The sequence below is a fragment of the Gloeotrichia echinulata CP02 genome, assembly GCA_038087035.1.
Classification (GTDB): Bacteria; Cyanobacteriota; Cyanobacteriia; order Cyanobacteriales; family Nostocaceae; genus Gloeotrichia; species Gloeotrichia echinulata.
Genome location: CP051187.1, coordinates 1,977,844 through 2,035,514, shown reverse-complemented (window position 1 = coordinate 2,035,514; position 57,671 = coordinate 1,977,844). Strand labels below are relative to the sequence as shown.

Genomic DNA, 57,671 nt, shown 5'->3' with positions numbered 1-57,671 from the left:
AGACAGGGGGCGATAGAACAGGAAACCCTGTACATCCTCGCAGTGAATAGATTTCAAGAATTCCAATTCCTCTGGCTTTTCTACGCCTTCTGCGGTCAGCCGCATCCCCAAACTTTGCCCTAAGGTAACAATGGCTTTGATAATATGAGCTACTTTGCTATTACTTGTCAATTCTTGGATGAAAGACCTGTCAATTTTCAGATGCTGGAGAGGTAACATTTGTAAGCGGGAGAGGGAAGAATGACCAGTCCCAAAGTCATCAATCGAGAGGTAAATCCCCATTTTCTTGAGATCCTGCAACACATTTGTGGTGAATCCTAGATCCTCAATGGCGGTGCTTTCTGTAATTTCTAACTCTAAATACTTTGGATCTAGCCCCGTCTGTTCTAAAATACTCTTCAAAGTTTCCACTAATTGTGGTTGGCGAAACTGCTTGAGAGAGAGATTTACAGCGATAGTCACTGGAGGAAATCCAGCATCTTGCCAAGCTTTATTCTGGCTACAGGCGGTGCGTAATACCCATTCTCCAATCGCCACAATTAATCCAGTTTCCTCGGCCAGGGGTATAAAAACTGTGGGGGCTACCAGTCCCATTTCCGGGTGTTGCCAGCGCAACAGTGCTTCCATCCCAGTAATTTCCCCAGAGATGATGTTAATCCGAGGCTGGTAGTACAACTTTAATTCTTCCCGTTCTAGGGCATAGCGTAAGCTTTTTTCTAAAGTCAGAATTTCTGGAGTTTTGGGACTGAGGGAAGAGGTGTAGAACTGGAAGTTATTCCTACCGGCGTCCTTGGCGTAATATAAAGCGGCATCCGCGTGCTGGATGAGGGTTTCGACATCAGGAGTGATATCACTGAGTAGAGCTATGCCTAGACTAGCACTTATATAAAGTTCATGCCCTTCGAGATAGAAAGGATCTTCTAAATTTTTGAGCATTCTCCAAGCCACCTGAGTAACTTCGTCAACATGATTGACTTGGGGTAGTAGGATCGTAAACTCATCACCGCCCCAACGGGCAACGGTGTCTCCTTCTCTGAGAGCATCTCTCAATCTGAGGGCGACACTTTGCAATAATTTATCTCCTAAGCTGTGCCCTAGAGTGTCATTAATGACTTTGAAACGATCCAAGTCGAGGAACATCACAGCCAAACTTTCCCCATTCCGAACGGCGTTAGGTAAGGCTTTACCCAGCAACTCGTAAAATAGTAGGCGATTAGGTAATCCGGTGAGTAGGTCATGAAGAGCTTGATAGCGAATTTTTTTCTCAACTTGCTGACGCTGCCAAGCACCATTGATACTGGCTGCCATTGTTAAGATGGTGGATTCTTCATGCCTTGACCAGCGACGTTCCTCTGAACAGTCTGCTAAACCTAAATAACCCCAAAAAGTATCTTCTAAGCACAGTGGTACGAGGAAGAGAGATTGAATACCGTCTTGGGTGAGGAGTTGTTGTTCTGCAAGGGGAAATTCTCGGGTGAGTCCACTAATGCACTCGCCACTAGAGAGGGCTGTATACCAACGGGCTAATCCAGAAGACTCATAAGGCTGATTGTGCCAGTGGCGACGGGAAAGTTCAAAGTTTGAACGTGACCATTCCAACCACAAATTCATCGTTATTTCCCCTGTGGTAGGGTTTATATGGTTCTTAAACAGATAGGCGCGATCCGCCTCGGCTGCTTCACCCAGAACCGCTAGAGCTTTCTCGATGCCCTTCTCGTAGTTCATTTCTGTCAGCAAGTAATTTGCCGCTTCGGCGACTGCTTGTAGTAGGCGATCGCGCTGGTGCAGTTCTGCGACGGCTTGCTTTTGGGCTGTAATATCCCTAACAATGAAAGTTCTAATTAAATCACTTTCAGGAAGGTAATGAATCGATTGTTCAAAAACTTCATTGCCAACTTCCACTTCCCGAACAAAAGAATTTGCTTGTCGATTCTCAATTGCAGATAGTAGTCCGGCTAATATGGGGTGCTGCTTCCCAATTTCCCGCAGTTTGGGAAACTTGAGAGCAGCCGCTGGATTGAGATAAATCACTGTTCCCTCTATATCGATTTCGATAATCGGATTAGGTATGAGTTCTGGGAAGGATGCTAGGCGAGCTAGGGCGCTTTCACTTGCTCCTTCAATGATAGGATCGGCGGCTACTAGAGTTTCAAAAGAATTGACAGAATTTGCTTGCTGTGATAGGAAACCAGACAGGTCTTCAACTTCAAATGATTGAGAAAATATTTGTTCGTCAAGGTTGGAAATAGCATAGTATTTAGCATAGACCTGATGATTGCCAAAGTTAATTACATCTCCATTCTGGAGGTTGTGATAATAGCATCTATTACCATTAACAAATAAGCCATTAGTACTTTTTTTGCCCTTGAAGTTACCGTCAATAATCCGAAAACCATATCGCTCAGTCTCTGGAAGCGTTACCCGCAATAAAATGGTATGTTGTCTCGATACTGATCGGGAATGCAGTACAATAGCATTACTCAAATCCCGTCCGACAGAATAAGTAGCCTCTTGAAGGGGGATAGTTCGCTCTCCTTGCTGGTCTTGAACAACCAACAGGTGGCGTATTTTTTCCCGCTCATTATCTGGCATACTTTTTCCTCATGTTCTCATCTATTTGGGTCTTTGTTTGAAAAATGCTACTCCCATAATTCCTGACTTTAAGCTTTGATTTTCTCTTGATTAGGGGAAGGGTCAGGGAATCCTTCGGTGGGGGACACTGCGGTTTGTATAGCCGGGAGTTTTAGTCGTGAGGGCTAGGTGCAAAATTTAAGTTTTTCCACTGGAAATCATAGCTATAATTTCAAATTACGAACAAAATTGGCAACTTTTGGCCTTTCGGACACTGTTATCGACTTTTTTGTCTTCAATCTCTACGATAGAATCAAATGCCTGATATGTTACATGGTATATTTGCGGATTTTTTTTTTCTGTTTGCGTAAAGAACAAGCAAGTAAAACGCGGATAAAAAAATCAATCCCTATAAGACTAGAGATGTTTTTTTATTATTTATTGATAAATTTATTTTTTTATTCCCAAAAAATATTTATTCTCATAAAATTTGGTTTTATCCGTGTGAACAAGAGAATAAATAAATTATGGGTAAAGTACTATAACAAACCTCCAGACGGTTCTGACTGGGGTAAGTAATTATCAGCGTCTCAATTGTCGATAGGAATAACTCCGACGCTGTAGGAACGCAGAACTTCTAGAGGAATTTATTTTTGATTTTTTTACCTTGCCTAATAGGAAACCACTATAATTAATGAATTTAAAATGAGAATAAATCAGTCGTTGATTTAAGTAAAAACCCTTTCTTTAAAAAGGATTGTAAAGTAAATAAAAATACAGTCCGTTTTCTTGCCAGGTGCCTGGACTAGAGTTAACAGACACTAAAGGAATTCCCCAGTCAAGACGAGCCGTGAAGCGATCGCCCTGTGTCCAGCGTAAACCAAGACCAACCGACGCCAAGGTATTAGGATTAGGGTCTGGATTATCTCGTGGGTTATTATTCCAGGCGACGCCAACATCAACAAAGGGGGTAAGCTTTAACATGCTATTTATCTGGGGTAAGCGGAGAATAGGTATTTGCAGTTCCGCAGATGCAACAGCGCCGTTATCGGTCAGCAGGAAATCTTGACGGTAGCCACGCACGTTGTCCAGACCACCTAAGCCTAACTGTTCTAAAGGGAGAAGCCTTGTGGATGCCAGTTGAGTATTTGCACGGAGTAACAGCAAGGTATCAGGAGCCAAGAGACGTACCCACTGGGCTTGCCCCTGCCACGAGAAAAAGCGGCTATCGGGAACGTTTTCATTAATTGTCGCATTAAATGCACCTACACCCACGTTGAATTGCGATCGCAGGCCGATAACTTGGCGGCTGTTGCGAGTGGTCCATTCTTGAAAAAAGCGCAATGCAGATATGCGCGTGCTTCCATTTTGATCAGATCCTAGTGCGGGAAAAGGTCCGGCGATATAAGAAGCTTCACTTTCGCGACGAGAAGCCGTCAAGCCCAGGGCAAATTCTTGGGTGGGAGTTTGCAATAATGGCTGGCGGTATGTCAGTTCGTAGTATTGGGAAGTCGATTGGATATCTAAAATGTTGAAAGGACGTTCAATAACTCTGCTTGATGTAGTACCAAAGTTGAAGGAGAGGGTCCCATTATGAGGATTGAGGGGCAATGTGTAGGCGGCATCAAAGATATTGCTACCATCAGTATTAGTGTAAGCTAAACTCAGACCGTCGCCAATTCCCAGTAAATTGGCTTCACTCAATTCTAATCGGCGGCGGAAGCTACCAACACTAGGCGATCGCCCATTATCCAAAATTGCTTGGATACTAAAAGATTTTGCCTCTTTGATCTCGACTTGTAACACACTCGCCCCCGGACGCGACCCGGCTGACAATTCAGCAGAGAGATTTTGAATCAAAGGATTGATTTGTAACAGTTGCAAGGCCTCTAGTAGACGTTCTCGATTTAGAGGCGCTGAGGTGGCTATTGCTAGGCGACTACGCACATAATTGGGATTCAGTCGCTGAGTACCAGTTATCTGGATGTCTTCCAATTTACCTTCAATAACCTGAATTGTGATCACACCAGATTTAATCGTTTGGGCTGGAATATAAGCACCAGAGGTAATGTAACCTTTTTTGATGTATAAGTTGGTGATTTCAGAACGAGCCTGAAAAACTTCCGCCAGGGAGATCGGCGTGTTGGTAAATTTGGCAGTAACTTCGGCTAACTCTTTGGGAGTGAAGACTGTGCTGCCAATAATATTAAACTTTTCTACGACGATAGTTTCTGGTAGTTTCTCAGGAAGCGGCTGTTCAGGTATGGAAGGATTAGTCCTGGGGAATAGTTCTGATGGTGGAGGTAGTGGCTGTAGCGGTTTGGGTGAAGGAAGAGTTGGTTGAGGTGGTTGGACATCCTGTGGCGGTGGGAGTTGTTGATTGGGTATTTGTGCAGGATTAATAGCCTGTGCATTCACGGTGCTAGGACTGATGCTGGCGACTAAGACAAATATACTCACATCTAAACAGGAGAAAGCGAGCTTTTGAGGATATTGATGATTCATGACACTGATTTGACTTTTACCAGGAACTATCGCACTTAGCAGTAATTGCTTTGGTAGGGATAATCATAAAACCTCACGGTATGCGGGAAACTCAGTGGCTTTAGCCCTGAGAGGGAAGCGACACGAGCGACTTTAGTCGTTTTGAATATTTTTTCATTACCGCCTTGGAGTTAGGAAATTCGGGGTACTTTTGTGATGTACTTTCAACGGGACAATTACCGATTCAAATTTCCCAACTCTGTACGCATAATGTGTTGCTCCGAGGAGCCTCCCTTTCGGGGTAATGTTAGCTTCGACCAGTTATCAGAGCTTGTTAGGCTTGCAACACTGTTTCAGTGACCTTAGAACTGTTTAATCACAAGCGACAGGGCAGGGAACTAGCTACGCATTCCAGGGTGTCGTGACTCAAATAACGGCTACCATAAGACTACGCTCAGGGTGGTCTGGTCAGTACGGCTTGCTTGATTGCTCTTACAAGCCCAGTCCCTTTAGGGCTGGGTTACTGACTACTATTGGCAAAGATTATGCACACCTAAATTTCTACTATAGGCTCTGGTGCGTGGATAATGGTATTTTTGTCAACTGGTATTTCAGTGTCGGCGTTGGTTTTCGTGTCTTTGTGGTTAAAAATGAATGATTTTTAAACCACGAAGGCACGAAGAACACGAAGAAAAGAGACGTTTTTATGGCTTGGCGAATCCCTCGGCTAGATGCGAGAGTACCGGAAATGAATCCTGAGCAGGCGTAGCCAGCGTAACCAGACTAGTGACGGTTGTTCAAAGAATGTGAAAATATCGCCAAAACCCTGATTAGTTTTTTGGTGGTGTAGCCAATGTCTTTCAGGAGTTGTAATGAATAAAAATTGACACAAAACATTTATAGGCTTTGGAGTTTGCCAATCCAAAACACTGACGTGTCGCCACCATACATGAAACTGACCCAAAAGTAGTCCGGCGATGACGCCGATGGGAGAAAAAGACCACAGAACTATTGCCATTAGCACATAAGGCAAGGCACCCAAAATACCATCTAATAGAACTTGGGGATTTAAGGTCAAAATGGCGTAGTGGCGGAAGTCTTTTTTCCAGGTGTGGTGCGTTTTTAGGTGGAGGCTACCAAAAACATGTTCAGGTACGTGGTAAACGAAGGTTGAAAGGAAATCGCCAAAAAACAGTAATAGCCAAGCAACAGCGATAGCCTCAAGCATTTGTACTCCTCAAGCTTAGTAAGAAAACTCCAAAGAAAAAAAATGCATATATCATGCTAGGTATGTAGATGCTACGGTCACTTACTTCGATAGGACAGCAATTGATACAACTGTGGAAGCCACATCTCGAAATTATCTTTTTAACACGCTGCCTAGAAAACCCCTCAAAGTAGTATACTCCGATGTTTCGCATCTATGCATATTTTGGATCTATGCCATAATTCTTTTTGCCCAGAATGTACTGAATTTGGGCAGTTGCGGTTTCATGAATTTATCATCCTTAACGTATTGAATAGCAACTTATAAGAGCCTCCGATTTGGATTTTGGCTCTGGGTTGATGGAATTGGTACATCTAAACCCCAATCAAATTTCATATTTTAGCATAGTGACTTTACAATCTTCTTATTAACGCTTACAGCATTAGCAAAGATTAAGTTAAAATTGGTACAAATTTAGGTTAAGATATTTTTGGGAATTTTTCACACCAGATTTGTGGTTCTTGGCAAAACCCTAGAAACATGTATAAGATTTAGCAAAATTTAAATGCATGAATGATAACCGATGTCAAGTCTAAAATTAAGATCATCAACTTAACACCGAGTAGAAGATCTGAATGCAGGCTTCTCTACGTTAAGTGCGGGACGCTAGGCGTAAGCGGAGCTATACCGCAGGCTTTACGCGGAGCGTGTCGTAGACAGACGCGGACCCAACGCTATCGTCAATTTAAAATCCCCAAGCTATCCCACACTGATTCGAGTGAGTGTGGGATGAATTTTTGTTTAAGCTAAAATCCAAAATTGCTTGATTGTGATGGTTGGTATTATTAAAATTGCCTAAATTTCATAGTACCAAATATCTTCTTCTTTCAGTATAATTCTATGCAAAGAAAGACGCTCAATTAAGCCTTCTTGCTCAAATTGCCCCAGGATGCGAGTGACGGTCACTCGCGTGGAACCAAGCATTTCTGCCAGGTCTTCATGAGTCAGACGCATATCGATTAAACGTCCTTGGTCAACTTCTGAGCCAAATTTTTGAGATAACCATGCCAATAACTTGATCAGCATAGTATCTACTTTTTTATAGCTACGAATCACCATCAATTCTTCAGCCTGTTGGATGTGTGCTAGCAAAGTTTCTGTACGTTGATCCCACACATCTAGAGGTAAGATTGTCGCCTCTACTTTAGTCAGACACTCCATTTGATATGGCTCTAACCTGGATAAAACTTTACCGACAATATCTCCCGAACCCCACAGTCCTAAAGCGACGGTTGTACCATCCTCTAGATAAGTGAAAGTGCGGACAAAACCTGTTTCAATTTTCCAGAGACTATTATTCTGTTCTGGTAAGAATGAGCGCCGTGTAAAAATATTCTGAGTAATTTTACTGTGTTGATTGTGCAAGGGTTTGTATAAAGACATTATTGTATTTAATACTTTTTTCCGATAAACTAACCGTAGTATATAAATATATCAGGTTCTCAGAAGCTATGGGTATTGTAGTTGAGAATATTTCTAAACAATTTGGTTCTTTTTGTGCTGTTGACCAAGTGAGCTTAGAGTTTAAAACTGGCTCATTGGTGGCGCTGTTAGGACCTTCTGGCTCTGGAAAATCAACCTTGCTGCGGATAATTGCTGGGTTAGAAAACCCTGACTCTGGTAGAATCTTGCTAACTGGTGAAGATGCTACCCACAAGTCGGTGCAGGAACGCCATATTGGGTTTGTGTTTCAGCAGTATGCCTTGTTTAAGCACCTGACAGTGTGGGAGAATATTGGTTTTGCTCTCGAACTCCGCAAGGCGCCTAAAAACAGGGTTAAGCAGCGAGCGCAGGAACTTTTGGACTTGGTGCAGTTGCAAGGACTGGGCGATCGCTATCCCTCGCAACTGTCTGGGGGTCAACGCCAACGGGTAGCATTAGCAAGAGCATTAGCAGTTCAGCCACAAATCTTGTTGCTGGATGAACCCTTTGGTGCCTTGGATGCCAAAGTCCGCAAAGAATTACGGATTTGGTTGCGACACCTGCACGAAGGCGTGAATGTGACGACCTTATTTGTTACCCATGACCAGGAAGAAGCAATGGAAGTTGCGGATGAAATTGTGGTCATGAATAAAGGTCGGGTAGAACAAGTAGGTACACCAGCGGAAATTTATGACCATCCAGCAACACCTTTTGTAATGAGCTTTATTGGACCTGTGAATGTGCTATCTGGTAACTCTGGTATCCAATTAGAAAATTCTTCAGTCTCACCATCGGATCAGGTGTTTTTGCGCCCCCATGATATTGTAATTCAAACTCAGGCGGATGATCATGGTACACCTGCGAAAGTGGAACATATTATTCACTTGGGTTGGGAGATTCGGGTGGACTTGCTGTTAAATTTAGGACAGAGAATTAACGCTCTCCTCAGCCGCGAACAGTTCTCTCAACTCGATCTCAAACAAAATCAGCGCGTCTATGTTAAAGCCAAGAATGCCAAGGTGTTTCCTGCTTATGCGTCGATAGGGTAGTGGAAGGAAGGGGAGTTCTTTCCCTTCCCCCATCGCCAAGGAAGAATTGGGAAATATTGATTCTATTTTGTTAGCTAGCTTTCGTTTCATAACCACGCAATAGCTGATCAACCCAATTGTCGTTAAAAACCAATTGATAAATACGATTGTGGACTTTTATATGTTCCTGTCGCTTGACTACTAACCCTGACAATAACAATTCCTTTTCTTCTGAGCTATCAACTGCAACCACCTTTTTCTGATGCCAAATTTTCTGATAGAGTTTGAGTAGCCGAATAGCTTGCCGTTCATTCTTCAGCAAGCGATCACGAATGGTTCTTACAGCGATTTTCAGGTAAATGAACCACATTTTTATATCTCACGCAAAGGCGCAAAGGCGCAAAGGAAGGTTCTTGCGTACTTAACGTGCTAAATTTTTAATTACAGTCGATAACTTTGTTTTAAAATCAAGGCTTACAGGCGCTTATAGCCAAAATTTTAATCATCAGACCTAAAAGGCAGTAAATAATGGCTGTCATCTTATCCCAGCAAGGATTTCAAGCTTATTTTTCAACATATTTAGCACGCTAAGTACGCAAGAACCCTTCGGTTAGGGCATTTTGAGAAAGCAATCAGGCATTTTGCTTGGCTCAAACACCGAAATGAGTAAGCAATCAAGCAAAATGAGAAGTTAATATGCTTGAGAGCCTGCATCAAACACCAAAATGATTGCGTGATCTACCGAAATGAGTAAGCAATCAAGCAAAATGAGAAGTTAATATGCTTGAGAGCCTGCATCAAACACCAAAATGATTGCGTGATCTACCGAAATGAGTAAGCAATCAAGCAAAATGAGTAAGCAATATGTCATTTTGCTTGCTCAAAATACCAAAATGAGAAAGCAAATCAATGGTAGGGTGCTTTATAGCCTATACGGCACCGCCAATGAGAGCAAATATGGTGCTTACCTGCAAAGAAGGCAGCTACAAAATTATATCGCGAGGTGTAGGGGCACGGCATTGCCGTGCCCCTACGGGTGTACTTGTCGGGAAACGCTATAATTTATTTTTCGCTACTCCCTTAATCTCAAGTACCCAAATGTCTGAGAATTAATGAGCAAACATCCGTCGCCTCAATGATATTGGTATCAACTAAATGATTTTGATGAGTGATAAATATCGCTCCTTTATCAGGGTTACTGCTAATACCACCATGAGAACCACGCACTAGAGAAGCATCCAGAGGAATTACCTCCATTAAATAGCGAAAACCCAGTTGTTTTTTCAGTAACGTCAGAGCAATTTTTCCTTGCGGAAACTTCAATTGGGGATCGAGAAAAAGTTCTACAGGATCGTAACCAGGTTTGCGGTGAATATCTACAGTTCTCGAAAAATCAGGGGCTTGATTATCATCTAGCCAGTAGTAATATGTAAACCAAGCATCTGGCTGGGCGATCGCCACTAATTCTCCTGATCTATCATGATTGATATGATAGGCTTGCTGCTCCTGTTTATCTAATACCTCAGCCACCCCTCCAACCCCTTCTAAAAGTGAGCGAACTTGAGAAATATACGCCGGGTCATTAACATATATATGAGCAACTTGGTGATCGGCAACAGCAAATGCTATACTTGCACCAGGATCGAGTAGCTCTCGTCCCAATTCCTCGCGCACAGCAATTAAACCATTTTCCCGGAGTATGCGGTTCAAATGTATAGGTTGGGAAACTGGGGTAATGCCATACTCAGAAAGGACAATTACCTGTGTATTGCGTGCTTCATAATAAGTAATTAAATCCCCACAAACTGCATCAATTTCCTGTAAATCTCCTTGAATTTGCTGTTCATCTAAGCCAAATCGCTGTAAGCAGTAATCCAAGTGCGGGAGATAAACCAGTGAGAGTGTAGGGCTATAGCGTTCTTCAATCCATTTGGCTGAATTTGCAATCCATTGACTAGCAGTAATTGAAGTATTTGGTCCCCAAAAATTGAATAGTGGGAATTGATTAAGATCAGATTGGATTGGCGATCGCACCTCAGCAGGTTTAGTATAAATATCCGGTATTTTTCTACCATCTGCTGGATACATGGGACGCGGTGTAATCGCATAATCCACCGATGAATACATATTGTACCACCAAAATAAGTTGGCACAAGTAAAATTAGGGTCAATAGATTTAGCTATTTCCCAAATTTTAGGAGCCTCTACTAGTTTATTAGATTGTCTCCAGAACTTCACCTCACATTCATCTCGAAAATACCAACCATTACCCACAATTCCATGTTCATTAGGCCATTTTCCTGTTAAATAAGTAGCCTGAACAGAACAAGTCACCGCAGGTAATATCGGTTTAATTGGGACTATTTCCCCTTTAGCCGCCCAAGATGACAAAAACGGCGTGTGTTCACCTAATAAACTGGATGTTAATCCTACGACATTTATAACTACTGTTTTTTGCATATTTTTTTTGTTTTGATTTTTGATTTTTATCCCTGCTTAGAGACCATTTATCAAGTAAATCTTCAGTAGGGTGTGTTACGGCTTTAGCCTAACGCACCGCTAAATAACACGGTGCGTTAGGCGCTCATGTCATATTTTTCGTGACAAATCATATCGAAATATGCGCCTAACACACCCTACAAGAATTTTATTTTTACTTGATAAACAACCTCTTAATTGGTGGCTATTGTTGACAATACCCACTCATATTCTCGCTGAATTGAAGTTAGCAAATCTATTTTCATTTCTGGTGGTAATATATCCCAAGTATAAGTTTCAATTTCTAAATGTTGACAAGCTTGATTTTTTTGCACGAGATTTAAAGCAGTAACAATATCATCTTGCGTAGACTGCAAAAGTTGATAATCACTAATAAAAATGGGAATATGGAAGTGAGTCCGCCATTCTTCAGCTAAAGACTGTTCTAATTGTGGTAATGCAGTAATTAAGTCAGGATAGTGATAAAGTTCACCATCAGGGCGACGTTCTATTACTTGGTGAAGATAGGTGGAATCTGCAAAGGGATGTAATCGCTGAAATATCAAACGACGTTGCTCAATTTCTGTAGGTAAGTTAACTTTAATTGCTGCACTTATTTGAATTTTACCAATTTTTATTCCGGCTGATTGCAACCGAGTAAATACAGATGCTGGGTCTTCATATTCTACCGCAAAATGGCATGTATCATAGCAAATTCTGATATGTTCTAGCAAGTATTTTTCCGCCAATTGCTGGGAAATATTTAATTTATCTGCTAAATCTGTACCAGCGATAGGTAATAAATAATCTTGAAAGAAATCGATTACTTCTGAGGTATTCTCAATTAATCCATCAGGCTCAGGTTCCAAATCCAAATGCAGTAGTTTTCCTGTCGTTTCGTGAATGCGAATCATTTCGGCGACAATTAATGCTATGTGTAGACAGCTTGTTTTGAAAACTATCTCACCAGCTTCTTTATCTTGTTTCCACCAAATTTTATATGATAAAGGTACTGTAGAAATTCCCCCATCAATACCTTCTGGTAATAGAGTTTCTAAAATTTTGAGTAACCGCAGTGTATAATCTACACGTTCTATTTTTGACCAATCTGGTGCATAAACTTCGTCTTTGACAACTTGTCGATGAAATCCGCCATAAGGAAATCCATTTAAGGTAAAAACATATAGATTTTCTTGAATTAACCAGTGTTTAAATTGAGCTAAATTATCACTTTCTAAAAGTTCTCTTGCGGCTAAATCTGCTAATCTCAATCCAATGCCGAAAAGTTCATCGGGTGATAATCTTGATTTGAGAGTGGGAATATACTTTTGTAAATTAGCTAAAACTTCTTTCCAAGTTTCCCCAGGATGAATATTGGTACAATAAGTTAGGTGTAAGTTGCGGTTTCTTGTAATCTTCATATTTTAATTTTAAGTCACAGCGAATAATTTTGCTAATGCCATTGAAAGCGGTAGCAGAATTAAGACTAATAAACCATAATACCAACCAGCGAAACCAGAGGCCATTGTTGCATCCAAGACAATTAGAGATAAGACACCTGCTTTCACCGCAGTTCTGATTTTTTCAGGAATTGGTTCCAGGGCAGCTATGATAAAAACGGGTAAGACTCGAATACTTAATAAAATCGCGAATGGTAATGCTGCTATAGCTGTATAGTCTGTGAACATTCCCAAGGCTAAAACTGCAGTCAGGACGATTAAAATTAATAATACTGCGAGTATTCCTGTAATTTTTTTACCTCCATGAACTTCACCCTGACTAATTGCAGTAATCGCCGCGATATACAAAACAGGAATCAGCGCTAAATACCAACGTTCCCACACCATTCCTGGGATGACGCTTACACCTAATAATAAATTACTGCCACGACACAAACCCATATTTAGAGGGCCAAAAAAGGAATGATGTTTGCTTTGAGCATCATACAACAAAGCCGCAAATGTGATGATGATAGCAATGACTGCACTCAACCACGAAACTTGGGCGGCTGCAGTAATGCCAATACACAATAATATTATTCCCAATATAGTAGCATTTTGACGAGACACGCGATTGCTAGGAATTGCTCTTGTTGGACGTTCTTTAGCATCGAGTTCTGCATCAAAAACATCATTAAAAACTATCCCACCGCCATATAATCCGGTAGTAGCTAATAACAACCAGGCTAAGGGAATCAAGCTGACATAAGTTGCTTCTTTATTAATTAAGTCAGCAATAATTAACCCAGAACCAGAGGCGGCAAAGCCAACCAGAATATCAGCCCAAGCAGTTACAATGTTAGCAGGGCGCATTAATTCTAGATAACCCCGCAAGTGGGGAAAATTCATATTGGCAATATTCACTTATTTATCTCCTTTTCATTATTAGAAACCAACCCCCAAACCTAGAATAGCGAATATGCAAATTTTCTATTCAATCAGCAGATATTGAGAAATTGATTCTATCCCTGGTTCCTGTCCCCGTAATACAGAATTACCATCAAACATCTGCCGCTGATCAATGGATGGGGGATTCAGCCAATCTGATGCTTGCATTTGCCCAGTTTGACTGTAAGCAGCTAGGGCATTTTCATAACAAACTGCTTGGACATGTTCTTCACAAATACCCCTTTCTAACATCAATTTAGCTGTTTTGGGAACGGCTAAAGGATCGCTGATACCCCAATCGGCGCTACTATCAACGATAATGCGATCGCATCCATATTGACGGACAATTTCTACCATTCTAGCGTTACCCATTTTGGTGTGTGGGTAAATTGTAAAAGCTGCCCAAAATCCTCTTTCTAGAACTTCTTCTACAGTCTCTTCGTTATTGTGGTCAATAATCACCTGTGCCGGATCTAAACCATATTCTAGACAACGATCCATGCTTTGGCTGGCACCTGCTTTTTTATTGCGATGGGGAGTATGAATCAGGACTAGGCTATCAATTTCTTTAGCTAAATCTAATTGTTGGCAGAAGTATTTATCCTCTGCTTGTGTCATGTCATCATAGCCAATTTCGCCTATAGCTACTACTCCCTCTTTACATGCATAAAGCGGTAGTAATTCCATGACTTCTGCAGCTAGTGCTTCGTTATTAGCCTCTTTTGGGTTGAGTCCAATTGTGCAATAATGTTGGATGCAAAATTGACTAGCCCGAAACCTTTCCCACCCCACTAAACTGCTAAAGTAGTCCTTAAATGTTGCAGCATGAGTCCGGGGTTGTCCTAACCAAAATGATGGTTCAATGACGGCAACAATGCCATACTCCCGCATTACCATGTAATCGTAAGTGGTGCGGGAACTCATGTGAATGTGTGGATCAATAAACATTAGGTTATATCTCTTAAGTAGATGGTCATTTGTCATTTGTCATTTGTCATTTGTCATTTGTCATTTGTCATTTGTCATTGGTTATTTGTCCAACTCCAAACTCCTCACTGCTCACTGTGACGGTGCGTTACGGCGCATTTCGGAATTTTTAGCTAAAAATTAGCGGCCATCGCTAGCGCCGTAACACACCCTACAACTCCTAACTCCTAACTCCTAACTCCTAACTCATTACTCATTACTCCTTACTCATTACTCCTTACTCCCAATCCCCAGTGCAAATGGCTCCACAAGTCGCCATAGTTCTGGCGTAACTGAGCGTTTAGCTGCAGAACGTTCATGAGCATAGTCAATTAACATCTGGGCTAATTTGGGGTTAGCACGTTGATCTAGACCCCAAATCAGATGCAATGGACTATTGACAAATACAGCCTTCAACACCATCTGATTCCAAGCAATATCATCTAAATAATTTGCCGGATAGGGGTTTTGTAGTGCAACTGCTTGGAAAACAGTTACGATGTTGCTGCGAATTCCCTCTGCAGCACGTTGGCGTTGTAACTCTGGATATGGTAATAGGGGTAAACTTTGATATAGGACTATTAATTCTCCCATATCGGCAGTGGTGAAGACTTGATCAAGCGATCGCATATACTTCTCCATGTCATTGTGGGGTAAAGCTAAAAGCAATATTGTCCGCCCCACCTGATCAGCACTCCAATGACTGGGAACCCAACCCGCAAGCAGTGTTTTGGCTATTTCTAAGTCCTGGGGTGATAGCTGTAAATCCTGTTTACCTATATACCTAGGTACAGCACTAAAAGCTGCGAAAAATACTCTTTGGTTTGCACCATTGGCAATTTCTGCTTGCTTCTGTGCTAGCCAATTTAGGGCTTTATCGGAAGTACACTGCAACAACCAGTGATGTAGTAAATGGTTCACCCTACTTAAATCATCAGTAATTTCCGACATAGTTGTTAAAATTTACTGTATCTGAATTTTGTTATTCTCTGCAAAACATTTGGGTATAAAACGATGCCAACTAACATTACAAAAAATACTAGATTTAGTCTACAACCACTTCAGCAATCTGTCAGTGTTACCTTTAATTATGATGTTCATTTTACCAGAGGATTGTTTGAGTTAGAAAATCCTTTACTAGCTCAAGTGATTGACACAGATAGGGAAACAACCCCAAAGCAAGTGGTAGCAGTGGTAGATGGAGGATTATTAAAATACCAGGATGGTTTTCTAGAAAAATTATCAGCTTATGCCAAGCATTATGAAAATGTACTAACTTTGAGCGTTGAGCCGATAGTAGTTCCCGGTGGAGAAGTAGTCAAAAACGATTCCAGATTTCTAGAACAAATTCATCAGGTGATTGATCAGGTTAAATTATGCCGTCACTGCTACGTGTTAGCAATTGGCGGTGGTGCTGTGCTAGATATGGCTGGATATGCTGCTGCAACTGCTCACCGAGGAATTCGTCTGCTGCGGGTACCGACGACAGTTTTAGGGCAAAATGATTCGGGTGTAGGTGTCAAAAATGGCATCAATGCTTTTGGCAAAAAGAACTTTTTGGGAACATTTAGTCCACCCTATGCAGTATTAAATGACTTTGATTTTTTGACCACTCTTGATGATCGAGATTGGCGCTCTGGTATTGCTGAGGCGCTTAAAGTAGCGTTGATCAAAGATGGGGATTTCTTTGATTTGATTATGAATGATGCCGATAAATTAGCTAATCGAGATCTGGATGCAATGCAAAGGCTGATCTATCGGTGCGCCCAGTTACACTTAGAGCATATTGCCAATGGTGGCGATCCTTTTGAGACAGGTTCATCACGTCCTTTAGATTTTGGACATTGGGCTGCTCACAAACTGGAACATTTAACAGATTACAGTCTGCGTCATGGTGAAGCTGTGGCTATCGGCATTGCTTTAGACAGTACTTATTCGTATTTATCTGGTCTTCTTTTACCCTCTGAGTGGAAAAAAATTCTCGCCACAATCAAGAAATTAGGATTTAGTTTATATGTGTCAGCGTTGACAGAGCAATTAGATCAGCCAAACCATCCCGACTGTATTTTTTGGGGGTTGACCGAGTTTCGCGAACACTTAGGGGGAAAATTGACACTTATGCTTCTACAGGGAATCGGCCAGGGAATGGAAGTTCACCAAGTGGATCTATCTTTGTACCGACAAGCAATTTCACTTTTGCAAGCTACGGAACTTGAGGATTGACTTTAACTCGGGTAAATAAACCAGGGGGTAGGGGCGCAAGGCCTTGCGCCCCTACTATTTATTAGGATGTTTTTTTATTTGCAAGTCCCTAAATTCCCGCACCATCGAGAAATTCTACAATTAGGCGATCGCCATCACATTTATTTTTCTGGCTTTCTCTTAATTCTGCTTCGCTTGGGGACTCAGTAGATATTTCTTGTAACTGCTGGACTTCTTTCTCTAAAGCTTTAACTCTTTCAAATAGTGCGCGAATCGCCTCAGCTTCCACGTCTCGCATTTTCTCATGATCCAGGGAATCACCACTCAAGTTGTTTTGGCGAGTCACACGCCCGGGAACTCCGACTACTGTAGTATTATTCGGCACATTTCGCAGCACCACCGAACCGGCGCCAATGCGGACATGATCACCTATTTGGATATTTCCCAGCACCTTCGCACCGGCGCCAACTACGACATTTTCACCTAAAGTGGGATGGCGCTTGCCTGTTTCTTTACCAGTACCACCAAGGGTAACACCTTGATAAATTAGCGCATAATTACCGACAATCGCAGTTTCGCCAATCACCACTCCCATTCCGTGGTCGATAAACACACCTTTGCCAATTACTGCCCCTGGATGAATTTCAATTCCGGTGAGAAACCGACTAACATGGGAAATCAGCCTAGGTATAAAGGGCAGCCCAATTTTATACAGCCTGTGTGCCAGCCGATGGAAAATAAGGGCTTGGAATCCAGGATAGCAAAACAAAACTTCCAGCCAGTTACGGGCTGCTGGGTCACGCTCATAAATGGTTCGCAAATCAGTTAATAGCATACTTAGTTGGGTTCTGCGTTGTTAGACGAGGCTATAGCTAGGGGCGTTTGGACTAGGGGCTAGGGAATTACATCAAGGGTTTGAGTAATTTAGAACGTCCTAACCTGGCGATTGCTCTATATGGAAGCAAAACAAGATAATTCGCACAAAATATCAATCCATTGATGGGAATTGTGTACAATAATCTACGGTAACTCGATAGGCTTGTGGTCATTTTATGTGTAATCAGTGGGATGCTATCACATCTAACACCTTAAGAAAAGTCAATTACCCATAAAATCCGATAAATCGAGCAGCCCACCGTAGTATATTGAGTACAGACTTGAACAGCCAAAACTACTCTCTCTTGGATCTGTCTTCCAAAGTCGAATACGCGCTGCTGGCACTATTAGAACTGGCAAGCCACCATAACAAAAAAGTCCCTCTGACCATGAGCGAGATCACTGCCAAGCAACCCATACCTGAGCGCTATCTGGAACAAATTTTGACCAATCTCCGGCGTGCGGGTGTGGTGCAGAGTCAACGCGGCGCTAAAGGAGGTTTCCTGTTAGTTCGTGAACCTTGGCAGATTACCTTACTAGAGATTGTTACTTTGGTAGAAGGTGAGCGAAAAGAGAAAGACAGCTCTGACGCTCCCACTCTAGAAAGAAGTCTGGTATTAGAAATTTGGGAAAAAGCCAATTCTGCTTGTGTTGAGGTATTGAATAGCTATACACTGCAAGACTTGTGCCAGCAAAGAGAGGCTCGCTCACAGCAGAGTCCGATGTATTACATTTAGTCATCGAGGAGTATCCTTATGCGGATAGCAAAAGATATTACAGAATTAGTGGGACGGAGTCCGTTAGTTCAATTAAACAAGATTCCCCAAGCTGCGGGAGCAGTAGCTCGAATTGTCGTGAAGTTAGAAAGCATGAACCCAACCTCTTCGGTGAAAGACCGAATTGGGGTCAGCATGGTGGAAGCCGCAGAGTCAGCAGGCTTGATTTATCCTGGCAAAACAAGTTTAATAGAGCCGACCTCTGGAAATACGGGAATTGCTCTAGCAATGGTAGCTGCAGCTAAGGGCTACCATCTCATTCTAACCATGCCAGATACGATGAGCCAGGAAAGACGGGCAATGTTGAGAGCCTATGGCGCTCAATTAGAGTTAACACCGGGTCAAGAAGGGATGCGTGGGGCGATCGCCCGCGCCGAAGAAATTTTAGCCCAGACGCCTAATGCATATATGTTGCAGCAGTTCCGCAACCCTGCTAACCCCAAAGTCCACGCCCGCACCACAGCCGAAGAAATCTGGAACGATACCGATGGGGAAGTAGATATCCTCGTGGCTGGAGTGGGTACTGGGGGAACAATTACCGGCGTAGCGGAAGTAATTAAACAACGCAAGTCCAGTTTTCAAGCGATCGCCGTTGAGCCAAGCAATAGCCCCGTGTTAGCAGGTGGTAGACCAGGACCGCACAAAATCCAGGGAATTGGTCCGGGATTTGTCCCAGCAATTTATCGCGCCGATCTAGTCGATGAAGTCATTGAAGTAGCCGATGAACAAGCGATCGCCTACAGTCGTCGTTTAGCCAAAGAAGAAGGCTTGCTATCGGGTATTTCTGCTGGCGCTGCTTTGTACGCCGCCATCCAAGTCGCCCAGCGACCAGAAAACGCCGGTCGGCTGATCGTCATGGTACAGCCTAGCTTCGGCGAACGCTACCTGAGTACTTCATTATTTAGAGAACCAGAAGAAACTGAGTGGTTGAGTAAAGTTTAATTGTCATATCATTTCTGGTTAAACACTTCACACCCATTTTCAGGTAAATAGACCACGCTTTTGGGGCGCAAGGCCTTGGGGCGCAAGGCCTTGCGCCCCTACGAAGATCTGTGGTTCAAATGAAAAAGATTTAAAATTATTTTATCACTCAGTTCTCATGAAGCGAATTATCAGAAAAGCCTTAACTTTACTTTCGGTTTACTACGCCTATACAATTGAATACCGAGCAGAAATGATTTTATGGGTTTTGTCTGGCTCTTTACCTATTATCTTCATGGGTATTTGGATACAGGCGGCGCAAGGTGGACGCTTCGGTTTGACACCTGTAGATTTTGCCCGTTACTTTATCACCGTTTTTATTGTTAGACAATTCACGGTTGTTTGGGTAATTTGGGATTTTGAAAGGGAAATAGTCGAAGGTAAACTTTCGCCCAAGTTATTACAACCGCTTGATCCTGTATGGCATCATGTTGCTACTCATGTTGCTGATAGATTTGCTCGCATCCAGTTTACTTTAATATTAGTGGCATTGTTTTTTATTCTCTATCCCCAGGCTTTTTGGTTGCCAAGTTTGGGTAAAGTTTTGTTGTTTATGTTGGCTGTAGTGCTGGCTTTTATTGTAAGGTTTGTCATTCAATACACCTTTGCAATGTTAGCCTTTTGGACGGAAAGAGCTACTGCTTTGGAAGATTTATGGTTCTTGTTTTATTTGTTTTTGTCTGGATTGATTGCGCCTTTAGAGGTATTTCCTGAACCTATGCGAGCAATAGTTATGTTGACGCCTTTTCCTTATTTAGTTGATTTCCCTGCGAGTATTTTGATGGGGCTACCTGTGGATTTAGGAAGAGGATTTTTGTCAATGTTGGGTTGGATCTTGTTATTTTTAGGTCTGAATCGGTTGCTATGGCGTGCGGGTTTGAAGCGGTATTCTGGGATGGGAGCGTGAATAATTAAAAATTAAAAATTAAAAATTAAAAATTATCACGCCCCGTAATTTAGCTAAGTTGAGGAAGTTTGAAGAGTTTGGATGATTACGCGCAATTCGTCTATAGCACTTCCTATTCAGATGAGGTACAAAATTGTATCACGCGATGTAGGGGCACGGCACTGCCGTGCCCTTACCGATGTACCTCACTAGGGTGAGAAACGCTATAAAGTATTTACAGTCTTGATGGCACGCTGAATAGTTTTTAATTGATCTAAATCAGAAATTGGATAAATTTATAACATCAATTGTAATGCATCAGCGCCGAATTTAAACTCCAAATCCAGTTCAATACTAGAAAGCCTCTCTTCTCGTCGTCCTTCTTCCCTACCCTTTTGCAAAATTTCCTGATACCAGGGAGATTCGCGTAAAACGGCCATGTCCCACCTCATGATTTGCTGAACTAAAGCGCTGTCTAATACGAAACTAGCAAAAAAAGCCATGACGGTTTCTGACTGGCTCAATTTTTCATCGGCGCGGAGTATTTGTAATGCGCGTTTTACTGTCGCTTCTTCTGCACCACCCTTGAGAATTGGTACAAAGGGAAGCAAGGAGGGAAGGGGTTGATTGAACGCTATTTCTACATCCACTTCCCAAAGATTGATGACGCGGTAGTCTTGACGCGCCTGTAAACCTGCAAATTCTGATTCGTAGCGCGTGGGGATTTCCACATCACTGTCTTTGAGAATGTTAATTAATACAGGATAGGTAGGCAAATTGAACTTTTCTTCTGCTAGTGCGACGTATGCCCGCATTCGTTTAGGCATTTCAGATTTATACCGCAATTGTAACTCATTGAGTACGAGAAATTGACCATATTGGGGACTGGTGGCTTTGACTAATACATCGCTTTCTCGGCTAATCCATTGGAATTCAGAATTGAGAATTTCTCCGCTGAGAATGTCGGGTATTTGTGTTACCCATTTTACCCAGTTTTCGGGGGAGAGGCTGATTAATCGCTTGGTGCTAATGTCTGCTGCTTTAGCCATAGGGGAGTAGATGACCACATCAGGACAATTTCGCAAGACTGCAAAGACAGGTAAAACTGTCATAGGAACGGCAAACTTTATGGCTCCAGAACAAGAAAAAGGCAGAGAAGTTTTTGCAAGTGATTTGTATAGCTTAGGAGTTACTTGTATTTGCCTGTTAACCAATGCTTCTGCAGTTAAGCTTTTTGATGATGGGAGTAACTCTTGGGAGTGGCGAAGTCGCAGTAAGAAAGTTAGCGATAAGTTAGGTAAAATCTTAGACAATTTACTAGAATTAGGCACAGCAAAACGCTATAAATCAGCCGATGAAGTTATACAAGAAATAGCTTTACAATCACCACGAGGATCATCAAACGCATCTGGCAAGAAAAAACCACAAGTCACAATTTGGCATAAAATAGCATCATTAGGAGCAGGAGCGCAAGGATTTGCAGCATTAGTCAGCCTTTTGATTGCTTTAGGATTAATTAAGGTTTTTAGTCCTTCTACACTAACTGATATACTTTCTCAAGTCCCTCTTGCTTCTGAACGAGGACTAAACTACAGTCAGTTACGCGAATATTTGCGCCAAAAAAATTGGCAAGCAGCGGATGCAGATACTTATGAAGTATTATTAAAAATAGCCGGAGAAAAATCACAATCACGAGGCTACATTAATTACGATGAAATAAAGAGTATGCCCTGTACTGAGTTAAAAACAATTGATGATCTCTGGCGTAAAGCTAGTGATGGAAAGTTAGGTTTCAGCGCCCAACAACTAATTTATCAGCAGCAGGGACAAAACTGGCAAAAGATGTACGATCAGGTTGGATGGGGAAGTTTGATAAGTGGAATCTTTAGCAAGACTGTGGAGCAAGAGTTCAACTGGCAAACTAGAAGATTCCAGTATAAGTCAGGAATGGAGCCAAAATTCCAAAATCCTCCAGCAGGACATCTACCTGTAACTGCTAGTTTAGTTCGAGGAAACGCATTTCCACAGTTTGCAGAGATTTGTAAGTTTTAGAATCAACCTGCGTTCACCATCCACACCAAAAAGCTCAGAATTGGCTCAATTGGAGGAAGAGAATAATCCATTAAATCGATTGTTACTGTTTGTTCCTCTAATTTGAGAAATCGCCATTGGGTACCACTGGTAACTGTACCGTAAACGGCTGTAATAGTTTTTCCTTTCGCTTCATTAAATCGCTGTGCGGCTACCATTTCTGCAATGCATTGTCCCAATCCTGATTTTAAATCAGATTTTTTCGCCTCCACAATGACAATTGCTGGCGCTTCCACAGTTAATTGTTCAGGTGAACGACTAATTAAGAAGTCACATACACCGTTTAGTCCAATACTCGCATCTACGTTAAATTCTTCCCCAGAAAATACGCTGATTTGCTGATTGAAAATACGTCGCACTTCCAGCAGCACCGGATTGATAATTACTTCTGAACGCGCTTTCTCCGTATCGACTGCGATCGCCCAGGATAAATCCTCTAAAATACCTTCTAGTCTGAAACTTGGAGTTACCGCTTCCATCGTGTCTGGAAAAAACCGCACTCCCTCTACAGTAGTCAGGTGAAAATCTTGTTTTACTCGCTCGATGGTAAATTGACTGTATGGCATGGTAAGAAAATATATTGCATGACCAATGACAAATGACAAATGACGACCAAAGCCAGTACCGTTTATTTGCGCCGACCTACTTCCAACCTACAAATTACTCGGTATTGTCTTAAACTTCTGTGCCGCACCCAAAGAATAATCCTCTAACTTAAAATCAGCAAAGGGCTTCTTTTCTAATCTATCTCTTAACGCTTCATCTAAAATCACACCTTCTGATTGTTTTTTAACACCAATAATTATAATACTTCTCTGATAAGCCGTTGAATCTTGATTTGGTTGACAATCACTGCGGCGAAATTGACCAAGATTTAACAAGCGATAACCTTGAAGGCTACGATTATTACTAAATATTTTTTTTGCTAAGAGTTGTATTTGTTTGGAACGTTCTAAAGCTCTACGTTCTTCTACAGCTACGTCACCTTCACAAGAAGCTGTACCTACAGAGATAATTTCACTGGGGTTTTCCATTATCTTCTGTATACCTTCTTGTTCTAGGTTCGACTTTAATAGGTCAAGATTAATAACTTTATCGTTATATTTAATTTGAAAATTGCTGCCTAATAGCCATTTATATTCTACTGATAAAACAGCTATATTAAACTCAGCGATTCTGCCTTGACTATCTTTACCTTCTTCATAAGGAAAATAATCTACTTTGCCTTTTTTCTCTGGCGCTTGTCCATAATTGGGAATTCCAGCAAATTTTCCTGACCTGGTTGCTAAAGCAATTAAGCCTAGTAATCCTAATGATACCAACAGCGCTAAAAATATTGCCAGTAGGGGGATTTTTTCTGACTGCTTTTGTTGGGGTAATAAAGTTTTAGTCGTTGACTGGGTTAACTCTTCAATTTTCGGACTCCCAACTAAGTTCACCGTTGCATCTGTACTTCCAGTTAGTTGGTGTTCAATTTCTTCTAGACGTTGTAAAATTTCTTTAGCATTGGCAGGACGTTTGCCTATTTCTAATGCCATGAGCCAATCAATTAAATTCAAAAGTAAGGGGGAAATTTGAGTGGTATGATTACGCCAATGCAAAACATTGTGCTGAATATCATACATATCTAAGGGATGTTTTCCCGTCAATAAAAATACAAAAGTGCGCCCCAAAGCAAAGAAATCTGATTGCGGTACTGCTTGACCATTCATTTGTTCTAGAGGGCTGTAGCCAGATGACATAATTGCCGTCATACCCCCATTACCGTTGTTGAGTTGGGCGAGGTAAGTTGTAGTAATTTGTCTGGCTGTGCCAAAATCAATTAATACTAATTGCCCATTAGGGCGGATCATAATGTTAGATGGCTTGATATCTCGATGTAGGTATTGTTTACCATGTACTAGATCCAAAATTATTGCTAACTGTTTCAACCAGGCTATAGCTTGTGCTTGGGAAATCGGGCGATTTTCCTGCTGTTTTAGCCATTGTTCTAAATTCGGTCCTTCGATTTGCTCCATGACAAAGCAGTGCAATTCCAAACCATTTCTGCTTTGATATTGAAAGTAGCCATCTACTTTGGGAATCCCAGGGTGATTAAGCTGTTCGAGTACAGTTACTTCTTGCTGAAATAGTTCTACTGTTTTAGCGTCCCCTGATAGATTTTCCTTGAGGACTTTGAGGATTTTTGGGGTATCTTGTTCGTATGCTTGATAGACTTTGCCAAAACCAGTTTTGTCACTTAACAGGCGCAAAACTCGATATCGCCCTAGCAATTCCAACTGTGAACCACAACTTTGACAGAAGCGGTTTTCATCATTATCTGAGTGGTTAGGTTGAGGACAAACGGGATTAATACAAAGGCTCATGACTGGCTGATCCGTAGTACATTTGACTTTTGGCGTTCCCGTTTAATGATAATCAGATTTATCTGTTCTGTGGTGTTCTCAGTTGTATTTTGTGTAAAATCTTAGGTTTTTAAACCCAGAGGGAAGCAGAGTTTTGCCGATTTTACGGTATCTCCCTGTAAATAGATCACTCTGTAGGGGCGCAAGGCCTTGTCTGTAGGGGCGCAAGGCCTTGCGCCCCTACTACGAACTTATGGAAAACTGTGCCAAGAAGGTTTTGACCGATTGGTTAAAGGATTCAGGTTCTGTCAAAAATGGCCAATGATTTCCGGGAACTTGGGTAATGGTTAAGTTTTTGAGATAGGTTTTATAGGGTTGGAGTTGCCAATTTTGACGGTTAACACCTTTTTCTGGCTGGATGAAGAGGGTAGGAATCTCAACGGGAATTGTAAAACCTGGGACGCGCAGAACTTCATCAAAAATTCCATCGCGGGCGGAAATAGTAAACTTGCTACCCCAACTACCATCGGGTTTTTGTTCAATTCCAGCTTGGAAGGCTTGCTGGTGTAAAGGAGTCCATCCTTGATATTGGCTTAACTGACGGGCTTGCTGTTCGGCTTGTTCATAACTAGCAAAAGGTCCCATGCTTTTGAGAAAAGGCAAGACACGATATAATAGGGGAAAAGTTAGCTTGAAGATACTGGGGATTTTCCAGATAAAAATCGGATCGACTAGAACCAGACTTCGCAACCTGTCTGGATTTTGCCTTGCCCAGATGGCGGCTAATTTACCCGTCCATGAGTGACTCACAACATGAACAGTAGACCATCCCAAGTGATCTAACAGTGCTTCTAGGTCTGCGATCGCACTCTCAAAACTATAATCTTGTTCTGGCTTGCTGCTTTCACCATGACCGCGCATATCTGGGGCGACGATGTGATAATCTGCCCCTAGGTAATCTGCCAAGCTAGACCATACAAGGGCATGGTCGCCTAAGCCATGTAAGAGTAGCAAGGGTTCTTGACCTTGGTGCCACTCCAAATAAGAAAATTCGATATCAGGTTTTGATAAGGTTTGACGTAAAGGCGTCATCGCACATCCACCCTTGAAGAGATAGCTTCGCGTTTTTATGGTACTGCGAAACCTGCCACCCACCAAGAGTAGGACAGAGGTATTACAGCAATTTTCAGTTAATTGAACCACAGATCATCGTAGGGGCACAGCATTGCTGTGCCCCTACCGCGTTGTCTGTTTACCTGAAAAAGGCTGTAAATCACAACTGTTGACCGTTGGCTGTTGACAGTTAGCAGTTAACCGTCAACAGTAGGGGCACAGCATTGCTGTGCCCCTGGGCACTTCAAGCCTGAATCAATCTTCTAGTTTTTAGTAAATACAACATCGACCCAGTAATTGCTTGACTGGTACGTATCGTTGGGAAAGGCAGGGTTGGGGTTATACTTGTAGACGCCATTACTGCCACTTACCCCATTGCGTAGGGCATAGAGTGGTGGACTATCGACACCAGTGTTAGCAAAGTAACCCGTGTCTATAGAGTAGCGACCCACGTTAGTGTGGTAGGAGGCAATATAAGTAGTGTTGGCGCTAATGGAAACTGGAGTAGCAAAGTTAACTTGCTGCCAGCCAGAAGCAGTTTCGTTGGCGAAAGTAGCCCTCCCCAACAGCGTACCACTGCTGCTCCACAGCGTGGCGACGTGAGTACCTGTATTGCTGGTACTCTTGTAAAACAGGATGCCAGTAATATTCCCAGGGACATCTGACCGGAACTTGACCCCCAATTCGACAGCCCTGGTATCTGAATCTGCTAACACAGCAGGAGTCGCTGAATTATTCCAGATAGTAAACGATGCAGTCCCCGTGGTAAAAGACCAAGTGTAGTTTGCCGCCAAAGCGTTACCAGCTAAATCTTTCACCCCAGATGTTCCACCTGTAATAGTGGCAGTATAAGTCGTGGAACCTGTCAATGAGCTACTTGGTGTTAATGTCGCCGTCTTGGTGTTGTAGGTGACAGTGGCTGATACCAATGTATTGTTTGCATCTTGCAATACAAAAGTAGTGTTATTAATCGTTGTTGTATCTATTGCTTCGCTAAAGGTAGCCGTAATGCTCCCTCCTACATTCACCCCAGTAGCGGTGCTACTGGGAGTTGTCGAACTCACCGTTGGGGCAGTTGTATCAGGTCCTACACTAGTTGTGAAGACCACATCAACCCAGTAGTTGCTGGAATTAAAAGTATCTGTGGGGAAAGCTGGAGTCGGGCTATAAATATAAACACCATTACCTTCACTCACTCCGTTTTTCAGCGCAGTCAATGGGGGATTATCTACACCAGCGTTGGCAAAGTACCCCGTATCTATAGAGTAGCGCCCAACGTTAGTGTGGTAGGAAGCTACATAGGTAGTGTTGGCAGTAATGAAAACAGGAGTATCAAAGTTGACTTGCTGCCAACCAGAGTCGCTTTCGTTAGTGAACGTTGCTCTCGCCAATTGCTGACCATCACTGCTCCACAGCGTACCTTCATGAGTACCTGTATTGCCTGTACCTTTGTAAAACTTGATGTCAGTGATGTAGCCCTCGGTATCTGATGTAAACTTGACCCCCAGTTCCACAGCGCTGGTTTCAGAATCTGCCAAGACAGCGGGAGTTGCTGTGACATCCCAAATACTACAGGGACAGGTGCGTGGCCCAACGGTGATCGTCACCCCAGAGCCGGGAGTCTCGATATTACCGCTATCATCGGCGGCGCGGCTCTTGATAGTAACAGATCCGATTGTACTGGGCTTCCAAGAGTAGCTCCAGTTAGCGCGACCAACAGCGGGATGCCATGTTGTGCCGCCGTCTACTGACACTTCGACACCACCAACAACACCGCCACCGATATCATCTGCTGTGCCGCTAATTGTGATCTGGCTACCAGTCTGCACATTTGTGCCAGCAGTTGGTGAAGTAATAGTTGAGGTAGGAGCAGTACCGTCTGTTGAGGCTGCTGCCAAGAACAACCCACTCTGTAGCGTAACTGGTTGCACGCCCATGTCAGCGAATAGGTTAACAGTTGCCTGCTGCATCCCCACATTTGGCGTTGTAGTACCTCGGTCATGATTGCCATCTAAACCCCAAGGCCACTGTATGGTTCCAGCACCGAATACCAGCGCCCCACTACTATGCTTGTACAAAGTCAGGTGGTGAATCGCTGTACCTGAGCTATAAGTAGAGCCGAAGTCCTGTAGAACTTCGACATTATTGGCCGTGGTCGTAGACATCCGAATCAAGCCAGGGGGTCGAAATCCGTTGTCAGCGTCTTCATCCCATTCATAGCCAAGGGTGCCATCGGTAAGTGTCGCAGTGCTTCCTGGAGTGAGGGTGGCAATATCTGTGTTGCGCCACAAGCGCATTTTGCCATCCGCTGCAGGTACCTGGATAGCCGTAGTCCCCCCGTTGACTTTGAATATTGTTCCCGTTAGGGCGTTCTCAGGACGACCACCGTCTGCTGGTGGACTAAAACGTGAGTCGCGCCAAGTACCTGTCCAGGTGGGCGTTTGCGGATCGATGACTTTATCAGCTTTCGTCTCCTTGTAGCAAACCAAGGTGCGATAGGATGTCACTGATGTATCAATGCTACTTTCCCATCGAGTTTTCCAGAAGACTTCGTTGCCGCTAAAGAAGGCTAGATGAACCCCATTATTGCGCGCAGCTTCGACATTGGTCCGTTGCTGGTTAGACCAATACTCGTCATGGCCGACTGACAAAAACAGCTTATGATTGCGGATTAGAGTTCCCAGGCGATCGCTATCGACCCCTGTAAAATAGCTGACATTGTAGCCATTTGCTTCCAGCCAGCGCACCATTGGGTATTCGGAGTTGAACACCCAATCCTGTCCGCTGTCAACTCCACGAGTGTTGAACGGACGGTTATAGCTGACTTTGTATGCGCGACCATCAGGCGAACCTGTATAGAGGCTGTTACCACCGTAGTTGTTGTAAGCTTGCCAAGTCGTATCAGATGTCTGGAATAGTATATCGGAAGTGCTGTCGTCGTCCCGAACGATGAAGAATATATGGCTTGCGCCTCCAGTGTCGGAGCGCACAGCTTTTGCAAAGTATATCCCTGAGGTGGCGGTTGCTGGCACAGCCCAGGATGCAGATACTACCCAGTTCCCGCAATCAATAAGTCCAGTTGAATCGCTAAGGCAATTGACTTGGTTCTGTGGCGCTGGTGTCGAAGGCTGAACAGTAGCTACCTTACGAGCGCCGTTTCCACCGTAATAGCCCATACGGTAGATGTCGAGGCTGTAATTAGTGGCATCAGTTTTGATCTTAAAGGAAACAGTGTTTCCCCGATTAACGCTAATATCAGTGGCGAAGCCTTCGATGCTTGTGTCACCGACACCGTTAATATCCCATTCGGTTTTGGGATTGCCTGCTAGACAGTTCTCGGCGACAATCGAGTTCGCTGGGGAGGTACAGGGATCAGCCGCAAGTACTCTCTGCATCGACAGATGAGATCCTAAATTCAGACCCAACACCAGAACTGTAGTTAGCATCATCAGCATGATCATGCGAATGAGCCTTTTCATTGAATCTACTCCTTTGGATAAAATTAGTTACCTGAAAGATAATATCAATCTAGTGGAATTGCGTATAAGAAACACGCAATACAGCAAAAATCAAGCTACATAATCGACTACTTAGTTAGTGGGAAAGATTTTGAATTCAGCACAGATCTACTATTAGTCTGTCAATTTTGTTTTGAGGGATTTTTGGTAGTGTGAGCGTCTCGCTCACGCGGGCAAGATGCCCGCACTACAGTCCATCATTTTTATCTTGACAGAGTACTATTACTCCAGCAGATAAGTTTTGATGGGTTGTTCGTAGTTGCGCTTTAGCGCTCTCGACAATCAAGAGCGCTATTAGCCCAGCTTTCCCGTAGGGAAGCGCAACTACAAACCAACCTATCAAAGTTAAAGTGGCGAACCACTAGTTCGTAGTAAATACAACATCGACCCAGTAGTTGCTCGAATTAAAACTTTCATTGGGAAACACAGGGGTTGACGAGCCATATTTATATAAACCATTACCTGCAACCGCCTCATTGCTTAAGGCCTGCAAGGGTGGATTATTCCTAGCAGTGGCAAAATACCCAATATTTATAGGGTATCTTCCAGCACTAGTATTGTATGATGCGACATACGTAGTGTTAGCACTAATTGAAACTGGAGTAGCAAAGTTAACCTGCTGCCAACCGGAAGGGGTTTCGTTGCTAAAACTAGCCGTTGCCAAAAGGCTACCAGTGTTTGTCCACAAGCTGCCAATGTGAGTACCTGTATCGCTGGGATTTTTGTAAAATCGGATGCCAGTAATTGAGCCGCTTTGAGCTGACTGGAATTTGACTCCCAGTTCGACAGGATTGGTATCAGAATCTGCGAATACAGTTGGAGTCGCTGTCGAATTCCAGAGACTGAATATTGATGGGGTGATGCCAGCACTGATGCTAGTTCTAAAGACGACATCGACCCAGTAGTTGCTAGACTGATAGGTGTCTTTTGGGAAGCTACTAGCACCATAATTATAGACACCATTCGCTCCATTCTCACCGTCGCGGAGCAGGTAAATTGGTGATTTACTGACTCCAGAGTTAGCAAAGAAGTTATTATCAACAGGGTAGCGCCCAATATTCGTGTGGTAAGAAGCTACGTAAACGGTGTTAGCGTCAATCTTCACTGGGTTACTAAAATTGATCTGCAGCCAGCCCAAGGAACTTTCGTTTTCAATGGTCGCTGTCGCCAACTTGTCACCATTAATGTTCCACAGATTACCGATGTAAGTGTCCGTATCATTGTTGCCCTTGTAGAACCGGATGCCAGTGATATAACCGTCCACACTTGATTTGAACTTGACTCCCAACTCCACAGATTTAGCATCATTATTGGATGGGTTCGTTGGAGTTGTTGAGTTATCCCAGATACTTACAGAAGGTGACGTGGCCGCAGTGGTGAAAGACCAAGTAAAGTTAGCCGCTAGGGCGTTACCTACTCTATCTTTTACCCTGGGATCAGTTTCCCCGCCTTTAATGGTGGCACTGTAAGTCGTCCCCAGAGCCAAGGAACTGCTCGGTGTCAGGGTTGCGGTGCTGTTGGCGACGTTGTATGTAACGGTGGCTGCAACCAGTGCGTTCGCCTGATCTCGCAATTCAAAAGTATTGGTGTTAATTGTTGTCCCATCTATTGGCTCGCTAAATGTGGCTGTGACACTGGTTACAGTGCTAACGTCTGTGGCTCCATTGCTAGGAGAATTAGAACTTACCGTTGGGGGTGTGGTATCCGAGGTATATGTAGCAACGTAGGAACCAGCATTACCTGGAAAGAAGGCATATTCAATACCTTTAATTACCTGTGGTGTATGAGTAACTGAACTGCCATCAAGAGTGATGCTGATGAGGGCTAAGTTATCAAAGCGATTTGGTAGCATCGCCTGCAGACCAGTTGCACCTGTACCTTTGGCGATCGTGAAGTTCAGAGTGTTGTTACTCCATGTCAGGGAGCCAAAAGACGAAGTGTTGCGACCGTCGAGCCATGTCAAAACTTGTTTGGCAGAGACAATCGGTACACCACGGTCTTTAGCGGACTTGACTACCGCATCAGACACTGATGAGGTAGCAGCATCAGTATGGGCATTGACGTTGAAAACACCGTAATAACCCTCGGTTCCAATTGCCCGATCAAGTAGAGTATCAACTGTGTAAGGGTATGACTGTCCTGACTCATCAGTCATTTGGGTAACTGACTGATAGACATCAATCATTGTCCCGTCTGTGTTCGCTAACCGCATTGGCATACCAGAGCCAGTGAACAATCCTGGACGATCAAGAATCCAAAAGGACGGCCAGTAGTAATAGGTTGTGTCCAGCCTGATATTATGATTCAGTTCAACTTGTGGGGTGCTGAACCAGTCACTCCACACAAGGCAGTGATGACGTTGGGTTGAGGGGGCAGGGATACTTGAGTATTTATTAGTAAAATTATTTAACTGTTGTGTATATGCTGATTCGAGCGACGCAGGTGTAAAATCTTGACAATTGGTATTTACATGCAATGCGACTTCAAAGCCATCAGCATTGTAAGCGTCTGCCTGGGCGCTAGTCAGCGGCGAGTCGGGATAGATATATGAGGTACCGCGAATGCATTCCCAATTCTCGACTGAACAACCAGATGGACTATTGGCTTTAAATTGGTCAAACCGATCATCGGTTCCGCCATTAGCATGATCGTCACCGCTCATGAGTACAACCGCTTTTTTGCCGTTGGGGAAATACCAGAAACGTGGTAGGGGTTTCTTGTCAAAGTTCATTTTGATGATCAGGTTTGCCAACAAGCGCATTTGCTCATCTGCATGAGGAATCGCAACCTTGTTTAAATCAACCCAATCTGTTTGGGCATCGCCGCTTTTATTGCCATAGTACAAGTCACCGGAGCGGATTGGAGTGTAAGCATCACGCTCCTGGGTAGCCCATTCAGGATTACCTTGACGTGTGTAGACGATTGAACGGGCTAAATCGTAGGTAAATGCAGCCGCTTGACCACCATTGCTGCCAACAGTATGCAGTGTTACCGCTGGATTGCTGGTGGCAGTTGTCGCATTTGTGTACAGCGAAGCGATACTGGTAGCACCGTTCAGGGTGTAGAGGTCTGCTGCGCCGTGGAATTGGATGGTCTGGCCGACAATTCCACTACCGACATCTGTGGAAGTATCCACCAGCAAATAAGCATTAGCAAGTGTAGATCCAGCGTCAGTCAATCCCAGCAAACCAGCAAGCTGCTTGTCAGGGTGGGTGGCGATCAGATTGCCACCAGCTGTTACCCAGTCGCTGAACATTGTCACTTGATCAGGCGTGAGGGTCATATCAGCAAGGATGACAACATCATAGTTGGCCAGCGTCGCTGTAGAAACTGAGGAGATATCACTAACATCGAAGGCATTGAGTCCTTCATTTCGCAGTATCTCTGTGTAGTAGTTGCTAAATGAGTTGGTAGCAGTAGTAGTGATCAGCAAGATTGGTCCACCTGGTGCTGGTGATACAGCCGCAATGACTGTTTTTTTCATCCCAGTCACAGTAGCTTTTTTGACTGAGCTAGTGGTGTCCTGGTCTTTCTGGCTTTTCAGGCTCTTATTTCTACCCAATTTACGGGGTACTGAGAAGCTGCGCTTGATCAGACCATTTGCCGAGTCCCAGATTTTAACCACACCATTTTTGTCGGCACTGGCGAAGTTAAGCCCATCTGAGCTAATAGCAATCTTATTGATGACACCATTATGCCCTTTCAGGCGTCCGAGCAGGCTGCCGGTTGCCACATTCCATTGGAAAATTTCTTGTTCATCGCCGCCAGCGATTAAGTTCTTGCCATTTTTGGTGAAAGCGACTGTTGAAAGCTGTTTAGTAGCTCCCTTGAGAACTTTGATCTGTTCACCTTTGGCGACATCCCACAGTCTGGCGGTTGAGTCTTTGCTCACACTGGCTAGGATTGTGCCATCTGGACTAAAAGCGATCGCCGTGACTGGATCGGAGTGACCAATCAAGGACTGGATCTGTTTACCTGTCTTGAGATCCCAAAGGATACTCAAACCGCAGTCGTCTGCGCTAGCGAGTATATTCTGCTTTGGGCTAAAGGCGACACTATTAACGAAACATTTGTGGCCTTCTAGAACTTTGTCTAGCTTGTTGGTCTGGGAGTTCCACAAAATAACTTTAGTGTCCGCAGCCCCAGTGGCTAACCACTTATTATCTGAACTGACAGCTACTGTCCTGATTGAACCCTCGTGTCCCTGCAAAATCTGGCTTTGTTTGCTGGTTACTAAATTCCACTTTTTCAATAAGCTGTCCTTACCGACACTAATCAGGGTTTTACCATCCGAACTGAAGGCAACTCCAGTAATGGAGCTATCTGAGGATGGCGACAGCGTTCCTTTCTCCTTACCTGTCTGTGAGTCCGTCAGTATGATCTGACCATCATCAGTACCGCTGGCTAAAGTCTTACTATCTGGGCTAAAAGCCAGCGCATCCACTCCATTATTGGAATTTTGAGAATTCTTTTGTGCCACTATATACCCATCTACCTGACCCAGAAAGAGTATCAGTACTATGGTGCAGCAACAAAGAATGAGGTATCTAAATTTTCGATTCATTCTTTCATCATCCTTAGAATCTCCTGGTTTTGAAGCTTAGAGGCTCCTCTTTTTATCAGCAAAACTTATGTGCTAATTCCTGCTTTCAGATCAACTAATCCCTAAAAAGGGGTGGGATTTTTTAACCGTAATAACTCGTATTAAGTAGTGCTGTATATCATGTACTAAATGTGACGATTTGACAATGACGGCGATCGCCGACTTTGAACTCCTGTTTAAAAGCCTTCACATAGCGTCTCGTGGAGAGGCGCTTTTGCATCGCCTTTTTGCAATAAATATACCTTTGTAATTGCAAACTAATTTGCCAAATATGCCTTATATTGATTAAGGACAGGCATTACAGGCTTTTAAGTCGTAGGATTTTTCTGAATAAAAAGACACTAAGTATATCTCCCGATAGCTAAATTGTTGATCAAGAAAAATCTCGAAAACTTCTCAGAGAATTTTCGAGTCCATTTACCAATATAAAAAAATCGTAACTAAATATACGTAAAGATTTGCTGAATTTTGCCAGGCTATAAATGACTAAAATATAGCCAACTTGACTTATTGATACGTATATATACGAATAGTTAATGAATGCAAGAGTATTAATTATAGCTAAAATATATATAATATTTTCAGCATGGCTGAGTTCTGGCGTCGATTAATATTTCACTTTTAGGGAAAAACTCCTTCATAAATCACAGCAAGTTATTATACATGTATATTTTCTTGTTATATTCTTGATATTCTAGGGATATCAATGTTTATAAAACATTATCTATTGATCCATATGCATATCTATATGCATAAGATATATTTCGCTTGAGATTGCTCTACATAACCGGACTATCCGCGTAGCTTGCTTCTCCTCTGGAGTACGGGAATCTCCTTCAGGGGAACTGGTTCCCGTTGGTGGTTCGCAATTGACTTGTGTTGAGCCGAACATGATCTCAGTTAAAAAAAATGAAACCACAGATTAACACAGATGTCCGCTGATAGTTATCTATGGTTATCGGCGTTTATCTGTGGTTTCAAAGATCCTGAAGCCAGATTTTTCAAATAAATCTATTCCAGCGTACATGATATACATCTCAAACACAAGTATCTTTTTTTACCATTTTATATTAAGTTTTGTAGTAATTATTGTAGTTTTTTTTGCTCAAAATGTTACTGCAAAAGCTTTTTCTCAATCTTCTACTATTTATTAATGGCAGAGAATCCATAGTCAGAATAGTATAGGAAAATACTACAGTCAGAGATTAAAAAACTCCATCGTCTTGTGGGTGGAGTTTTTGGGGATGGGGGGGATGAGGGGGATGAGGGGATGAGGGGGATGAGGGGGATGAGGGGGATGAGGGGGATGAGGATGTTGAATAATTTTCGCTAGTTCCTTATCGCTTGAGATTACTCCCTTATCTCCCCCATCTCCCTCAAGTGGGATTGAATGGAATGACCCTGGCGGTTTTGGTTGTACTATCCCAAACAATCCAGCTACAAGAATTATCTACATCATCTTGGTTATTTGAGACTTTAAAATACACTTTATCCTTACCCTTGGTTTCAATCGCAAAGTCGGCATTTTGAGCATAAACCACTTTAAAACCTCGGTCACGCAGACAATACATCACCCAATTTTTTAGTGAATGTTTATATGGTTCGTGGGGAACTGGCGGTTTTGTGATAGCTTCTTCAATCACCCTCAGCATTTGCGTTGATATCATCTTCGTTTAAATAGTGAAACTAGAAGTTTGTAGCACACTAGTAGGGTGCATCAGATGTGGAAAATTGGTTCATTTTTACTAAATTATCTCTTCTGACGCACTCTACACCACACTGAAGTCCTGACTACCAGGATCGGAGCGAATCTCTATCATAAACCCATCAGGATCTTGACATACTCCCCGCCCTAAAAGGGCCCAGATTCTGGAGTCAAACAGCAATTGCTGGCATGGCCAGTCTAACATTACCTAAGCCAATGGTTGATGCCCCAACCATTTGAATATTTCTCGCGGCGTTTTCATCACGTCCATTAATTGATTGACAAGACGGACAACGCCACTGTCTTATGGATAAATCTAGATTCTCTAAAATATGCCCACAATGAGAACACGTTTTACTAGATGGATACCATTGATCTATATAAACAAGTTGTTTGTTTTTCTTTTTAGTTACCCATGACAATATTTGGAGAAATTCTCCAAAAGCTACATCTGATATTTTTCTACCCCAAAGACGTTGCATACCTTTGAGGTTTAGGGTTTCAAAACATAAAACATCAAACTTGTCTGTCAATTCATGAGCTAATTTCCAGAACCAATCACGTCTGCGGTTACAAACATTTTCATGTTGACGAACTAAATTTTTTCTAGCTCTTTCCCGATTATTTGACCGTTTTACCTTTTTGGAGTGGTTCTTACTAGCTTTCCTAATAGCATTCAGAGATTGCTTGAGAAATTGTGGAGAATCAATTAAAGTTCCATCAGAGCAAGTTAGAAATGTCTTCAATCCGAAATCAAACCCCGCTATTTTACCAGTCGTTGATTTAATTTCTGGTTCTAACTCATTATTAACTACAATCACCATAAATAACTCACCTAGTGCAGTGAGTTTAATGGTTAATGTTTTGATTTTTCCCTCTACATCTCTTGATTTCCAAAATTGATAAACTCGATTGGCAATTTTAATTCTATTCCCATTTAAAAGTTTATAACCTGCTTGTTTAAGCGTGAATGATTTGTATTTTTTAACCTTTTTAAAATTCGGTGGTCTGACTCCTTTCTTATTATGTTTAAAAAATAATTGGTAGGCTTTCTCTATGCGTTGACAGATATCTTGCACTGCTTGAGAACCTATTGATTGCCAAAATTGATGACGTTTTCTTAATTTGGCAATATGAGACTGGAGTTTTGCACAGTTTAAGTGTTTGCTCCACATGCTTTCGTACCGTTTATGTAGAGCAATACAATGGTTATAGATCACCCCTGCGGCGTTGATCATCCGTTTCAGGTGTCTATTCCTTTTGTGTTCGTACAGCTTAAACTTTAGTGTAATCATGGCAATATTATATCAAAGTCGCCCTAGAAAGGCGAGGCTTTAAACTCATTTCTTTGGTAAAAGTGTCGGGAAGCTTGGATATCCTTGACATTGAGGGCGATATGATGCACTTTACGGAGTATACCAGGAGCTAGGACACTATTCACGGAGCTAGAGCTAGATAGCATGGCAGAATAAACTTTCCTAAATTATCGTCCGGGTAGTGGCTTTGCCATTGACCCTTTTTGATATTTTTTGCTGTATTAATCATACCTTATATTTCGTGCTAATCAAATTGGGTATATGATAGCCCCCTCCTCGCTTGCGCTTAGGGGGTTGGGGGTGGGTTTTTTTTTGCTATTCTCTGATCAGCGGCGATATTCGTCGCCACAGTCGCCAATTATTTGATATAAATCCCGCGATTTTTGAGATACCGCATTTATCAAATTTAAATCCGCAGCATCGAGACTGAAACCAAACACTTTTGCGTTATCTTCTAAATGTTCAGATATCCCCAGCCTCGCACCAACAATTACACCTCCCACCGCTGGCTTATCTAATATATAACTCACAGCCACATTGGCGATGCTAACCTGATGCTTATCAGCAATTTCTTTGAGGGTAGAAAGTAACTCTTGAAATAATTGCCAACCACCCCAAGCATCAACCATGTTTTTATATTTTTTCAAACTCACAGTTGTTAAATCAAATCCTCGTGGTTCGGGTTTACCCAAATACTTTTCTGATAGCAAACCGCCGCAAACGGTGCCATAGGTAAAAAGTTTGATGTCATGCTGTTGACAGAACTCAATCATATTTACTTCTGGACGGCGATCAACTAGGGAAAATTGCACTTGGTTAGAAACAATTTTGATGCCTGATTCGACGATTATTTTCAGGTTTTCAGTGTCAAAATTAGTCAAAGCTAGATGCTTGATTTTCCCCTCATCTTGCAATTCTGCCATATACTTAAGGGCATCAAGATAGTTTTTATCCCGATATTCCCACCAATGGAATTGCATCAAGTCTAATGATTCAACATCCATCCTTCTCAGGGATATATTGATATTTTCCTCGACAATTTTTTTAGTCATTTTACCGGGACGAGGCACCCATTTGGTGAAAGCTTGCAGGTTAGATAAAGCTTCCTTACCACGAGTTGCAATGATTTGCCGGCGAAACTCACCAATTAAATCTTCAGCAGGTCCATAATGGTCAGCTAAATCCCAAGTTGTAAAGCCTGCATCGACATATTGGAACATAGTCGCAATGGCGGCTTTTGGGTCAATGCGTCCATGTCCACCTGAGACTTGCCACATACCATTTAATATGCGACAAATGTTTAAATCGGGAGTGAATTGTAATCGGCTTGCAGCAGGTAGATTCATTTTAAAATTTGGGGGTGAGGAATTAAATAAACAAGATTACAAGGATTCAAATTCAGCCGTAAATCCAGCCAGACTTGCACAATCTTCCTGAAATGATTCAGCATTGCTGACATCTTCAACCTTATATTCCATGATGCGTGTGCCATTAGGCATTTTTTTAGAAGAGATACAATCGGCTTGATACTTATCTGCCATTGACTTAAAATCAGTTGCAGACTGCTTCCAGGCGTCACCAGAACAAGTAATAGTTACCCGCCACATAATTAACTCTCATTTGCTACCAACAGATATTAATCATCCCATAAAAGGGGAACAGAGTATATGTTAAGCTGTTACGCTTTTAAGTCGCATAGTTACTCATAAGGCTTGTCAAGAGTCAAAAGTCAAGGTAAATCTGGACTCTGGACTTTTGACAGCCTTGACTAATTGATGTGCAAATTAAATGTGCGACAGCTTACCTGTTGTAGCAGTGAAGGACAAAACTTAATCAACTAATTTACGGTATTTTCCGTAGTTTTGACCTTTGACCCTTGACTCTTGATTCTTAACTCTTGTTAATCAACTAATTTGCCGTAATGTTCTATCTAAAGGAAGTGCCTTGACTAACAACGCTACGCCATAATGAAGATATAGCATCGTGCCTACAAAATTTTATCCCAATTAGTTAAATACCAAGAGGTGAAAATGGCTAGAAATATCAAAGAGCAAATTCAAGCAGATCTAGAACAAGTCAAAGAAACGGGACAGTTAAGAACTGACAGAATTCGAGAAATTGTTAAATCTGCAGTTTCGCAGCTAGCGTCTGAGTTGAAAGCTGGTTCTGGGGAAGTTCGGAATCTGGCGAAAGATGCTGTTTCTGCTGTGATTGAAACCTTACAAGAAAAAGGTAGCGAACTCAAAGAAGAAGTTACAGCTTCAATTGAAGGAGTGCTGGAGGGGATTAATATTCAAAGACACGAATCGATTGTTAGAACTCAGACTGAGCTTAAGAAGCTACAAGCTCAATTGAATAGTGAAGAAGAAGAACTACAACAAGAAATTGACGGTATTTTAGCAGAGATTGAAGACACTAGTAAACAAACATCTACCAATACTAAAACTGTGGTACAATCTGCTATAAATACCATCAAAAATAGTGATGAAGTAGCTTTATTACAAAAGCGCTACGCTCAACTGCAAGCGCAAATTGCTATTGTCAGAGCTAATTTAGCTGCACGTTATGGCGGACGTTCTGAGGAGGTTAAGGATTATTTAGATGAGGCGAAAACATGGTATAATCAGACTCGCCCCCAAGCTGAAGCCTTAGCTACACAGGTCGAACACAAGCGATCGCAGTTAGAAGATAAACTGGGAGAAGCGGGTACAACAATAGCTCAAAAAGAACGCCAGATCAAACAAACTTTGAGAGAGTTGTTGCTAGCAGCAACTGATTGGCTTAAAGATAAAGAACCTACCCATAAAGCTGAGGAAACTAAGGTATTAGAAACCACAGATACAAAGAAATAATTACTCATAGTGGTAGGGTGTGTCAAACTTAATTCCTAATCATTGAAATCACAACAGTAGGGGCGCAAGGCCTTGCGCCCCCTTACGCCCCCTTACGCCCCCTTGCGCCCCTACTGAAGCACCCTACAACTGGCTACTAGTAAAAACCCTGTTGTCTATTGTTTGCTTCTTCATGCTTCGTAATGACCCAAAGTGCATGAATACTACCAGGAAGCCAACCCAGAAGAGTCAGCAAGATATTAATCAATAAAGTGGGTCCGACGCCAACTGTCAAAAAAACGCCTACAGGAGGTAAGAAAAAACCTAGAAGTAACCGGATTAAGTTCATGATATTGCTGCTAATTTTCAAACTTTGTTTAGTTCCATTCTCCTGATTAATCGAAGTTACGCACTCCACCCCAGGAATCATTTGAGAGGAGAAATCATAGACAAAATCTCCAGCTATCTACACAATAATCAAGATTCGGTTTTAACCTTGTTCTTAGGTTGGAGGTCAATATTTCTTTCAGCAAAGTAATTAGTCAGGAAAGTATTAGCTAAAGAAAGAACTACTGGACCGAGAATAAAAGCGATAATTCCGTCCACTCTAAACCCAGGAACCAGAACCGCTGCTAACCAAAAACAGATACCGTTGACGACGAGGGAAAATGCTCCTAAAGTTAAGAGATTAAGTGGTAATGACAGGGTAAATAGAATTGGTTTCACTGCAGCATTGATTAAACCAATAACCAGCGCTGCAATTAAAGCTGCAGGAAAATTAGCAATATCGACGCCTGGAACAACTATATCCACAATCAGCAGACTTAAAGCTGTAGCTAGCGCAATTAAAAATGTTGCCCACATTGTTGTCACCTCAACATCTCAGACTATAGATAATGTTATTTTTAGCTATGTGCTAGGCTTTAACATCTTTATCATGGTAGATTTGTTCCTACCATTCGGCTGATTATTGTTCAGCTGATTATTGAGGTAGTGACAAGGATTAAGAGTCAAGAGTCAAGAGTCAAGAGTCAAGAGTCAAGAGTCAAGAGTCAAGAGTCAAGAGTCAAGAGTCAAGGGTCAAGAGTCAAGAGTCAAGGGTGAAATTTACTCAGATTTCTCAACATCAGGCTGATAGTAAAGCGCGGATTTATACAAAACTTGTTCTTGATGGGTTTCTAATGTGCAATCAGATAACGGGTAACTTACACAAGTAACAACATAACCAGCCTCTATTTCCTGGGGACGCAGAAATTTTTGCTCACGTTGATCAACTTTACCGCTGACGAGTTTGGCGACGCAGACAGAACACTCGCCTTGTTTACACCCAGATGGTAGGCGAATACCATTGTCTTCTGCTATGTCAAGGATATATTGGTCATCTGGTACTTGAATCGTGCGATCTAATGTAATTGCTGGATTAATCAGTCGAACTTGTTGACACTCCTTAGCCTTTAGGCTAAGGATTCTTGGTTCAACGAGTCCACTTAGCCTAGACCCCTTGCGGTATCTAAGCCAGAGGTGGTTCTCTCCCCTAGCGTTAACTTTTGGTCTGCCCGACCATAGTTGCACATAGTGCAAAATTTGTTTGCAGTTTAATGCTGTTAGTCTAGTACCTGTAAATCTTTTACCTACTTCCAGGCGATACTAGAACTACGAAGTAGAACCAGCAAGATTTAGTTGTCTTGGCGTAGCCTCTCCCTTTGGGAGAAGGTGCAGCGTCTACTTGTTAGGTAGCAAATGGGTTTTTTATGTGGTTGATTACCCTTCCACAAAGGCTATTATACCAAAAGCCGTCGTGGAACGACGGGGTTTTAGACCCAGATTTTTGATAAACTGCCATCTCTTCTTAAGATTACGAGAGTCACCTATTTTTATTTTCTATCTTTGGGGTGATTTTACCCATTCGATGGCGTCAAATACGTCCGATAAGGGACTGACAAATAAAAAAATATCCCATATGTATGTAATGTAGGGTGCGTCAGCAGCGATAAACCCTTGACATCGCCAAAAATTATTAGTACTGACGTACCCTACCCTATCGCACTTACGGATAATTTATTGCTTGACTGATTTCATCGACAAACTAATCCGTTTCAGTTTTTCGTTGACTTCCAATACCCGGACTTTCACAACTTGTCCCACTTTAACAATTTTCTTGGGATCATCAACGAATCTGTCAGCAAGTTGGGAGATATGTACTAACCCATCCTGATGAACTCCGATATCGACAAATGCACCGAAGTTGGCGACATTTGTGATCATACCTTCTAGTTCCATTCCCACCTGCAAATCTTTAATTTCTGTGATTCCCTCTTTGAAGGTGGCATACTTAAACTCAGCACGGGGATCTCTACCAGGTTTTTCTAGTTCGCGGAGGATGTCACGTAGTGTTGGTTCGCCTACAGTATCGGTGACATATTTCTTCAAATTAATTTTTTGCAGTTTTTCGCCAATTTGTGTCACCTGATTTAATGGTACATTCAAATCAGATGCGATCGCCTCTACTAGGGAGTAACTTTCTGGATGCACTGCTGTATTATCCAAGGGGTTCTCACCATTACGAATTCGCAGAAAACCAGCCGCTTGTTCAAAGGCTTTGGGTCCCAATTTTGGCACCTTCAAGAGTTGGCGACGATTTTTAAAGGTACCATGTTCGTTACGATATGTCACAATATTATTGGCAACTGTGGCTGTAATCCCAGAAACAAAGGTGAGCAGTTGTTTAGAAGCCGTATTTAAATCCACACCCACATAGTTGACGCAGCTTTCTACAGTTTCATCCAATTTCTTTTTCAGTAATTTCTGATCGACATCATGCTGGTATTGTCCCACGCCAATGGATTTCGGATCAATTTTCACAAGTTCCGCCAAAGGATCTTGCAACCGGCGACCAATACTAATTGCCCCGCGTACGGTAATATCTAAATTGGGAAACTCTTCAATTGCCACGTTACTGGCAGAATATATAGATGCTCCCGACTCATTTACCATTACTTTAATTGGTTTTGCTTCGATAGTTTGCAGTACTTGTGCGACAAATTCTTCTGTCTCGCGGGAAGCTGTACCATTACCAATTGCAATTAACTCAATTTTGTAATTTTCAATCAGATTTTTGATAGTTTGCGCGGCTTTTGTGCGTTGTTCAGCCGCTTGATGAGGAAATACCGCCTGGTATTCTAAAAATTTGCCCGTTTGGTCTAATACTGCAACTTTACACCCAGTTCTAAACCCCGGATCTACCGCCAGAGTTGGTTTCAACCCCGCCGGTGCAGATAATAATAACTCACGGAGATTAGCTTCAAACGTCTTGATAGATTCAATATCCGCGTAGGTTTTCTTCTGGGAAATAACTTCTCCGATGAGAGAAGCTTTCATGAGGCGGTTAAATGCATCCTTTAACATCGCCTGATAAAAATCACGCAGTTTGCGAACTTTTGTTTTAATTTCCTGCGCTTCCAAATAAGAGAGTACTACTTCATTATCAAAGGAAATTTCAAAGTTTAATATTCCCTCAGTTTCACCCCGATACAATGCCAATATATTGTGGGGAGCAATATTTTTCACTCGAATTTGATAATTACGGTACATCTCAAATTTCGTTGTCCCTTCTGGATAATCATCTTTAATCCGGGAGACAAACACACCTTCTTCTAAGAGAAATTCCCGCAAATATGCTCGAAACTCAGCTTTATCTGCTACCTCTTCTGCTAAGATATCAGCAGCACCTTTGAGCGCTTCTTCTGCGGTTTTTACTCCTAGGGTTTCCGAAATATACTTCCCTGCTTCGTCTTCCCAGGAAACTGATACAGAATTATTGACATTCAGGGACTTGATAAACTCAGCCAGGGGTTCGAGTCCTCTTTCTCTGGCGATAGTGGCGCGGGTGCGTCGTTTTTGTCGATAGGGTAAATATAAATCCTCAAGCTCGGTTTTTTGTAAACAGGAGGCGATTTTCCCTTGGAGTTCATCAGTGAGTTTACCTTGTGTGGCGATCGCATTTAAAATCACCGATTTGCGTTCTTCCAATTCTGTTAAGTAAGTATATCTATCAGATAAATCGCGCAGTTGGACCTCATTCATCTCGCCAGTGCGCTCTTTGCGGTAACGTGCAATAAAGGGAATTGTCCCACCCTCCGCCAAAAGTTCCAGCGCGTTTTGCACCTGATAGGGTTTGAGATCTAGTTCAGTTGCGAGTAATTGAGGAATGTTCAGCATCGGGGGTCTAAGTTAAAAAAGCTACTTCTTAAGGTAATATGCTAGATGGTTATTCCACTGTTAGCATAAAGTGTTAAGCTAGCTTACCAGATCATTGCAGAATCTTCATCATCTGCGTTGGTATTTTGGATAAAGCATATTGTCGCTAGATGTACAATTAGCACAGTCAAATTCTGAGGTTATTAAATATGCCTTTGTTTTTTTTGATTCCGCTTTTTACTGGACTATTAACTGGCTATTTTGTCAAAAATTGCACTGATGAAATTGCTTATATTGCTGGTGTATTTGCACTTATCAGTCTCCTTGTCAGCTTGGTTTTAGCACCTTGGCAGATCCAGGCACTGCTGTTAATATTTGTCTTCAGCAGTAACAAACTACTGATAGAATCTGAATAAAAACCAACAGCAGCTATCCCTATAAATTTATATCTTTCTAATAACCGCTGAAGTCGCTTTTTTGACAATTGGCAACCATACCTAATGCATTGATTCGGGAAATTGTCAAGCGGTCTAAAGCTCGTTGGATCACCCCAGACTCTGTTTTATCAATTTTCACCACCAGCAAAATCCCATCTGTGTGGGGTGCTATGAGGCTAGCGTCAGCCAGTCCAACCAAAGGGGGTGCATCATAAATCACAAAATCAAAGCTGTTATGAAAATCTGTCATCAGTCGCTTCATTTTTTCAGATGAGAGCAACTTAGTGGGGTCAGGGGGTATTGGTCCTGCGGTGATCACAGATAATTGGTTCATAGAAGGAAGTTCGCGGATCACTTCTCCCATTGGTAAGTTTGTCGTAATTAAATTACTCAATCCCCATTTGTTATTTAAATCTGATAGGGTGTGAATTGTGGGTTGGCGTAAATCAGCATCCACAAGTAATACTCGTTGTCCCATTGCTGTAGCTATTTGAGCTAGATGGAACGCGACCGTAGATTTACCGTCACCAGCGATTGCTGAACTGATAACTACAGAGCGAATCTGGCGATCTGAACTGAGGAGTTGAATATTTGTATAAAGTACTCGTAAAGCTTCCAGAAATTTTGGTGAATATTTTCTGTAGTCTTTATCCTGTGTAGCAACTGACCCAGGAATACCATCAGTAAGTAAATTTGGGACTCTAACTATGGGAGTTCCTGATTTGCGAATGCGGGATTGACTACTCTGGAGTTGCTTTTCAAAGGGAAGATTTCCTAACAATGGTAACTTGACATTCTCCTTGAGAGAATCAACACTATGGTAGCTCTTGTCAACTTTTTCAATTAGTAAGGCCACGCCAATACCTACAGCAATACTAGCAGCCAATCCTCCTAACAAACCCCCTTTAATATTTGAAGAAGAAATCGGGTTATTTGGCTGAATTGGCGCCTGTAATAATTGCCAACCAAGCTCGGTCTGAGATATCTGAATTTGCAGCGTTTCGCGGGTATTTAGGAAGCGATTGAGGCTCTCAGTTGCTACCTGTAACTTCCGTTGTAATTCAGTGTATCGTCGTGCCAACATTGGCAATTCTTTGCGTTTTTGTTCCAATTCTTGTTGAACTCTAGCCATTTCTTGGCTTTGTCCTTCGAGAGTTTGAAATTGAGTCTGTAACTCTGCAAATTTTATCACTAAAACCCGTTGAGCCTCCAGGTTTAGCAAAGGTAATAAACTGTCCCTTTTCTCCTTCAAGCCTTGAATACTGGGATTTTCTTCTTGTAAGCGAGTTGATTCAGTCGCAATCTGAGTCTCCAATTGGCGGACTTGAAGCAACAACTGTTGATACAGCGGAGCATTAGTTAGCGCTGCTATTTTTCCATCTTCTCCTTGAAGCAGAGCAATATTGTCGCGAGCTTGTGCTAGCTGTAAATCAACAGTTTGCCGTTTCTCAGATAAAGTGGTTATTTGGGTAGAAATTCTCTCTGCTTCGGTATTTGGGTCGTTAAATCTGTTTTTTTGCCGGAAAATTTGCAGTTCTTTTTGGATATGATCAACTCGATTTTGGATAAATGGGAGTTCTTTTTCAACAAACTTAATCCCTTGACGTAATTTTGTTTGTCGCTTTTCCCGACTGTAATCCAAGTATTCCTGAGAAATTTTGTCCAGAACTACTTTAATTTTGTTGGTATCATTACTGGTATAGCGAACGTCTATAATTTTGGTTTCACCTAAGCGATTAATAGTTAGCGCTTGGAGTAGAGAATCATAGTTGATATCTGGATAGGAAGTATGCAACTGCTGAATAATGCTTCCCAGTATTTCCGGACTTTTGAGAACCTGAATTTGGCTGTCGTAATCTAGACCCCTCATATTACCAGAGTTATTTTCGGCGACAACATCCGCCACTTTGTTGTCATCATTCACTGGTTCCACTAATAGCTGAAAATTGCTTTCATATTGTAGTGGTTTCTGGTTTAACTTCTGGTAGACAAGAGAAGCTACCATTGCCACAATCGCTACCCCGGTAATCACTAATGCTCGTCGCCTGATAATCCCGATAAATACAGGGAAATTAAATTCCTCATTTTGCCCTTCAGACAAAGATTGAGACTGAATAAATGGGGATACAAAGTTTCTACTAGGGTCAGAACTTGAGGCTTGAGAAGAGGAATTCTCTATCATATTCTTAATACTTTAATAAGTAGGGTGAAAATTTTATACGACGGTTTGATAAATTGTGGGTGATACCAAATTGAAACGACTTAGTATTGTTTGCGAGAACAACCTTGTATTCAGAGATCTTAAGCTAAAATCGACAATTTGGATGAGGCAGTAATTGAAAGTAGGGAGTACTCTTAGCTTAGGTAGTCACAAGCCCATCGAAATTCTTTTACAAGAAGATAATCTGTTGATTGGAATTAATATATACCTAAAGCACAGAGGATAGAATCCATGTTATACAATTCTAGGGAGGGTTAAAAGCCTAATACTCGTCGGCTGGGAGATTTTCAGGATTCACTATTGCCAAATTCTTCATCGGTTTGAGACGGTCAGATAAGTAAGATTGTAGCTTTGTCTGCCACTTTGAGTCCTAGTAAAGCTAGGCATTCGCCAAAAGTCAAAAGGTTGATATATCAATACTTGTGGACGTTGAAAACGGTAGCCTTATTTACAACGTGTGGTACTAATTACTAGATAAACAAGTCGTGATATCTCCATCATCGTTTAAAAGTATACAATTTTTTTAGATAAATATGGTATTGCTTATTTCCATCTGAATATCCGACCGCATCAACCTCTAGTGGGAATGAAGGAGGCAAGCTTATATTAGATATATTTATATATCTCTAAAGAAATAGAAAAAGTTTCAGTTTGCTGTAATTGGCAGCTTCAGATATAACTCGGCTTTATATAAGCATCACTTTACAGTATGAACTCTAGTTTTTGAAATCATTGTTACTTAGATTCCTGAAACCCTTATCAAGCTTGGATAAGCTTCGTCGAGAAATTTTGGTGTGATGTTTATAGCCTGGCTGCAAAGTTATGTTTATTTATGCCCATTTATTTATCATGTACTTAAATTACATGAATAATTTTCAGATTAACGGATTTTCGTCGATACGTACTAGATAATTAACAATTATAAATAGTCTTGTAAGTATGTGTTAAAGTAGTAAAGAATACTGAAAAATGTTGATGCAGTTGTGTTGCAATCAGGATCTCGACATTATGCTTAGAATATTTTTTGCTCGTAAATTAACGGATTACTCAATAATGCTTTGTTCTATTTTATATAACAAAAAGCATGAGAAACTATAAAAATTACAGAGACTAAATATCTATCTTTGTAAAGATTTTGTTTAAGCATATTTAGGCAAAATAAATTTTTGATGAAGTATCAAAGTCAATCAAAAAACAAAGTAATCTAGTTGACAGTTACATGTTATAAAAAACTAGAAGCTAATATAGGGTAAAAATTTCATGAAGAAAACAAAAATTTAAGTTAGTCTGGTAATGATGTAACAATCCCTTCAAGTCAGATGCAAAAGGCTCGAAGTGAAGTATTGTTCAGCAAACGGTAGTTTAAAGTTCTAGTTACCACTACTAGTTTTACCTTGTTAACTTTTTGAAATACAAAAGTTTCGTACAAACCTGTAAAGCTGGTGAACCATGAAGTAACTTGAACATATAAAACTTTCTTGTCCGTATCAGAGTTATTTTTGCATTGGCTATTTTTCTATCAAAAATAACCGCTTATACAAAGTTGTCAGCAGATGCGTATTAATCTACTCTATTGCTAGGGCATTCATATAATATATATATGAAATTGAGGAACCTTTAGCAAATGAGTTGATTAATAGATGGTTATAGAGTCTAGCGAATATATGTCTCAATCCAGAAAGCCCAGTGATGGAAACTAATGGATTGAACAGATCAGTGGTGTCATAAACAAAATTTCTACAGTAGGATATAGCCGATGAGACTTAATGAATGGATTAATCAAAAATTTTTGCAATCCATTTCTACTGAGATAGAGACTCAAAACCAGGATTCTCAAAAAACTCAGCAATCTATCAAATTGTCTGTTATCACCCAATTCTTCCCACCAGACTACGCTGCTACGGGACAATTGATTGAAGAACTCGTGAGAAATTTAGGGCAGCAAGGGGTAGATATTGAGGTTTTTACCAGCCAACCTGGATACGCATTTCATTCTTCTAGCGCTCCAGGGATTGAAAATTTGGGTAAAGTGCGAATTCAGCGATCGCGAACAGCGCAACTCTGGCCAGGTCGGATTCGCGGTAAAGCTGTCAATGGGGTGCTGTACACTTTGCGTGCAGCACTCCATATGCTGACGACTTGGCGTCGTAGCAATGTATTATTATTGACCACGGCTCCACCGTTTTTGCCAGTAATAGGATATTTGGCTTATCTCTTGTTTCGACTTCCTTATGTCTGCATACTCTACGACCTATACCCCGATATTGCCATTGCTCTAGGGGTAGTCTCAAAGGATAACTGGCTAGTGCGACTTTGGCAGAACCTCAATCAACAGATTTGGCTCAACGCCAAGGGAATTGTGGTTCTCAGTCCGGGGATGAAACAACAGGTGCTGGCAAATTGTCCACAGATAGCTGATAAAATTTCTGTGATTCACAGTTGGGCAGACCCTGAGCAGATTATGCCCATTGCCAAGCAAGAAAACTGGTTTGCTTGGAAGCATAACCTCGTGAACAAATTTACCGTACTCTACTCCGGTAACATGGGGCGCTGTCATGATATGGATACTATCCTAGAAGCGGCAAAATATTTGCAAGATGAGCCAATTCAGTTTGTGTGCATTGGCGGTGGCGCAAAACGTGATGATGTGATCAAACAAGTCAATCAATTAGGGCTGAACAATTTCTTATTTCTGCCGTATCAAGATAAGCAAGTATTGCCCTATTCGCTAACAGCGTGTGATTTGTCATTGGTAAGTGTCGATGCATCTAGTGAAAGTTTGGTTGTTCCTAGCAAGCTTTACTCAGCTTTAGCATCTGGAAGACCAGTAGGAGTGATTTGTTCGAGGTCTTCTTACCTGAGACAATTTATTTCCGAAGCTAAATGCGGTTGTACATTTGATAATGGAGATAGTTTGAATCTGGCTGAATTTATTCGCTTGCTCAGTCGGGATCAGCAACTAGGTGAGAAAATGGGCAGAGCAGGTCGTCAGTATTTGCGATCGCATTTCACGCCGAGGATTATCTCTCAACAATACCTTGATGTTTTACAGCAGGCGCTAATACCTGATTCTGATACAGTGATGACTATGTCCCAAAGCACGACAAAATAAGCATTTTCTAGCTTTAGTTTGGCGGTTCTAGTGCTGCTGGTCAATTACAACTGTATAATTAGGCTTGTGACTTAAACTCTGTCACTAAAAAACGGTGTTTTTGGTGTGATGATTGTAGTTTTGAGGGTGACAGAGGTTTAAATAAGGAAAGGATTAGATTTGAGGATGATTTTGATTCAAATGAAGAGGATATTATCTTCACTATAAATGTTATAATTTTTTGAGGATACAAATTTTATCTGAAAAATCCTGAAAGCAAAGTTATCAAACTTAGATTACTTGGTAAATCATCTTGATTAATTAGTAAGTAAAGCTGATAGTAAATTAACCTCATCTGATAGAGTATTTCTCAATCCAAGTAAGTCGGTGGGAATAAGCAAAACTACAAAACGTAAATATGCCACAATCCTTACCAATGACAAATGACAACCATTGCCTGTAAGGTTTATTTGCGCCGACTTACTGACTCTAATTGAATATGCCTCGGTGAATTTTAGGAGATGGGCTTCGATGGTCTTTTAGATCTCAGTCCCTCCAGCGTAACCTTCCTGATGGGTGTGTCTATTGATCAATGTGGGAGGTCGAAGTGCAGAGAAGGTGTGACCGAAATCGGCAACGTACAAAACGACGAGCCATATACTGTCCAATTCATGGCTGTTATCTGGATAGCACGAGTCAGAAATATCCAATATTTGCCGATCAACCAGGACAGTTACAGCAAAGAGGTATGAGTCGCAGAAGTGCCTTGATGCTGGTAGCAAATAAAACTGCCATCCCGATAAAGGGAGAATGGTTAGAAGCTTTCTGGTGTTACCACTGTCAACAAACTAAGTGGTATCACGTCCGTAAGTGTGATGATCGCACCTATGAAATCTCCATAGCGCCACAAAACCTGTGGCAGCAGGTTACAGGGGTGATTAATTCTGAGGGGAATCCTTCTGTGGGAGAGTTTACGCTGAGGTAAGCAAAGATGGTCGGTTATCGCGGTATGATAAAACTTTAAACAAAATAAGTAAGGCTTCAGCGATTGATTGGGACATCATCCCAACTTATCAACCTAACAACAAGATCAAGCATGTATTCTCAGGAAAACGTGTCAAACGTGCGTGGTATATCAGTAAAAATGGTTTGAAGATTCATGCCGACGTGAACGCAGGGTACAACATCGGCAGAAAAAGTAATCCTGAAGGATTTGACTGTCTCCAGTCTATTCTAAGGGATAGGGGGTGTCAGGTAGTACATCCAAGGCGGATAACTCCACTATTTAAGCGTGTCCATGCTGAAAGTAGAGTCGCTTAAAGCTAAATTGCATAAGTCTGACTATGTTTGACTATGTGATTTGGAACTATTAAAGATTTCCAGTTTGGAGTTTAAAGCTAGGATGAGTAGTCAAGAGATTGTCTCAAAGCCTGAGTTGGTAATTGAAGCTGGACGCACAGAGCGCCAATATTGGCAAGACCTGTGGCGCTATCGGGAACTTTTATATTTTCTCGCTTGGCGTGATATTTTAGTCCGCTATAAGCAAACCGTGATTGGTATAGCTTGGGCGCTGATTCGACCATTTTTAACAATGGTAGTGTTCACCGTGGTATTTGGCAACTTAGCAAAATTACCTTCAGAGGGCGCACCATATCCGATTCTGGTATTTGCGGCGATGTTACCTTGGCAATTTTTTGCCAATGCCTTAGGAGAGTGCAGTGGTAGTTTAATTAGTAATAGCAATCTGATATCAAAGGTTTACTTCCCACGTCTAATTGTCCCCATCAGCGCTGTAATTGTCAGCTTTGTAGATTTCATGATTTCGGGGATGATTATGTTGGGGCTAATGGCTTGGTATAACTTTGTTCCCGATTGGCGGATACTGACACTACCGCTATTTATCAGTATAGCCTTTGCCGCTTCGATGGGAGTTGGGCTGTGGCTAGCAGCGTTAAATGTCGAATACCGAGACTTTCGCTACATTGTGCCATTTATTATGCAGTTTGGATTATATATATCACCAGTAGGTTTTAGTAGCAGTATAGTGCCAGAACAGTGGCGCTTCCTATATTCTTTGAACCCAATGGTGGGCGTCATTGATGGTTTCCGCTGGGCGATTATAGGTGGAGATGCCAAAATTTATTGGCCGGGGTTCACACTATCTTTGGCATTAGTTTTACTTTTGCTCGCAAGTGGTATTTGGTACTTCCGCAGAATGGAACGGACGTTTGCTGACGTAATTTAGAAAGGAGTGGACAAGCAGATGTCTGATAGTGTAATTCGGGTAGAAAGTCTCGCCAAAAAATATATAATTAGTCATCAACAGGAGAGTTCCGGGCGAGCCAACTACAAAGCTCTACGTGATGTAATTGCTGATGGAGCTAAGTCGCTGGCCAAGAAATTTAGCAACTCTGCTGGTAAAAAAATTCCCAATCCAGCTTCAGAAGAATTTTGGGCATTGAATGATGTTTCTTTTGAGATTAAACAAGGTGAAGCCATTGGCGTTATTGGACGCAACGGTGCAGGGAAATCGACGCTCTTAAAAATTTTGAGCCGGATCACCGAACCATCTAAGGGACGCATCGCCATTAAAGGCCGAGTCGCCAGCCTGCTAGAAGTAGGGACGGGATTTCACCCAGAACTGACAGGAAGGGAGAATATTTATCTCAACGGCTCAGTTTTAGGGATGAGTAGAGTTGAAATTAAAAAGAAATTTGATGAAATTGTCGCCTTTGCAGAAGTAGAGAAGTTTTTAGACACCCCGGTAAAACGCTATTCATCAGGGATGTATGTCCGCCTAGCCTTTGCGGTCGCAGCACATCTGGAGCCGGAAATTTTAATTGTTGATGAAGTTCTCGCAGTTGGCGATTCCGCATTTCAGAAAAAATGTTTAGGCAAAATGGGGGATGTAGCAACCAAAGAAGGACGCACAGTTTTGTTCGTTAGTCATAGTATGCCAGCTATTGCCCAGCTGACTAAACGTTGCATACTGCTGTCCAAAGGTGATGTTCAGTGGGATGGTAATACTAACAAAGCCGTGCAGTTATATCTTACTGATCAAAAAGATGATTCTCAACCACGAGGTTATTACCAAGCGCCGGAAAACAAAACTGGCAATTATCTAGCTTGGGTAAAGGCACATACTTCTGAAGGTGCAGGGATTCACAGTTGGGGAGAACCAATTACCTTTGAATTTGCGCTACACATAACTAAACCCCATGAAAGTTTGTGGTTTTCATTTCAAGTAGTAAATTCTTTACAACAACCCATTTGTATTAACTGGTTTTACGAACCTCAAGCTCCATTTCGTCAGGAAGCAGGAACATTTATTCTTCGCTGTGAAATTCCTAAATTTCGGCTCTACATGGGTGCATACAGCTTAATAACTTGGTTGTCTGAACGTCGCAGCGACACTTTACTAGAAAGCCTCAAATATATTTGCCAGTTTGAAATTACCATGCACAATTTTGAGCGCCCAGAGTATCAATGGCAACATGACGAATGTACTTATTTAGAAGATGTTATTTGGGAATCTGTAGAGAAAATATCATAATAATATTTGGAAGAGATTTTGAATAAGTAAAAGGATGAGGATAAATGGCAATAAATGATAACGTAAAGTTAGGCAAAAACGTCAAGATTTTTCATCCTAATCTCGTGAACCTCTACGATTGCGAGATTGGCGATGACACGAAGATTGGTACATTTGTGGAGATCCAGAAAAATGTCAGCGTAGGGGATCGATGTAAAATTTCATCACACAGTTTTCTGTGTGAGGGCGTCATCATTGAAGATGAAGTGTTTATTGGTCATGGAGTCATGTTCACCAATGACCTTTATCCCCGTGCAACCAATGAAGATGGCACCTTGAAAACTGACGATGACTGGTATCCAATCAAGACCGTAGTAAAGCGCTGTGCATCTATTGGCAGTAACGCTACCATCCTACCAGGGGTAACTATTGGGGAAAAAGCCATAATTGGTTCTGGAGCCGTAGTCACTCACGATGTTGCTGATTATGCAATTGTGGTGGGAGTCCCCGCACGTACCATAGGTGATGTTCGCAATCGCTCCCAAAACACGGAAATCACAAGCAGTTTTAGCTAACCTCCCAGAAGGTAGCATCAGGTAGATAAGTTTTGCCTTGATAAAACACAGGAATATCAGAAGAATTACTTAAAGTATTGCCACATAATATAATCACCTTTTACAGACGGTGGTTGCTAGTTCAATAAATTTTGATTAATTAAAATCAATAGGAAACAAAATCATGATTAATATCGCAGTAATTGGCTATGGTTATTGGGGTCCTAATCTGGTAAGAAATTTCGCCGAAATTCCAGGTGCAAAGGTCACAAAAGTCTGCGATTTTAAACCAGAACTATTAGCAAAGGTGCAGGCTCGCTATCCAACCATCGAAGTCACCACAGATTGTCAAGAAGTATTTACAGACTCCAAAATTGACGCAGTGGCGATCGCCACACCAGTTTCCACCCACTTTGACTTAGCCTTAGCCGCATTACAGGCTGGGAAGCATGTACTCGTAGAGAAACCGATAACCACGACCTCAGAGCAAGCAATGCGCTTGATTGAGGAAGCAGAAAAACGCCGCCTAGTGCTGATGGTAGATCACACCTTTGTTTATACAGGTGCTGTACGCAAAATGCACGACCTAATTGCCACCAAGACCCTAGGCGATATTTACTACTACGATTCTGTACGAGTCAACCTAGGACTGTTTCAGCATGATGTCAATGTCATCTGGGATTTGGCAGTTCACGACCTTTCCATCATGAACTATGTCTTACCATCCCAGCCCTATGCTGTTTCAGCTTGTGGCATCAGTCATGTATCAGGAGAACCCGAAAATATCGCTTACTTGACCTTATTTTTTGAGAATAACTTAATTGCTCATATTCATGTCAACTGGCTAGCACCAGTGAAAGTGCGCCGCACACTAATTGGTGGTAGTCAACGGATGATTGTGTACGATGACTTGGAACCTAGCGAGAAGCTGAAGATTTACGACAAAGGAATTACCCTCAATGGCAATTCCGAAAGCGTGTACCAAATGTTAATTGGTTATCGTACAGGAGATATGTGGTCTCCCAAGTTAGATATAACAGAAGCACTGCGGACAGAAGGATTACACTTCATCAATTGCATTCAAAAAGGCGATCGCCCCATTACCGATGGGGAAGCAGGAATGCGGGTAGTGAGAATACTCGAAGCTGCAACCGAGTCTATGAAGAAACAAGGCCGATTAATTGAACTGAACCTAGCAGAGGTAGCAGCGTGATTCCATTTGTAGATCTCAAAACTCAGTACCTGAGCATCAAAGACGAAATAGACACCGCCGTTTTAAAAGTCCTAGAAAGTACCCAATTCATCTTAGGTAATGAAGTAAAACTTTTAGAACAAGAGTTTGCAGATTACTGCAATGCTGATTATGGCATCGCTGTCAATACAGGTACTAGCGCCCTCCATCTAGCATTATTAGCCGCTGGCATTGGTACTGGTGACGAAGTAATTACCGTATCTTTCACCTTCATTGCTACAGCAGCAGCAATTTGTTATACCGGAGCCACACCAGTTTTCGTAGATATTGACCCGGTTTCCTACACAATCGATGTCACCAAAATAGAACAAGCGATCACTGAACGTACTAAGGCCATTCTGCCTGTACATTTATACGGTCAACCAGCGGATATGGAGCCAATTTTAGAAATTGCTCGTGGTCATGGTTTGATTGTGATCGAAGATGCAGCCCAAGCTCATGGTGCCGAGTACAAGGGTCAGCGCGTAGGTAGTATAGGCGACATTGGTTGTTTTAGCTTTTACCCTGGTAAGAACTTAGGTGCTTACGGAGAGGGAGGCATGGTAGTTACCAATAATCCCGAATATGCCCGCACCATGCAGATGCTACGGGACTGGGGTCAAGAACGGAGGTATCACCATGTCCTCAAGGGTTATAACTATCGCATGGATGGCATCCAAGGCGCTATTTTACGGGTGAAGTTGCGTTACATCGAAGCGTGGACAGAAGCCAGAATCACACATGCAGCACAATATAATCAACTCTTGGCAAACTCTGCCATCACTACACCCATAGCACTGCCTCACAATCGCCACGTTTACCATATCTACGCCGTGCGAACTATCGAGCGGGAACGGCTACAACAGGAGCTAAATCAGCTGGGCATTCAAACAGGTATTCATTATCCCATCCCTGTCCACCTGCAAACAGCCTACGCCGATTTAGGGTATCAGTGTGGTGATTTTCTCCACACAGAACTAGCCGCTAGACAAGTCCTATCCCTGCCCATGTATCCTGAACTCACCGCTGCACAAATTAGCACTGTTAGCGAAAGTCTCCAGAAAATTCTTCAGGGAGTGTCAGTTGAATGAGCGATCGCCGTCCTGGGTTAAACCCCCATCGCCTCGTCTGGTTGATGCGTCAGGCTATCGAGCGTTGCGATTTACAATTGCAAAAGGCGATCATTCTGACAGAAGCAGCGACTGGAGCCTATGCAGTCACACCTGTTATTGCCGCTATCGCAGGAGCAGAAAAAGTGTTTGCCCTCACCCAGAGTAGCCGTTATGGCACTATAGAGCAAGTGAAAGCACTGACAGAGCAACTAGCTGAAATTGCTGGGGTGAGTGGGCAAATTGAATTTATCACTGAAAAAACTGAAGATATCGTCGCTCAAGTAGACATCATTACCAACAGTGGACACGTCCGCCCCATTAATACCGAAATGATTGGCTGGATGAAGCCCACAGCAGTCATTGGTTTAATGTATGAAGCCTGGGAGTTTAGACCAGAAGACGTGGATCTCATCGCCTGTCGCCTCAAAGGTATCCAGGTAGCAGGAGTCAACGAAAGGCATCCAGCAGTTGACGTATTTTCCTTTCTGGGAATCATGGCAGTCAAGCTCTTGCTAGATGCAGGTATCGCAGTTTACACAAGTAATATATTATTGTTGTGCGACAACCCTTTTGAGAGCTTTATTGAACGTGGTTTAGTACAAGCAGGTGCGACTGTGGACACTTTTGACCTGCTCGCTGCTGCACCGACAGATAAAATCTACGATGCCATTCTAGTAGCTTTGCAACCAAGAGTAGAGCCAATACTGTCGGCTAGGGATGCGGCGATAATTGCCAAATATTGGACAGGGACCCTGGTAGCCCAGTACTGGGGTGACATCGAGCGGTCTGCTTTTGTCTGGCATAACATCCCCTTCACCCCGGAAATTGAACCAGAGCATGGACATATGGGCATCTTACCATCAGCAGTGGGGCCAGAACCAATTGTCCGTCTGCAAACAGGAGGACTCAAAGCGGCTGAAGTCATTTGGCGACATTCCTTGCAGTCTCAAGACTCAGGGCTGGAATTTGTGCAACTGCTGTGAGGGGGTAGAAAATTGTGAATGTACTGCTGATTGGTATTGGTACGACCACCTTGAGTGCCTTGGAATCATTAATTTCCCAGTGTCATGTGCAAGCAGTGGCGAGAAATATAGACACCACATTGAATACAGAAGACCCTGTGGTGAATCTAGCACAGCAACTGAATATTCCCATCTTTCCAGATACCTCACAAAAAGCAATTAAAGCACTCATTTTAAAATTTCAGCCTGATTGTGTGGTAGTTTCTTCCTATAATCAAATTTTGCCACCATCACTGATTGAACTCTCTACATTTATCAATGTTCATTATTCGCCATTACCCCAATATCGGGGACGTGCCAACGTTAATTGGGCGATGATTAATGATGAACCTTGTGCAGCGATAAGTATTCATAAAATTTCACCTGATTTAGATCAGGGGAATATTTTGTTTCAGCAATTAATTCCGATTCACGTTGATGACACTGTT

43 protein-coding genes and 2 pseudogenes (2 of these 45 only partly in view) are annotated in these 57,671 nt (G+C 42.2%); 18 read left to right on the top strand and 27 right to left on the bottom strand.

Annotation, left to right across the window (positions count from 1 at the left end; translation table 11 throughout):
- From HEQ19_08940 to HEQ19_08925, 4 genes are all read right to left on the bottom strand, one after another.
- On the bottom strand, window positions 1–2,592 hold the 5' portion of the coding sequence (locus HEQ19_08940) for an EAL domain-containing protein (protein ID WYL99635.1). 51 nt of this gene lie to the left of the window's left edge; 2,592 of the gene's 2,643 nt are visible here — the first part of the coding sequence; the start codon lies at window positions 2,590–2,592; its stop codon lies beyond the left edge, outside the window.
- 726 nt (window positions 2,593–3,318) lie between these two features.
- Entirely contained in the window at window positions 3,319–5,076 is a 1,758-nt protein-coding gene (locus HEQ19_08935) for a ShlB/FhaC/HecB family hemolysin secretion/activation protein (protein WYL99634.1), read from the bottom strand.
- A gap of 706 nt (window positions 5,077–5,782) precedes the next feature.
- Window positions 5,783–6,283, bottom strand: a complete 501-nt coding sequence (locus HEQ19_08930) for a sterol desaturase family protein (protein ID WYL99633.1) — start codon at window positions 6,281–6,283, stop codon at window positions 5,783–5,785.
- An 834-nt stretch (window positions 6,284–7,117) separates the two neighbouring features.
- Window positions 7,118–7,705: a Crp/Fnr family transcriptional regulator gene (locus HEQ19_08925; GenBank protein ID WYL99632.1), complete on the bottom strand. Its 588-nt coding sequence runs from the start codon at window positions 7,703–7,705 to the stop codon at window positions 7,118–7,120.
- 68 nt (window positions 7,706–7,773) lie between these two features.
- Between HEQ19_08925 and HEQ19_08920 the strand changes: the two genes are divergently transcribed.
- Complete coding sequence (locus tag HEQ19_08920; GenBank protein ID WYL99631.1) at window positions 7,774–8,793, top strand: TOBE-like domain-containing protein; 1,020 nt, start codon at window positions 7,774–7,776, stop codon at window positions 8,791–8,793.
- Between the two features lie 70 nt (window positions 8,794–8,863).
- On the opposite strand, the gene HEQ19_08915 is transcribed toward HEQ19_08920, so the two are convergent.
- The 5 genes from HEQ19_08915 to HEQ19_08895 all read right to left on the bottom strand — a co-directional run bounded on the left by HEQ19_08915 (window position 8,864) and on the right by HEQ19_08895 (window position 14,585).
- The gene (locus HEQ19_08915; protein WYL99630.1) at window positions 8,864–9,142 is read right to left on the bottom strand and encodes a hypothetical protein; all 279 of its coding nucleotides are present in this window, start codon (window positions 9,140–9,142) and stop codon (window positions 8,864–8,866) included.
- 716 nt (window positions 9,143–9,858) lie between these two features.
- Entirely contained in the window at window positions 9,859–11,232 is a 1,374-nt protein-coding gene (locus HEQ19_08910) for a nucleotide pyrophosphatase/phosphodiesterase family protein (GenBank protein ID WYL99629.1), read from the bottom strand.
- Window positions 11,233–11,444: 212 nt separating this feature from the next.
- The gene (gene eboE / locus HEQ19_08905; GenBank protein WYL99628.1) at window positions 11,445–12,671 is read right to left on the bottom strand and encodes a metabolite traffic protein EboE; all 1,227 of its coding nucleotides are present in this window, start codon (window positions 12,669–12,671) and stop codon (window positions 11,445–11,447) included.
- A 9-nt stretch (window positions 12,672–12,680) separates the two neighbouring features.
- Complete coding sequence (gene eboC / locus HEQ19_08900) at window positions 12,681–13,562, bottom strand: UbiA-like protein EboC (protein ID WYM03323.1); 882 nt, start codon at window positions 13,560–13,562, stop codon at window positions 12,681–12,683.
- A gap of 117 nt (window positions 13,563–13,679) precedes the next feature.
- Entirely contained in the window at window positions 13,680–14,585 is a 906-nt protein-coding gene (locus HEQ19_08895) for a TatD family hydrolase (protein ID WYL99627.1), read from the bottom strand.
- Between HEQ19_08895 and HEQ19_08890 the strand changes: the two genes are divergently transcribed.
- Complete coding sequence (locus HEQ19_08890) at window positions 14,566–14,748, top strand: hypothetical protein (protein WYL99626.1); 183 nt, start codon at window positions 14,566–14,568, stop codon at window positions 14,746–14,748. The two genes, HEQ19_08895 and HEQ19_08890, sit on opposite strands and share 20 nt — an antisense overlap.
- Window positions 14,749–14,834: 86 nt before the next feature.
- Here the strand turns inward: HEQ19_08890 and HEQ19_08885 are convergent, their stop codons facing one another.
- Entirely contained in the window at window positions 14,835–15,554 is a 720-nt protein-coding gene (locus tag HEQ19_08885; GenBank protein WYL99625.1) for an EboA family metabolite traffic protein, read from the bottom strand.
- Between the two features lie 63 nt (window positions 15,555–15,617).
- Here HEQ19_08885 and HEQ19_08880 point away from each other — a divergent pair, with 63 nt between their 5' ends.
- Entirely contained in the window at window positions 15,618–16,826 is a 1,209-nt protein-coding gene (locus HEQ19_08880; protein WYL99624.1) for a 3-dehydroquinate synthase, read from the top strand.
- Between the two features lie 88 nt (window positions 16,827–16,914).
- Here HEQ19_08880 and cysE read toward each other — a convergent pair whose 3' ends face one another.
- Window positions 16,915–17,640: a serine O-acetyltransferase gene (gene cysE, locus HEQ19_08875; protein ID WYL99623.1), complete on the bottom strand. Its 726-nt coding sequence runs from the start codon at window positions 17,638–17,640 to the stop codon at window positions 16,915–16,917.
- Between the two features lie 310 nt (window positions 17,641–17,950).
- On the opposite strand from cysE, the gene HEQ19_08870 reads away from it, so the two are divergent.
- From HEQ19_08870 to HEQ19_08860, 3 genes are all read left to right on the top strand, one after another.
- Complete coding sequence (locus HEQ19_08870) at window positions 17,951–18,418, top strand: Rrf2 family transcriptional regulator (protein ID WYM03322.2); 468 nt, start codon at window positions 17,951–17,953, stop codon at window positions 18,416–18,418.
- An 18-nt stretch (window positions 18,419–18,436) separates the two neighbouring features.
- Window positions 18,437–19,399, top strand: a complete 963-nt coding sequence (gene cysK, locus HEQ19_08865) for a cysteine synthase A (GenBank protein ID WYL99622.1) — start codon at window positions 18,437–18,439, stop codon at window positions 19,397–19,399.
- 157 nt (window positions 19,400–19,556) lie between these two features.
- On the top strand, window positions 19,557–20,345 hold the full coding sequence (locus tag HEQ19_08860; protein WYL99621.1) for an ABC-2 family transporter protein: 789 nt from the start codon (window positions 19,557–19,559) through the stop codon (window positions 20,343–20,345).
- Between the two features lie 203 nt (window positions 20,346–20,548).
- Here the strand turns inward: HEQ19_08860 and HEQ19_08855 are convergent.
- Window positions 20,549–21,373 (bottom strand): annotated as a pseudogene (locus HEQ19_08855) (Rpn family recombination-promoting nuclease/putative transposase).
- A gap of 79 nt (window positions 21,374–21,452) precedes the next feature.
- Here HEQ19_08855 and HEQ19_08850 point away from each other — a divergent pair.
- Window positions 21,453–22,376, top strand: coding sequence for a GUN4 domain-containing protein (locus HEQ19_08850; GenBank protein WYL99620.2), 924 nt, complete (start codon window positions 21,453–21,455; stop codon window positions 22,374–22,376).
- Window positions 22,377–22,378: 2 nt separating this feature from the next.
- Here the strand turns inward: HEQ19_08850 and HEQ19_08845 are convergent, their stop codons facing one another.
- The 10 genes and pseudogenes from HEQ19_08845 to HEQ19_08800 form a co-directional block, all read right to left on the bottom strand.
- The gene (locus tag HEQ19_08845; GenBank protein ID WYL99619.1) at window positions 22,379–22,981 is read right to left on the bottom strand and encodes a hypothetical protein; all 603 of its coding nucleotides are present in this window, start codon (window positions 22,979–22,981) and stop codon (window positions 22,379–22,381) included.
- An 87-nt stretch (window positions 22,982–23,068) separates the two neighbouring features.
- A complete protein-coding gene (locus HEQ19_08840; GenBank protein ID WYL99618.1) occupies window positions 23,069–24,781 on the bottom strand; it encodes a serine/threonine-protein kinase in 1,713 nt (570 codons plus the stop codon).
- Window positions 24,782–25,003: 222 nt separating this feature from the next.
- A complete protein-coding gene (locus HEQ19_08835) occupies window positions 25,004–25,852 on the bottom strand; it encodes an alpha/beta hydrolase (protein WYL99617.1) in 849 nt (282 codons plus the stop codon).
- A 284-nt stretch (window positions 25,853–26,136) separates the two neighbouring features.
- Complete coding sequence (locus tag HEQ19_08830; protein ID WYL99616.1) at window positions 26,137–29,352, bottom strand: N,N-dimethylformamidase beta subunit family domain-containing protein; 3,216 nt, start codon at window positions 29,350–29,352, stop codon at window positions 26,137–26,139.
- A gap of 400 nt (window positions 29,353–29,752) precedes the next feature.
- Window positions 29,753–33,871: a DUF4082 domain-containing protein gene (locus HEQ19_08825; protein ID WYL99615.2), complete on the bottom strand. Its 4,119-nt coding sequence runs from the start codon at window positions 33,869–33,871 to the stop codon at window positions 29,753–29,755.
- Between the two features lie 1,499 nt (window positions 33,872–35,370).
- Window positions 35,371–35,661, bottom strand: a complete 291-nt coding sequence (locus tag HEQ19_08820) for a hypothetical protein (GenBank protein WYL99614.1) — start codon at window positions 35,659–35,661, stop codon at window positions 35,371–35,373.
- Window positions 35,662–35,869: 208 nt separating this feature from the next.
- Window positions 35,870–36,994, bottom strand: a complete 1,125-nt coding sequence (locus HEQ19_08815) for a transposase (GenBank protein ID WYL99613.1) — start codon at window positions 36,992–36,994, stop codon at window positions 35,870–35,872.
- A gap of 56 nt (window positions 36,995–37,050) precedes the next feature.
- Window positions 37,051–37,161, bottom strand: a pseudogene (locus HEQ19_08810) (VOC family protein).
- Between the two features lie 180 nt (window positions 37,162–37,341).
- A complete protein-coding gene (locus tag HEQ19_08805) occupies window positions 37,342–38,361 on the bottom strand; it encodes an aldo/keto reductase (GenBank protein WYL99612.1) in 1,020 nt (339 codons plus the stop codon).
- A 36-nt stretch (window positions 38,362–38,397) separates the two neighbouring features.
- Complete coding sequence (locus HEQ19_08800) at window positions 38,398–38,622, bottom strand: hypothetical protein (GenBank protein ID WYL99611.1); 225 nt, start codon at window positions 38,620–38,622, stop codon at window positions 38,398–38,400.
- A 423-nt stretch (window positions 38,623–39,045) separates the two neighbouring features.
- On the opposite strand from HEQ19_08800, the gene HEQ19_08795 reads away from it, so the two are divergent.
- Complete coding sequence (locus HEQ19_08795; protein WYL99610.1) at window positions 39,046–39,867, top strand: histidine kinase; 822 nt, start codon at window positions 39,046–39,048, stop codon at window positions 39,865–39,867.
- A 136-nt stretch (window positions 39,868–40,003) separates the two neighbouring features.
- Here the strand turns inward: HEQ19_08795 and HEQ19_08790 are convergent, their stop codons facing one another.
- The 4 genes from HEQ19_08790 to HEQ19_08775 form a co-directional block, all read right to left on the bottom strand.
- On the bottom strand, window positions 40,004–40,195 hold the full coding sequence (locus tag HEQ19_08790; protein ID WYL99609.1) for a YqaE/Pmp3 family membrane protein: 192 nt from the start codon (window positions 40,193–40,195) through the stop codon (window positions 40,004–40,006).
- Between the two features lie 128 nt (window positions 40,196–40,323).
- Complete coding sequence (locus tag HEQ19_08785) at window positions 40,324–40,710, bottom strand: phage holin family protein (protein WYL99608.1); 387 nt, start codon at window positions 40,708–40,710, stop codon at window positions 40,324–40,326.
- Between the two features lie 243 nt (window positions 40,711–40,953).
- Complete coding sequence (locus HEQ19_08780; GenBank protein WYM03321.1) at window positions 40,954–41,313, bottom strand: 2Fe-2S iron-sulfur cluster-binding protein; 360 nt, start codon at window positions 41,311–41,313, stop codon at window positions 40,954–40,956.
- Between the two features lie 591 nt (window positions 41,314–41,904).
- Window positions 41,905–44,064, bottom strand: a complete 2,160-nt coding sequence (locus tag HEQ19_08775) for a Tex family protein (GenBank protein WYL99607.1) — start codon at window positions 44,062–44,064, stop codon at window positions 41,905–41,907.
- A 188-nt stretch (window positions 44,065–44,252) separates the two neighbouring features.
- Here HEQ19_08775 and HEQ19_08770 point away from each other — a divergent pair, with 188 nt between their 5' ends.
- The gene (locus HEQ19_08770; protein ID WYL99606.1) at window positions 44,253–44,459 is read left to right on the top strand and encodes a hypothetical protein; all 207 of its coding nucleotides are present in this window, start codon (window positions 44,253–44,255) and stop codon (window positions 44,457–44,459) included.
- 37 nt (window positions 44,460–44,496) lie between these two features.
- Here HEQ19_08770 and HEQ19_08765 read toward each other — a convergent pair whose 3' ends face one another.
- Window positions 44,497–46,659 carry a polysaccharide biosynthesis tyrosine autokinase gene (locus HEQ19_08765; protein WYM03320.1) on the bottom strand — a complete coding sequence of 721 codons (2,163 nt, stop codon included), beginning with the start codon at window positions 46,657–46,659 and terminating at the stop codon, window positions 44,497–44,499.
- Between the two features lie 1,798 nt (window positions 46,660–48,457).
- Between HEQ19_08765 and HEQ19_08760 the strand changes: the two genes are divergently transcribed.
- The 9 genes from HEQ19_08760 to HEQ19_08720 all read left to right on the top strand — a co-directional run.
- Window positions 48,458–49,813, top strand: a complete 1,356-nt coding sequence (locus HEQ19_08760; protein WYL99605.1) for a glycosyltransferase family 4 protein — start codon at window positions 48,458–48,460, stop codon at window positions 49,811–49,813.
- A gap of 586 nt (window positions 49,814–50,399) precedes the next feature.
- Window positions 50,400–50,777 carry a hypothetical protein gene (locus tag HEQ19_08755; protein ID WYL99604.1) on the top strand — a complete coding sequence of 126 codons (378 nt, stop codon included), beginning with the start codon at window positions 50,400–50,402 and terminating at the stop codon, window positions 50,775–50,777.
- Between the two features lie 417 nt (window positions 50,778–51,194).
- Window positions 51,195–52,037, top strand: coding sequence for an ABC transporter permease (locus tag HEQ19_08750; GenBank protein ID WYM03319.1), 843 nt, complete (start codon window positions 51,195–51,197; stop codon window positions 52,035–52,037).
- An 18-nt stretch (window positions 52,038–52,055) separates the two neighbouring features.
- The gene (locus HEQ19_08745; GenBank protein ID WYL99603.1) at window positions 52,056–53,345 is read left to right on the top strand and encodes a polysaccharide ABC transporter ATP-binding protein; all 1,290 of its coding nucleotides are present in this window, start codon (window positions 52,056–52,058) and stop codon (window positions 53,343–53,345) included.
- 44 nt (window positions 53,346–53,389) lie between these two features.
- The gene (locus HEQ19_08740; GenBank protein WYL99602.1) at window positions 53,390–53,899 is read left to right on the top strand and encodes an acyltransferase; all 510 of its coding nucleotides are present in this window, start codon (window positions 53,390–53,392) and stop codon (window positions 53,897–53,899) included.
- Between the two features lie 163 nt (window positions 53,900–54,062).
- Entirely contained in the window at window positions 54,063–55,091 is a 1,029-nt protein-coding gene (locus HEQ19_08735) for a Gfo/Idh/MocA family oxidoreductase (protein WYL99601.1), read from the top strand.
- Window positions 55,088–56,200: a DegT/DnrJ/EryC1/StrS family aminotransferase gene (locus HEQ19_08730; protein ID WYL99600.1), complete on the top strand. Its 1,113-nt coding sequence runs from the start codon at window positions 55,088–55,090 to the stop codon at window positions 56,198–56,200. The genes HEQ19_08735 and HEQ19_08730 overlap by 4 nt, the downstream gene beginning before the upstream one ends.
- The gene (locus tag HEQ19_08725) at window positions 56,197–57,204 is read left to right on the top strand and encodes a hypothetical protein (GenBank protein WYL99599.1); all 1,008 of its coding nucleotides are present in this window, start codon (window positions 56,197–56,199) and stop codon (window positions 57,202–57,204) included. Before HEQ19_08730 ends, HEQ19_08725 begins: the two co-directional genes overlap by 4 nt.
- Before the next feature lie 14 nt (window positions 57,205–57,218).
- Window positions 57,219–57,671, top strand: partial view of a methionyl-tRNA formyltransferase gene (locus HEQ19_08720; protein ID WYM03318.2) — the start only. The gene runs 525 nt beyond the window's last position; only the first 453 of its 978 coding nucleotides appear in the window; the start codon lies at window positions 57,219–57,221; its stop codon lies off the right edge, out of view.

Coding starts and splice junctions, on each gene's coding strand:
- HEQ19_08915 (WYL99630.1), bottom strand. CDS start 9,142: ATGTGGTTCATTTACCTGAAAATCGCTGTAAGAACCATTCGTGATCGC.
- HEQ19_08850 (WYL99620.2), top strand. CDS start 21,453: ATGGCTCCAGAACAAGAAAAAGGCAGAGAAGTTTTTGCAAGTGATTTG.
- HEQ19_08860 (WYL99621.1), top strand. CDS start 19,557: ATGAAGCGAATTATCAGAAAAGCCTTAACTTTACTTTCGGTTTACTAC.
- HEQ19_08795 (WYL99610.1), top strand. CDS start 39,046: ATGGCTAGAAATATCAAAGAGCAAATTCAAGCAGATCTAGAACAAGTC.
- HEQ19_08935 (WYL99634.1), bottom strand. CDS start 5,076: ATGAATCATCAATATCCTCAAAAGCTCGCTTTCTCCTGTTTAGATGTG.
- HEQ19_08790 (WYL99609.1), bottom strand. CDS start 40,195: ATGAACTTAATCCGGTTACTTCTAGGTTTTTTCTTACCTCCTGTAGGC.
- HEQ19_08770 (WYL99606.1), top strand. CDS start 44,253: ATGCCTTTGTTTTTTTTGATTCCGCTTTTTACTGGACTATTAACTGGC.
- HEQ19_08760 (WYL99605.1), top strand. CDS start 48,458: ATGAGACTTAATGAATGGATTAATCAAAAATTTTTGCAATCCATTTCT.
- HEQ19_08745 (WYL99603.1), top strand. CDS start 52,056: ATGTCTGATAGTGTAATTCGGGTAGAAAGTCTCGCCAAAAAATATATA.
- HEQ19_08830 (WYL99616.1), bottom strand. CDS start 29,352: ATGAAAAGGCTCATTCGCATGATCATGCTGATGATGCTAACTACAGTT.
- HEQ19_08735 (WYL99601.1), top strand. CDS start 54,063: ATGATTAATATCGCAGTAATTGGCTATGGTTATTGGGGTCCTAATCTG.
- HEQ19_08890 (WYL99626.1), top strand. CDS start 14,566: ATGTGTGGATCAATAAACATTAGGTTATATCTCTTAAGTAGATGGTCA.
- HEQ19_08930 (WYL99633.1), bottom strand. CDS start 6,283: ATGCTTGAGGCTATCGCTGTTGCTTGGCTATTACTGTTTTTTGGCGAT.
- HEQ19_08880 (WYL99624.1), top strand. CDS start 15,618: ATGCCAACTAACATTACAAAAAATACTAGATTTAGTCTACAACCACTT.
- HEQ19_08800 (WYL99611.1), bottom strand. CDS start 38,622: ATGTGGCGGGTAACTATTACTTGTTCTGGTGACGCCTGGAAGCAGTCT.
- HEQ19_08840 (WYL99618.1), bottom strand. CDS start 24,781: ATGAGCCTTTGTATTAATCCCGTTTGTCCTCAACCTAACCACTCAGAT.
- HEQ19_08910 (WYL99629.1), bottom strand. CDS start 11,232: ATGCAAAAAACAGTAGTTATAAATGTCGTAGGATTAACATCCAGTTTA.
- HEQ19_08740 (WYL99602.1), top strand. CDS start 53,390: ATGGCAATAAATGATAACGTAAAGTTAGGCAAAAACGTCAAGATTTTT.
- HEQ19_08805 (WYL99612.1), bottom strand. CDS start 38,361: ATGAATCTACCTGCTGCAAGCCGATTACAATTCACTCCCGATTTAAAC.
- HEQ19_08775 (WYL99607.1), bottom strand. CDS start 44,064: ATGCTGAACATTCCTCAATTACTCGCAACTGAACTAGATCTCAAACCC.
- HEQ19_08885 (WYL99625.1), bottom strand. CDS start 15,554: ATGTCGGAAATTACTGATGATTTAAGTAGGGTGAACCATTTACTACAT.
- HEQ19_08785 (WYL99608.1), bottom strand. CDS start 40,710: ATGTGGGCAACATTTTTAATTGCGCTAGCTACAGCTTTAAGTCTGCTG.
- HEQ19_08845 (WYL99619.1), bottom strand. CDS start 22,981: ATGCCATACAGTCAATTTACCATCGAGCGAGTAAAACAAGATTTTCAC.
- HEQ19_08920 (WYL99631.1), top strand. CDS start 7,774: ATGGGTATTGTAGTTGAGAATATTTCTAAACAATTTGGTTCTTTTTGT.
- HEQ19_08725 (WYL99599.1), top strand. CDS start 56,197: ATGAGCGATCGCCGTCCTGGGTTAAACCCCCATCGCCTCGTCTGGTTG.
- HEQ19_08750 (WYM03319.1), top strand. CDS start 51,195: ATGAGTAGTCAAGAGATTGTCTCAAAGCCTGAGTTGGTAATTGAAGCT.
- eboC (WYM03323.1), bottom strand. CDS start 13,562: ATGCGCCCTGCTAACATTGTAACTGCTTGGGCTGATATTCTGGTTGGC.
- HEQ19_08835 (WYL99617.1), bottom strand. CDS start 25,852: ATGACGCCTTTACGTCAAACCTTATCAAAACCTGATATCGAATTTTCT.
- cysE (WYL99623.1), bottom strand. CDS start 17,640: ATGCTATTAACTGATTTGCGAACCATTTATGAGCGTGACCCAGCAGCC.
- HEQ19_08820 (WYL99614.1), bottom strand. CDS start 35,661: ATGATATCAACGCAAATGCTGAGGGTGATTGAAGAAGCTATCACAAAA.
- HEQ19_08815 (WYL99613.1), bottom strand. CDS start 36,994: ATGATTACACTAAAGTTTAAGCTGTACGAACACAAAAGGAATAGACAC.
- eboE (WYL99628.1), bottom strand. CDS start 12,671: ATGAAGATTACAAGAAACCGCAACTTACACCTAACTTATTGTACCAAT.
- HEQ19_08925 (WYL99632.1), bottom strand. CDS start 7,705: ATGTCTTTATACAAACCCTTGCACAATCAACACAGTAAAATTACTCAG.
- HEQ19_08895 (WYL99627.1), bottom strand. CDS start 14,585: ATGTTTATTGATCCACACATTCACATGAGTTCCCGCACCACTTACGAT.
- cysK (WYL99622.1), top strand. CDS start 18,437: ATGCGGATAGCAAAAGATATTACAGAATTAGTGGGACGGAGTCCGTTA.